The organism is Phenylobacterium immobile (ATCC 35973), from assembly GCF_001375595.1.
Lineage (GTDB): Bacteria > Pseudomonadota > Alphaproteobacteria > Caulobacterales > Caulobacteraceae > Phenylobacterium > Phenylobacterium immobile.
Window position 1 is genome coordinate 2,135,001 of the sequence record NZ_CVJQ01000001.1, and the last position, 55,996, is coordinate 2,190,996.

Consider the following 55,996-nt stretch of genomic DNA (forward strand, 5'->3'; position numbering starts at 1 on the left):
ATCGGCGAAGATCACTTCGGCGCTCATGAAGTCTGAGACAGGCCGCTCCAGGGCCGCCGCCCCCTGTTCGGCGATCGCCCGGCAGATGTCGCGCTCCGAGACGATGCCGACCACCCGATCAAGCTCTAGAACCACCAGAGCGCCGACGCGGCGCGCGTCGAGCAGGCCGGCCACCGCGGCCACCCGTTCGTCGGGCGTGGTGGTGAAGACCAGGTCGCCCTTGGCGCGGAGAATTTGCGATACCAGCATGTACGCCTCCATCCTAACCCGGCCCTGTCTCAGGCCTTTAGCCGAGCGAACGCCTTTCCTAGGCAATGCGCAAGCTAGAGCCGCAGTTCAGGCGCGGCCGGCGAGACGAGCGACGGGCGCCAGCAGCAAGACGCCCAGAGCGAACCCTGCGACGTGAGCCTCCCAGGCGATGGCCGCGCCGCCGGCCCCCGGTACGAAGGCCGATCCCAGAACCGCAACCGCGACATTCACACCGAGCAACACCAGCCCCATGGTGACGACCGGCCGACTGGTCAGGCGGCCAACCCGACCGTGACCGCCCAGCAAACGGCATGCCGCGCCCATGAGGCCTGATATGGCGCCGGACGCGCCAACCAGCGCCGCGGTGCTGGAAGCGTGCAGCGCGTAGAAGGCAAGGTTCGCCCCCACCCCGCAGACCAGGTAAAATCCGTAGAACCAGAGCCAGCCGCTGAGCCTTGGACCGAAGAACCGCGCCAGAGGCGCCCCGAAGGCCAAGGCGAAGGCAGCATTCATCAGCGCGTGCGCCCAGCCGCCATGAACGAACAGCGCCGTCGCCAAGGTCTCCCAGCGGCCATAGGGCAATCCTGCCGGGAAGAAGGCGAAGAGCCGGAGAATCATGTCGCCTGGAAGCACGCTCTGCAGCGCATAGCCGCCGATGATCAACCCGACCAACACCAGCGCCTGGGGCGGCGCATTGAACACAGGCTCGCGCGGCGGCGGATCCTGCCCGCCCCAATCCGGGCGGCGGCCGGGGTTGCGACCAGGTTCGCGACCTGGGTCGCGCGAGGTGTCCTGCCAGGCGCTGACGGTCATGCCCCTTACCTAGCGTGGCGCCGGCCCGCGCGCGAGCCATCTTCCGGCGCCGTTTCCAGCCTTGTCCTCGCCATGGGCCGCAGCGATGCTTGAGGGTCGAACCGAACAGAAAGCGCACGCTTCTCCATGACATCCTCCACGCGCCCTTCCCTGCTGCGGGGCGTCGCCCTTCTGACGATCGCCGTCTTGGCCATGGCGCAAGGGCCTTCCAGCGCCCAGGCCCGGACCGCTCTGCCCAGCTTCAAGGTCGCCCTTCCGCGGCTCGGGAAGGCCGACAAGGCGCCGGCGGTTAAGGCTCGCCTGGCGCCAGGCCAATGGCCCCAGGCGCTGACCAATCTGAAGGCCGACCCACTGACGGTTTTCGGAGCCCTGCCCAACGGCATGCGATACGCCATTCGGCGACAGCCGATCCCCGCCGGCCAGGCGGCCATTCGCCTGAGATTTGACGTCGGCTCCCTGGATGAGACCGACTCCCAGCAGGGCCTCGCCCATTTCCTGGAGCACATGGCCTTCAACGGCTCCTCCGGCGTCGGCGAAAACGAGATGATCAAGATCCTCGAGCGCAAGGGGCTGGCGTTCGGGGCTGACACCAACGCGACGACGAATTTCTCAGCCACCACCTATCGGCTCGACCTTCCGCACACCGACAACGAGACGGTCGACACCGCCCTGATGCTGATGCGCGAGACCGCCGACGCCTTGACCCTCGATCCTGCCGCGATCGATCGTGAGCGGGGGGTGGTGCTCTCGGAGGAACGCGCCAGCGACACCCCAGGCTTCCGTATCTACAAGGCCCGCCTCGACTTCCTGTTGAAAGGTCAGCGGCCGCCGACGCGCTATCCGATCGGCCAGGTCGAGGTGCTGAAGACCGCATCGGCGGGCGAGCTGCGCGCCCTTTACGACGCCTACTATCGGCCTGAACGCGCGGTGCTGATCATCGCGGGCGACTTCGACCCTGTCGCCATCGAGGCGAAGATCAAGGCGAAGTTCGCCGACTGGAGGGGCCGCGGCGCGGCGGGCGTCGAGCCGGATCTGGGCGCTGTGGCCAAGCGCGACCTTGAGGCCCGCCTGGTGGTCGAGGCCGGCGCGCCCCTGTCGCTGCAGATCGCCTGGCTCCGGCCGATGGATCTGCGGGCCGACAGCGTCGAGACTCGCCGGGAAGACCTGATCGCCCATCTGGGGCTCGCCGTGCTGAACCGGCGCCTGTCGGCCCTGGCGCGATCGGGCGAGCCGCCGTTCCTTGGCGCGGGCGCTTTCACGTCAGACCAGCAAGGCGCGGCCGAGATGACCATGCTCACCGTCAACGCCGAGCCAGACCGCTGGCGGGTCGCGCTCGCCGCCGTCGACCAGGAGCAGCGTCGAATCGTCCGCTACGGCGTGCGCCAGGACGAACTGGATCGCGAAATCGAAGAGTTTCAGGCCGTGCTGAAAGCCGCCGTCTCTGGCGCGGCGACCCGGCGACCGAGCGACCTGGCCGGTGAAATCCTCGGTTCGCTCGAGGATGATGAGGTGGTCACTGATCCTGCGACGGACCTGGCGCTCTATGACCAGGTGGTGAAGGGCCTGAAGGCCGAGACCGTGTCGGAGGCCGTGAAGGCGGCGTTCGAAGGGTCAGGGCCTCTGCTGTTCATGGCCTCGCCACAGGCCGTGCCCGGCGGGGAAGCGGCCGTCCTGGCCGAGTACCAAACCGTGCGCAAGTCCGACGTCGATGCGCCGAAAGCGGCGCAGCAGACCGCCTGGCCGTACGAAACTTTTGGCGACCCAGGGACTGTCGCCGAGACCCGCGAGGTCGCCGATCTCGACACGGTGTTCGTGCGATTCGCGAACGGTGTACGGCTGACCATCAAGCCCACCAAGTTCCGTGACGATGAGGTGTTGGTCCGCGTCAACATCGGCGATGGCATCGTCGGCCTGCCCAAGGATCGGTCCAGCCTGAATTGGACCGCCGGCGCCTTCACCGAGGGCGGGCTGAAGCAGATCGACAACGAATCCATGGAGCGGGTCTTGGCCTCGAAGGTCTATGGCGTGCGCTTCGGCATGGCCGACGACGCCCTGGTCCTGTCCGGCGGCACTCGGCGGGACGACCTGGAGACCCAACTGCAGGTGCTGGCGGCCTTTGTCGTCGAACCGGGCTGGCGAGCCGAGGCCTTCCAGCGGATCAAGGGCGGCGCGCGGACCATGCACGACCAGTTCGAAGCGACCGATTCCGGCGTCCTGTCGCGCGACCTCGCCGGCCTGCTGCATTCCGGCGATGGCCGATGGGCGTTCCCCAGCCGCGACGAGATGGCCAAGGTCAGTCTTGCTGACTTGCGCAAGGAGGTGGATCCGCAAATCGCCGCCGGCCCGATCGAGGTGGTGATCGTCGGCGACATTGGGGTCGAGACGGCCACTGACCTGGTGGCGCGCACCTTCGGCGCCCTGCCTCCCCGCAGGCCTGCGACGGCGCCGTCGCCCACGCAGTTGGACGTTCGCTTCCCGGCCCCGCCGGCCCAGCCCGTAACATTGGAACACAAGGGCCGCGGCGATCAGGCGATCGGCCTCGTCGCCTGGCCGACCACCGGCTTCTACGCCAACCCGCAACTGGCGCGGGACACCGCGGTGATGGGCGAGGTTCTGCGTCTGCGTCTGCTGGACGACCTGCGCGAAGCGCAAGGCGCCACCTATTCGCCGTCGGTGAACTACCAGCATTCCACTGTATGGCCGGCCTGGGGCTACATGTCCGCCAGTGTCGAGGTGCCGCCGGCCAAGCTTGAGGAATTCTTCGCCGACGTCAGTCGCATCTCCGCCGACCTCCGCGACAAACCCATCACCGCCGACGAACTCGCGCGCGCCAAGACTCCAAGACTGGATTCCATCGAGAAAGCTCGCGTCACCAATCAGTACTGGTTGGCGGAACTCTCTCGGGCCCAGACAGACCCGCGACGTCTGGACCTGATCCGCCAGTTCACCTCCGGCACCGAGCGCGTCACCGCGGCTGATGTGCAGAAGGCGGCCCAGACCTACCTCAAGGATGAGCGCGCCTATCGGCTGACGGTGCGGCCGAAGTCGTCACGCTCTACTCTAGAGCGTGACCGCACGGGGTTTTGATAGAACGGTCAGATCTCGGCGAACTCAGCCCGGAACCGGCGGCCGTTGGCGACATAGCGGTGAGCGGTGGTCCGCAGGCGGGCGATCGCCTCTGGCGCCAGGGTGCGTATCACCCGGCCAGGCGAGCCGACCACGAGACTGCCTTCGGGGATCACCTTGTCTTCCGTGACCAACGCGCCGGCGCCGACGAGGCAGCCTTCACCGATCACCGCGCCATTGAGGATCGTCGCCCCCATGCCGATCAGGCTGCCGGCGCCGATCGTGCAGCCATGCAGCATCGCCCTGTGACCGATGGTTACGTCCTCGGCGATCGTCAGCGGCTTGCCAGGGTCCGTATGCAGGACGGCGTTGTCCTGCACATTGCTCCCCGCGCCCAGGACGATCGGGTCATTGTCCCCGCGAAGCACCGCGCCGAACCAGACGGTTGCGCCGGCGCCCAGGATCACCCGGCCGCAGACGATGGCGTTTGGCGCGATCCAGTAATCGTCATCCGCCGGTAACGCGGGCGTCGCATCGCCCAGTCTATAGACAGCCAAGACGCACCTCGTTTCAGACCCGTGACGACCCACTTAAGTCTTTTCAAACCCGGGTAGGATCAAGGTCATCAAACGATTCGGGGCGCCAGGCGGCGATCTTGAGTCGAAGGGGCGATGTGCCCGCGCGCTGGACGGGAGTTCGATGGCGCAACGCGAGAGCCTTTGGGCGCCACCGCCCGGATCGGCAGCGGCAAGCGAGCCGCCAGGCCGCGCACGGCGCGGTTTTGTCCCACAACAGTTTTCACCCAAAGGGCGAGCCAATGCGGCTTCGCCCTTTTTTCTTGCCGTCATGTTGGAGGCTTAGATGACCAGACGAGCTCTGAAGCGACAGCTGCGCGAAGGCGCGTTCGGTGAGCGCCAGTTCGAGCCCGACGACAAGATCCGCCGCTTCCCGCTGGAACGCCCCTGGACGCCCACGGGCCGTGACGGCGGACCAAGCGGCGCCGACCGCGATCAGGGTTACCTGAAGACCATCAAAGCCAAGTCAGAGGGCCAAACCCAGCTGATCGAGGCGATAGACCAGAAAAACCTGGTCATGGCCCTGGGTCCGGCAGGCACCGGCAAGACCTATCTGGCCATCGCCAAGGCGGTTGAGGCGCTGGAGGCCGGCAAGGTCGGCCGCATTGTTCTCTCGCGCCCAGCGGTCGAGGCCGGCGAATCGATCGGCTTCCTGCCCGGCGGGGCCGAGGACAAGCTCGCGCCCTATCTGCGGCCGCTCTACGACGCGCTGTCGGACCGGCTGTCGATGAAGCGCGTCGCGGCGCTCATGGCCGAGGGCGCCATCGAGATCGCCCCCGTGGGCTTCATGCGCGGACGCACCCTGAACAACGCCTTCGTGGTCATCGACGAGGCGCAGAATTGCACCTATGGCCAGCTGAAGATGCTGCTCACGCGCCTGGGCTGGCATTCGACCATGGTTGTGACGGGCGACCCGAACCAGTCGGACCTGCTGCCGGAGTTGTCGGGCCTGGCGACGGTCGCCGACAAGTTCGAGGCCCTGAGCAACATCGCCGTCGTCCGCCTGAGCGACCGAGACATCGTCCGCCACCCCCTTGTGGCTGAAATGCTAGGTGTTCTTTAGCGCCTCGCATCCGTGACCTACACGGCGCTTCCTTCTCTCCTTGCCGGAGAAGGAAGCGTTATGCGCAAGGGCCCGCCTCGCCGGTGTCGAGGTCGATTCGGAAGCATTGGCGTTCGCCGCTTTCGCAATCCTCGACGATGACGGAGACGACCTCCCCGTCGCCGTGATGGTCCTCGGCGAATTGAAGGGCCGCGGCCTCAAAATTCTTTTCATCGACCAAGCGGCTCCGCGTTTGCGGCGCGTCAGTCTCATGCACGGCGAAGCGGGCCATCGACGGTCTCCCTTGGGTTGGTCAGCGCGCGAATCACCGGTTTGGTTTCGTCTTGAGACCGACACGATAGGGCGGCTTGATCGCGCTCCCATCCTTCACGAGGAGACGAACTATGATCCGCAAGGCGACAGCTGTCTGGCGCGGCGCCGGCCGCGATGGCGACGGCGACCTGACCACCGGCTCAGGGGTCCTATCGAAGACGCCCTATTCCTTCCGCACCCGGTTCGAGACCGAGCCGGGAACGAACCCCGAGGAGCTTATCGCCGCGGCTCACGCCGGCTGCTTCACCATGGCGCTGGCCTTCCAGCTTCAGGCCGCGGGCCTCGCCGCCGACGAACTCACCACCGAAGCCGCGGTCACCCTCGAGGCCGAGGGTCAGGGCTTCAAGATCTCGAAGTCGGCGCTGACGCTCACCGCGAAAATCCCCGGCATCGACCAGGCGAAATTCGACGAGCTAAGCAAGGCTGCGGAAACCGGCTGCCCGGTCTCCAAGGTGTTGAATGCGGAAGTCACGCTGAGCGCCACCCTGATCTAGGCCGGATAGACGTGCGGGCGGAGGGGACGAACCCGCAGGGACATCCCTTCCGCCACGCCCACAGGCATGGTCGGTCCGTGGCCGATCAACGAGACGACTTGGCCACTCAGCAGGCAGTCGACGCGGACATCGGGTCCGCGCCGTGTCACCGACACGACCGAGACGGCGAGGCCTGCGCCGTCCGTTGGCGCAAACTCGATCTCATCGGGCCTGAAGAAGACCTGCACCTTGCCCTCTGGGGCGCCCGCCGGCGCCGGGACGTCATAGTCGGCCAGGGTGAGCCGGCCCTCGGCGACAACGCCGTCCAGCCCCACCCCTGCCCCCAGGAAGTCGAAGATAAAAGGGGTCGCCGGGTTTTCGTAAACCTCGTTGGGCCTACCGAGTTGCACCAACTGTCCATCCTTGAGGATCGCCACGCGGTCGGCGAGGTCGAGCGCCTCTTCCTGATCGTGGGTGACGAAGACCGTGGTGACGCCGGCGCGGTCGTGGATCTCGCGCAGCCAGCGACGTAGGTCGCGGCGCACCTGGGCGTCGAGGGCGCCGAAGGGCTCATCCAGCAACAGCATGCGCGGCTCGATCGCCAGCGCTCGGGCCAACGCGACCCGCTGGCGTTGGCCGCCGGAGAGCTGGGAGGGGAAGCGCTCGCCGAGATTGTCCAGCTGGACCAATGACAAAAGGTCCGAGACCCGCGCGCGCACCGCCTCCTTGGACGGCCGCTCCGCCCGTTTGCGGACGTTCAGGCCAAAGGCGATGTTCTGCGCCACCGTCATGTGTCGGAACAAAGCGTAATGCTGAAACACCATGCCGACCTGGCGCTGGCGAACCGGCAGGGCGAGGAAGTCCGCGCCCCCGAAACGCACCTCGCCGGCGTCAGGGGTCTCAAGGCCCGCCAAGACGCGCAGCAGAGTCGTCTTCCCGGAGCCCGACGGTCCAAGCAGCGCCAGGAACTCCTTGTTGCGCGCCTGCAGCGAGACATTGCTCAGCGCCGGGTAGCGCCCGAAGCTTTTGGATATCCCGCGAATCTCCAGGGCCACGTCCTGGGCGGCGTCAATGTCGGCGGTTTGCACTGAGTTCACCGGAGTGTCGCCATTCGAGAGCGGTCTTCAAGACGAGGGTGACGAGGCCGAGGCCCGTCAGGAGGGAGGCGGCCGCGAAGGCGCCGACGAAATCATAGTCATTGTAGAGCACCTCGACGTGCAGCGGCAGCGTCGTGGTTTGGCCGCGGATGTGGCCGGAGACCACCGAGACCGCGCCGAATTCGCCCATGGCCCGCGCATTGCACAGCAGCACGCCATAGAGCAGCGCCCAACGGATATTGGGCAGGGTGATCTTCCAGAAGGTCGTGAAGCCGCTGGCGCCCAGGGTGAGCGCCGCAGCCTCCTCATCCGCCCCCTGGTCCTGCATCAGCGGGATCAGTTCGCGCGCCACGAAGGGCAAGGTCACCAGGATGGTCGCCAGGACCAGGCCCGTGGTGGCGAAGATGATCTTGACGTCGTGCTCGATCAGCCAGGCGCCGAACCAGCCATGCGCGCCGAACAGCAGCACCCAGACCAGGCCTGAGATCACGGGCGAGATCGAGAACGGCAAGTCGATGATTGTGAGCAGCAGCGTCTTGCCGCGAAACTCGAACTTGGTGACCACCCACGCCGAGGCCACGCCGAAGACCGCATTCAGTGGCACGGAAATCGCCGCCACCAGCAGGGTGAGCTTCACGGCGTGCTGGGCGTCGGGTTCGGAGAGCGCGCGGGCGAAGGCGGCGAAACCTTCCTTGAAGGCCTGCTGGAAGACCATGAATAACGGTGCGCCCACGAGCGCGCCCATGATGAGCACCGAGGCCAGCACCATCAGCGGCGCGATGCCCGGCAAGCGGATCGAGCTGGCCCGGCTCATCGGCGGCCTCGCCGCGCGATCAGCATCTGGGCGATGTTGAAGGCGACCAGGGCGCCGAAGGAGATCACCAGCATGGCGACGCCGACGGCCGCAGCGCCGGCGTAGTCATATTCCTCAAGCTTGATGACGATGAGCAGCGGCGCGATCTCGGTCTTGAACGGCATGTTGCCGGCGATGAACACCACCGAGCCGTACTCGCCGACGGCGCGGGCGAAGGCCAGGCTGACGCCGCTCAGCAGCGCCGGTGCGACGGTGGGGAAGATCACCAAGGCGGCGCGCTGCAGGTCGGTTGCGCCCAAGGTTTGAGCGGCCTCTTCAACCTCGCGGTCAATCTCCTGCAGCACCGGTTGAATGGCGCGCACCACGAAGGGCAGGCCGATGAAGACAAGCGCGATGAAGATGCCGAGCGGCGAATAGGCGGTCTTGACGCCGATCTTGGCGAAGACCGCGCCCACCGGCCCGTTCGGCGCATAGATGGCGGTGAGCGCAATGCCCGCCACCGCCGTCGGCAGGGCGAAGGGCAGGTCGACCAGGGCGTCGAGGAGCCGCCGGCCGGGAAATTCATAACGCGTCAGCGTCCACGCGATCAGCAGGCCCAGCGGCGCATTGGTCAGGGCCGCGAGGAGCGAAAGGCCGAAGCTCAGACGAAGCGCCGTCGCCACCCGCTGCTCGGAGAGTGTCCGGACAAGACCCTCGAGCCCAAGCTCCCACGGCCGCAAGACCAAGGCTGCCAGGGGGATGATGACGATCAAGCATAGATAGAAAAGCGTGATCCCCAGGCTGAGTCTGAAGCCCGGCAGGATGGACGGCTCGCGAAAGCGTGGAAGCCGCCTCTGGGGCGGCTCCGGCAACAGCAGTTCGCGGGAGAGACTTTCGAAGCGGCTGTCGGTCATGCCGGCTTGTAGATCTGGTCGAACACGCCGCCTTCGGCGAAGTGCTTGGCCTGGGCCGCCTTCCAGCCGCCGAAGTCACCGTCGATCGTGACCAGGGGAATCTCAGGGAATTGACTCGCGTACTTCGCCTTGGCCGCGGGGTCGCGCGGGCGCAGGTGGTGCTTGCCGACGATATCCTGGGCGGCGGGCGTGTAGAGGTATTCCAGATAGGCTTGGGCCACAGCGCGCGCGCCATGGCGATCGACGTTCTGATCGATCAGCGCAACAGGTGGCTCGGCCAGGATCGACATGGACGGATAGACGACGTCGAAGTTGGGGCCGAACTCGGCGATCGTCAGATGGGCCTCGTTCTCCCACGACAGCAGCACATCACCGATCTCGCGTTGGGCGAAGGTGGTGGTCGAGCCACGGGCGCCGGTGTCGAGCACCGGGACGTTGCCATAGAGCTTGCCCACGAGGTCGCGGGCCGCAGGCTCTCCGCCGTTTTTCAGACCATAGGCCCAGGCCGCCAGATAGGACCAGCGCGCACCGCCCGAGGTCTTCGGGTTGGCCGTGATGACCGCCACGCCCGGCCGGGCCAGGTCGTTCCAGTCTCTGATCGCCTTGGGATTACCCTTGCGGACCAGGAAAACGATCGTCGAAGTGTAGGGCGTGGAGTTGTCCGGCAGGCGCGACTGCCAGTTTTCCGGCAGGAGCTTGCCGCGGGTCGCCAGTTCGTCGATGTCGGCGCTGATGGCCAGGGTGACGACGTCGGCTTGCAGCCCGTCCATAACCGAGCGCGCCTGTTTGCCCGAACCGCCATGGCTCTGGTCGATGGTCACCGTCGTGCCGGCCTTAGCCTTATAGTCGGTGATGAAGGCCGCGTTCAGCTCCTTATAAAGCTCCCGGGTCGCATCATAGCTGACGTTGAGAAGCTTCACTGCGCCGTCAGCGCCCGCTTCGCCGCCGGAACAGGCGGCCAGGGCGCTCACGCCGCCCAGGGCGACCGCGCCGCCCAGCAGGGCGCGCCGGCTCATCAAGGATCGGATCATGAAGGGCTCCTCGCTCGAGCCCGTAACTATCCACACAATCCCCATCAGTTAAGGGGACAATTTCTAAGCGCCGGCCGAATTTTCGGCGACGAGCTCAAGCGTGGCTCATGAAGCCGGCCAGAAAAACTCATCGATGCCCAAAACTATCTCTACTTCCCCGGTAGGATTAAGCGACCTATGGGGGAATGAGAACGCCGCCATGGCGCCGCGAACAATACGGGGATTTAGTTTGACTATTCATACGCCGGCCTCGCGCCGACTCAGCCGCGCCGCCCTCCTGGGCGCGCTGCTCTCCACGGTCGCCGGCGCGGCCATGTCCGCCCAGTCCGCGGTCGCTGCTGACGCCGAGCCGGTTGCGGTCGGCGCGCCGTCCGGCGTCGAGGAACTGATCGTCACTGCGCGCCGTCGCTCGGAAACGGCCCAGGCCGTGCCGCTGGCGATCACGGTGGTCGGCGGTGAGAAGGTCGATGCGACCGGCGCGTTCAACGTCGGCCGCCTGCAGCAACTGACCCCCACCCTGCAGTTCTATTCCTCGAACCCTCGGAACACCGCGGTGAACATCCGCGGCCTCGGCGTGCCGTTCGGCCTGACCAGCGACGGGTTCGAGCAAGGCGTGGGTTTCTACATCGACGACGTTTACCATGCCCGGGTGGCCACAGCGACGTTCGACTTCCTGGACGTCGCCCAGATCGAGGTTCTGCGCGGGCCGCAAGGCACGCTCTACGGCAAGAACACCACCGCCGGCGCGGTCAACATCACCACCAACCAGCCGACTTTCAATTTCGAGGGCAAGGCCGAGGTGACAGTCGGCAACCTGAACTTCAAACAGGCCAAAGCCGCTGTCTCAGGCCCGATCACCGACACGATCGCCGCCCGGATCGCGGTCTCTTCGACCACGCGCCGCGGCACGATCTACAACGTCACCAGCGATCAGTATGTGAACGGCCAGGACAACCTCGGCCTGCGCGGTCTGATCCTCTACAAACCCAGCGACAACCTTGCGGTCACCTTCGCCGGCGACTTCAGCAAGCAGGACGCCGAGTGCTGCGCGCAGATCTTCGTCCGCACCGGGGCGACGCAACGCCCGCTGAACCGCCAGTACGTCGCCCTTGCTGCGGCCCAGAATTACACCGTCGCCAGCACCAACCCATTCGACCGGATCACCGACGTCGACGCCAGCCTGAACGCCGGCAATAAGATCGGCGGCGCGTCGGCCCGCGTGGTCTGGAATGTAGGCGAAGGTACGGTGACATCGGTCACCGCTTGGCGCTTCTGGGACTGGAAGCCGGAAAACGACCGCGACTTCCTGGGCCTGTCGATCGTGTCGAAGTCCCAGAACCCTTCGCAACAGGACCAGTACAGCCAGGAGCTGCGCTACAACTACTCCGGCGAGCGGGCGGACCTCGTGGTCGGGGCCTTCGCCTTCAAGCAGCGCATCGACACCCAGGGCACCGAAGAGCAAGGCCCTGCGTCGAGCCGCTGGAACATCACGCCTTCGAACGTGCTGTCGAACGATCCCAGCGTCCTGAACGGACTGGTGGCGAAGAACACCCAGTACCTGAAGAACACCAGCTTCGCCCTCTATGGCCAGCTGTCGTGGAAAGTTAGCGACCGCTTCACCATCCAGCCGGGCGTGCGGCTGAACTACGACAAGAAGGACGGCTTCTATCAACGTCTGGTGTTCGACGGCGACGGCGTACCCGTCCTGCTGGGCCAGACCGGAGCCCGCCGGGCCGCGCAACTGGCCGTCTTCACACCGCAGCTCAGCGCACCGAGCTTCAGCGACTGGAACTTCAGCTACGACCTGAACGCCAGCTACAAGTTCACTCCTGATGTCCTGGGCTATGCGACCTACGCCAAGAGCTTCAAGACCGGCGGCATTAACCAGAACGGCCTGCCGACCGACGCGGCGGGCAATCCGATCCTGGCCGCGGGGCAGATCAAGCCGGAAGACGTCAATCACTTTGAGGCCGGCCTGAAGACCCAGTTCTGGGAACGCCGCGCGACGCTGAACGTCTCGGCCTATCGGACCGACATCAAGGACTATCAGGCGACCGTCACGAACGGCCAGCTGGGCGTGCTGCGCGGCTATCTCGCCAACGCCGGCAAGGTGCGCAGCCAAGGGGTCGAGTTCGACTTCTCCGTCCGCCCGTCTGAGCGGTTCAACGCCTACGCCAACGGGGCCTACACCGACGCCAAGTACGTCCGCTTCACCGACGCGCCCTGCCCGCCGGAACTGTCGGGCGGCACGACGGTCGGCGCGGGCCAGACGCCCGGCGCGCCAGGCGCGCCGGGCGGCCTCAGCCCCGCCAACTGCGACATCTCCGGGGCGCGCCTGCCGGGCGTTTCAAAGTGGAGCTTTTCATTCGGCGGCGAGGTCAATGCGCCGGCGCAATTCCTGGCCAACGAAGGCGAGGTCTACTTCGGCTACGACGGCAGCTACCGCTCGCGGTTCTCGTCCAACGCCTCGCCATCGATCTACACCTGGGTGGATGGCTATTCCCTGTCGAACTTCCGCGCGGGCTTCCGCACGCCGGACGGCCTGAACGTCTTCGCCTGGGTGCGTAACGCCTTCGACGAGGAATATTTCGAACTGCTGGCCGTCGGTCCGAGCAACACCGGCCTTATCGCTGGCCAGCCCGGCGACCCGAGGACCTTCGGCGTCACCGTCAAGGCGGCGTTCTAATGAACGAGGGCGGTTGACGCGCGCGCGTCAGCCGCCCTTCATTCTGCGATGAATGAGGCGGACGAAGCCGACTGGCGCGCCATGGCGGTTCGCACGCTGAAGGGCGCGAGCCTCGAGGGCCTGCAGCATGCGACCGTCGAGGGCCTGGCGATCTATCCGCTCTACGCCGCTGCGCCGGCGCTGCTCTACGCCCGGCGCGCCTTCGATGAGGACCGGGCCTGGGATGTCCGCGTCGCCGTCGATCACCCGGATCCGATCCGCGCCAACGCCTTGACCCTTGAGGCGTTGGAAGGCGGCGCCACCTCGACCAGCCTTCGAATCTCTGATCCCGCCGACCTTGAGGCGCGCCTGCGTGGCGTGATCTTGGACCTCGCGCCCGTCGCGCTTGACGCTGGCGCGCACGGGCCGGCCGCCGCAGAAGCGTTGGGCGTCCTGGCCAAAGCCTCGCCGCGAGCCCCTCTGGACTTCGGCCTCGACCCCGTCGGCGCCACTTCTCCGATTGAAGCGAGCGCCGTCGTCGCGGCGCGGCTGGCCGAGACCTATCCTCTCGCCAACCTGTTCCGCTCCAGCGGCCGGCGCGTACACGAGGCCGGCGGCGGTGAAGCTCTCGAGATCGCTGTCGCTGCGGCGAGCGGCCTGGCCTACGCCCGAGCCCTCGCTCGCGCGGGATTAGGCATAGAGCGCGCGTTTGCGGGCCTGACTGTCGAAGTCACGACCGACACCGACTATTTTGTATCGATCGCCAAACTGCGCGCCGCCCGCGCTGTGTTTTCGCGGGTCGCTGTGGCTTGCGGGGCCCCAGCGACCGTGCGGCTGGCGGCGGTCTCGTCGCACCGGATGCTCGCGGACAAGGACGCCTGGAGCAACATGATACGTCTGACCATCGCGGGCTTCGCCGCGGCGGCAGGCGGCGCTGACGTGGTCACCTTGGGCTGCTTCAGCGACCCCCTGGGCAGGCCTGCGGCGCTTGCCCGCCGCCAGAGCCGCAACATTCAGTTCATCCTGATGGAGGAAGCCCAGATGGGTCGCGTCCGCGATCCCGGCGCAGGCTCTGGCTATGTCGAGGCGCTGACGGATCAGCTGGCCCGGGCGGCCTGGACGCATTTCCAGGCCATCGAATCGCGCGGCGGCGCAGCAGCGGCCAGCGCCTATGTCGCCGCCCAAGTCGATGCAGCGAACATGGCGAGGCCGACGCCCCGAGTCGTCGGCATGACCGACTTCGTATCAGCCGACGACACGCCGATCGCCGTGGAGGCCGATGGATGAGCGTGTTCCGCGACTTCACCCATCTCGCCTTCGACGATGTGAACCCCGGAGATCCCTGGGTCGCGGTCGCGTCCGACGGGATGACGCCTGAAGGTATCGCCGTACGGCCGGCCTATGCGCCCGCCGAAGCCACAGAGACCCTGGGAATCCCTGGGCAGGCGCCGTTCCTGCGCGGCCCCTACCCCACCATGTACGCCACCAACCCATGGACGGTGCGGCAGTACGCCGGGTTCTCGACCGCCGAGGATTCCAACGCATTCTACAGGCGCAACCTGGCCGCCGGTCAGAAAGGCCTTTCGATCGCCTTCGACCTGGCGACCCACCGCGGTTACGATTCGGATCACCCCCGTGTGCAGGGCGACGTCGGCATGGCCGGGGTCGCCATCGATTCGATCCTCGACATGCAGGTTCTGTTCGACGCCATCCCGCTGGACCAGATGAGCGTCTCGATGACCATGAACGGCGCGGTTCTGCCGATCCTGGCGCTCTATGTCGTCGCGGCCGAGGAACAGGGCGTCCGGCCGGAACAACTGACCGGCACGATTCAGAACGACATCCTCAAGGAGTTCCTCGTCAGGAACACCTACATCTATCCGCCCGGACCCTCGATGCGGATAATTTCCGACATCTTTTCATATACTTCGGCGCATATGCCGCGCTTCAACTCGATCTCGGTCAGCGGCTATCACATTCAGGAAGCCGGCGCGACGCTGGACCTGGAGCTCGCCTACACCCTGGCGGACGGTCTCGAATATCTGCGCGCCGGAGTCGCCGCGGGGCTCGATATCGACGCGTTCGCGCCGCGCCTTTCGTTCTTCTGGAACGCCGGCATGAACGTGATGCTGGAGGTCGCCAAGCAGCGGGCGGCCCGGAAGCTCTGGGCCCAACTGGTCGCGCGCGAATTCGCACCCCGGGATTCGCGCTCGTTGATGCTGCGCGCTCACACCCAGACCAGCGGCTGGAGCCTGGCCGCCACCGACGTTTTCAACAATGTCGCGCGCACCACGCTGGAAGCCATGGCCGCGACGGGCGGGCAGACGCAGAGCCTGCACACCAACGCCCTCGATGAAGCGCTCGCCCTGCCCACCGATTTCTCCGCCCGAATCGCCCGGAACACCCAGCTGGTTCTGCAGCTGGAGGCCGGCCAGACCCGCGTGATCGATCCGTGGGGCGGCAGCGCCTATGTCGAGGCGATGACCGAGGCCCTCGCCCAGCGCGCGATGGTCCACATCGGCGAAGTGGAAGACCTGGGCGGGATGGCTCGCGCCATCGAAGGCGGCCTGCCCAAGCGACGAATCGAAGAGGCGGCGGCCCGCACCCAGGCCCGGATCGATTCCGGACGCCAGGTGGTTGTCGGCGTGAACCGCTACCGACCCGACGCGGCCGAGCCGTTGGCCGTTCTGAAGGTCGACAACGCCGCCGTCCGACAGCGCCAGGCCGATCGCCTGGCCCGGTTGAAGGCCGAGCGTGACCCGCGCGCCGTGCGGCAGGCGCTGGAATCCCTGACCGCCGGCGCGGCGGGGTCGGCGAATCTACTGGCGCTGGCCATCGCAGCCGCGCGGGCGCGCGCGACGGTGGGCGAGATTTCGCTGGCCCTTGAGGCCGTCTTTGGCCGCCACGCGGCCAAGGCGGAGGCGGTCGGCGGCGTCTATCTGCATGAGGCCGGCGACCAGCCCTCAGTGATTCGCGCCCGTGAGATGGCGCGCGCCTTCACCCAGGCCGATGGCCGAAAGCCAGCGATTCTCGTCGCCAAGATGGGACAGGACGGTCACGACCGCGGCCAGAAGGTGATCGCATCCGCGTTCCGCGATCTCGGTTTCGAAGCGTCGATTGGTGATCTCTTCCAGACACCGGAGGAAGTCGCGGCCCGCGCCGTGGCTGAGGGCGTCCATGTCGTGGGCGCAAGCTCGTTGGCGGCCGGACATCTGACTCTGGCTCCACAACTGATGGCGGCTCTGACGGCGCTCGGCCGCACGGACATCGTCGTCGTGGTGGGCGGGGTGATTCCCCCGGATGATGAGGCGACCCTGCGAGAGATTGGCGTCGCCTGCATCTTCACGCCGGGAACCGCGGCGCCGGAGGCGGCGATCGAGGTGCTCGACACACTCAATGTGCGCCTGGGTTATAGCCAATAGCGGTCATTCGACACGGCCCGGAACCCGAGGTTCCACGGAGACTTATGCTGCCATCGCAACACGCCGCCAACGATGCGGCAGGAGGAGCAAGTTCCATGGCCACCGCCACCAGCCAGAAATCCGCGACCAAGGCCAAGAGCGGCCGCAAGCGCCGCACCGGTCAACGCGACCCGCTGGCGATTACCCTGCTGAAAGCCGACCATCGTCAGGTCGAGACCTGGTTCGACGAATATGAGCAGCTTGAGGAAGACGCTGACAAGCTGGCTCTGTTCAACCAAATCGCCACCGCCCTGAAGGTCCATACGGCCATCGAGGAAGAAATCTTCTATCCGGAAGAAAGCGGCGACGTAGAAGAGGACATGCTGGACGAAGCCTATGTCGAGCATGACGGCGCCAAGAAGCTTATCGCCGAGATCGAGGCGATGAAGCCGAGCGACCAATACTATGACGCCAAGGTCAAGGTGCTGGGCGAGTACATCAAGCATCACGTGAAGGAAGAAGAACAGCCCGGCGGCATCTTCAGCCAAGCCAAGAAGGGCGACGAGGATCTCGACGCCATGGGCGAGCGCATGAAGGCGCGGAAGGAAGAGCTGATGGCCGAAATGGCCTCGCCGAAAAAGAACTAGCCCACTGCACGGCGCAACAAAAAGGGCGGGCGCCCCAGCCGGGACGCCCGCCCTTAGCGTGTCTGTCAGCAGTTCAGATGAAATTGCCCTGGCTGATCGAGTCGAGGTTCGCACCGGTCAGTTGAACCGCGTCATCGGCGTCGTTGTAGAACACCACCACATTGGCTCCGACCTGCACGGCCACGTATTCTAGCGCCGAGTTGCCACCAAACTGGGTGACGGCCGCGGTCTTTGCGGCGTCGTAGGTGGTGATGGAGGCCTGGGTGATCTCCGCATAATTGGAGGCGGTTCCCGCCGGGCCAATGTCCAGACGATCGACCGAAGCCCAGTCGCGAATCTCATCGGCGAGGCCACCCGAAGACAACGAACCGCCAGCCGCAAAGATAAAGGTGTCGCCGCCGGCGCCGCCGAACAGCACATCCTTGCCGTCCCCACCGGAAAGCGTGTCGTCGCCTGCGCCACCGCTCAGGCTATCTGCGCCGTCGTTGCCGATCAGGACGTCGTTGCCGTCGCCGCCGTCGAGGGTGTCGTTGGCGTCGCCGCCGGTCAGGCTGTCGGAGCCGGCGCCGCCACTGAGCGAATCAGCCCCTAGACCGCCGCCGATCGTGTCGTCGCCGTCGGCGCCCAGCAGCGTGTCGTTACCGCCGCCGCCGGTGATGTTGTCGTTGTCGGCGTCGCCTGAAATCAGGTCGTCGCCGAGCCCGCCATCGATGATGTCGCCGCCCTGGCCGCCGGAAATCGCGTCGCCGACATTGCCGCCGGTGATGACGTCATTGCCCTCGTTGCCGTTGGCGGCTGCGCCGGTCGTATCGCCCAGCGTGATCGTGTCGGCGCCTGCGCCGCCTGAGATCGTATCGGCGCCGCCGCCGCCCTGGATGGTGTCGGCGCCATCGGCGCCGAAGATCTGCTCCGCGCCCGCACCGCCGCGCAGACTATCGTCGCCCAGGTCGCCGCTAAGATAGCCGCCGCCATCCCCGGCCAAAATCACGTCGCCGTCCTGGCCGCCCAGCAGCGTGTCGGCGCCCGGACCCCCGGTGATGGTATCGGCGCCGATGTTGCCGTTCACGAAGTTGGCCATGGTGTCGTCGCCGCCGAGCGCGATGGTGTCGGCGCCCTGGCCGCCGAAGATCGTGTCGCCGCCAGGCCCGCCGATCAGGCGATCGTCGCCGCGGTTGCCCTGGATCAGGTCTCCGCCGGCGCCGCCGTTCAGGGTGTCGGCGCCCTCGCCGCCGAACAACGCGTCTGTGCCGTCGCCGCCGGTCGCGTTGTTCGCGCCGTCTGTGCCGATATACAGCCGCGAGGCGTCAGCAAAGGTGAAGGTGCTGCTAGAGCCCGCAACCTGATCGGAGAACACGACGGTACGCGCCCCGAAGGTCACTGCGACCGTGGCCGACGCCGTGGCGGTCGCGGGCGTGTAGATCACAGTGGCCAGTCGCGCGGAATAACCGCCGCCGACGGTGATGCTGTCGGCCGAAGTCGCCGCAAGGGCTTGGGCCGCAGTGATGCTGAAGAAATCGTAGGTCGCCATGAGGGGGAGGAACCTTCCTGTGATGCGGCCGGGCCTTGGGGGCCGAGGCCAGCTCTACCATGAGGGAATTGGAGGTCGCGTCGCTCCTATAGCGCGCATGGCTCCCGAAGGTTCAGTCCCAACTGGCCGGTCTCGAGCATCGCGCCCAAATAGAAAGGGCGGGTCACCCTTTCGGATGACCCGCCCCTTCAGAGATAGGCTTGGAAGCCGATCAGCTTAGACGAAGTTGTCCGCGCCGATGTTGGCGGCCGAGATGCCGTTGATCTGAACGACGGTCGAGAAGGCCCAGTCGAAGCCCGCGCCCGGATCCAGGTCCACCGCGTGGCTGAAGACCAGCACGTTGGCGCCCAGTTGGACGGCGACGTATTGGACCGCGAAGGGGTCCTGGGTCTTGGCCAGGATCGCGGCGTCCAGCGCATCACCGTAGTCGGTGATCGAGGCGTCGACGATCTCACGGTAGCTGAAGGCGTCGCCCATCACGCCCAGACCGAAGTCCAGGATGTCGACCGAGGTCCAGTCGATGATGGTGTCGGCGTTGCCGACCAGGGTGTCGACGTCCGAGCTGTCAGTCGGCGGAACCGAGTCGGCCGCGTCGAACATGAAGGTGTCCGAACCCGTGCCACCCGAGAGGATGTCTTGGCCCGTACCGCCGTCGAGGGTGTCGTCGCTCGCGCCGCCTTGGAGGACGTCACGGCCAGCGCCGCCATCGAGGAAGTCAGCGCCCGAGTCGCCCGACAGGGTGTCGTTGCCGCCATTGCCGATCAGGGTGTCGTTGTCTTGACCGCCGAGGAAGAAGTCATGACCCGTGCTGCCGGAGATGAAGTCATCGCCTTCGTTGCCGTTCATCTGGCCGCTGAGTTGGCCGGCGGTGCCGTCGACGTGGATGAGGTCATCACCTTCGCCGCCCGAGACCGTCACGGCGTCATCACCGGTGTCGATGTGGTCGTCGTCAGCGCCGGCGTCGACCGTGTCGTTGCCGTTGCCGGTGAAGATGTAGTCTTCACCCGCGCCGCCGAAGATCGAGGACGAGCCAGCGCCGCCGTTGATTTCGTCGTCGCCCAGGTCGCCGCTGATGTAGCCGCTGCCCGCGCCGGCGTTGATGGTGTCGTCGCCTTGACCGCCCAGCAGGGTGTCAGCAGCCGCCGAACCGTTGATGGTGTCTTCGCCGAGGTTGCCGTTGACGAAGTTGGCGCTGTCGCCAGCCGAAGCCACGATCAGGTCGTCGCCTTGACCGCCGTAGATGGTGTCCGAACCAACGCCGCCCGTCAGGGTGTCTTGGCCTTGGTTGCCTTGCAGCAGGTCATTGCCAGCGCCGCCCGACAGGGCGTCGTTGCCGGCGAGGCCGAACAGGGCGTCATTGCCAGCGTTCGTCGCGCCGACGTCGCCGCCGCCCGAGGCTTGGAAGCCGACATAGAGCTGCGAGCCGTCGCCGAACACGAACACGTTGTTCGCGCCCGAGATGCCGGCGCCGAAGATCTTGGTCACGCCGCCGATGGTGATTTGGATCGTCGCCGGGGTCGTGGCGTCCGGCGTAACAACCGGCGGCACGTACAGGACGGTCGCTTGGTTGGCCGAGACCGCGCCCGAGACGAGGATGTCGTCAGCGGTGGTCGCGCCAGCGGCTTGGGCCGCTGTGATCGTCGCGAAATTATAAGTCGCCATTTAGTCTCTCCAGTTCGATTGCGCCGAAGCTTACTGCCCCAGCGGCGCCAAAAGAGCCGCACCCGGTTCGCACGCCGGGGTTTCTCCGATCGCCACCGCTAGAGGCAACCAGGGTCTCAGTAAATGGGAATGCGTTACGGGAAATGTGAACAATTGTGTCTTGTTGTAAATTTACGACATTTTAATTGCGCGTATCTCGCACCGTCCATAAGCGGGAGAGCTGACCGCCGCGCGTCTGCGCAGCTGTCGGGGCCCACCCGGTTCGGCTTCTCCAGTTCCCGGGGAAATTCCGTGGCCTAGTCTCAAAGCTCTGGAGCGTGCGCCGCGCTCCAGAGCGATGACTGCTCAGCTCGGCGCCTATCCCTTAAGCAGATCTAGCTGGTAGCCGTAGCTGTAGACGGTGGACAGGCGAGCGCCGTTTGCAGGGGTCAAGCCAAGCTTGTTGCGGATGCGCGACACATGTGTGTCCAGCGTCCGTGTCGGAACGTCAGGATTGCGCCCCCACACCGCTTCCAGCGCATAGGCTCGAGACAGCGGTCGACCAACGTTGGCGAACAACAGTTCGGCGAGGGCGAATTCCATGCGCGTCAGTGCGATGTCGCGGCCGTCCAGACGGATCGCGCGCTGCGCCGGATCGATCTCGAAATCGCCGACGCGCCAGACTTTTCGCAGGTCGCCTGCCGGTGCGGCCCGGCGTAGCGCGGCGCGAACCCGCGCCACCAGCACCGCCGGCGAAGGCGTGGCGTCGAGGCAGTCGTCCGCCCCGGCCTCAAGGATCGCAGCGATATCGTCCTGCGAGGCGGACGGCGCGATCACCAGCAGCGGCGCTGCGGCCGCTGGCCCCAGTCGAACCTGGCGTACGAGGTCGGAGGCCGCCCCATCGTCACCCCGTCCGTGGATAAGGATCACGTCAAAGGTTTCGCGGCCAAACACCCTGCCCGCTTCCTCAGCGCCGCGCAGAACCCAGCAGGCGAGATCGGCCGCTTCCAGCACGCCAGCGAGATCGGCCTGCGCGTCTCCATCCGCACTGATCAACGCCACCCGCGCCACGATCGCCCGCTGCTCCCGTCAGTCCTGCATCTTCCTGGTGCGGGCGGCCGGGCTTGAACCGGCAAGGCCTTGCGGCCGACGGATTTTAAGTCCGTTGCGTCTACCAATTTCGCCACGCCCGCGGCGCTGAGAATCCTAGCGGCGCCTGAAGGCGCAAGGAAGCCTCAGCTTGCCGGATCGACCTCTTCGACCTGGGTGATTCCCTTTTCGGCCAGGGCGGCGATCAGCTCAGCCGTGGCGATCGCCAACTCATCCGGGTCGCGGCTGCGCAGGACCAGGTTGGAGCCCACCCCTTGCGGCCCGTTGAAGGGATAGCTGCCCAGCGACATCGACCGGTGCGCCTTGGCCACGGCCTCCAACGGCGCGGCGATCACGCCCTCGCCTGTGCCGGTCACCCGCACCGTCCGCGAGATCGTAATCTTGCCGCCCTTCAGCCGTGGCCCGACGTCCTCGAGCATGCCGCGCATGATGTTGGGCACGCCAGCCAGGGTGAAGACATTGCCGATGGTGAAGCCAGGCGGACCAGCGACGATATTCCTGATCAGCTCGCCGCCTACCGGCACGCGCGCCATGCGCCGCCGCGCCGGCGTCAGCTCATAGCCCGAGCGCGCGATCATGCCGGCGATGATCTCCGGATGCTCCTCCAGCGGCACGCCGAACGCGGCCGCCACGCAGTCGGCGGTGATGTCGTCGTGGGTCGGGCCGATACCGCCGGTGGTGACGACATAATCATAGCGGGCGCGCAACGCGTTCAGGGCGGCGACCACATCCTCGAGCACATCGGGCACGACGCGGGCCTCGACCACATCGACGCCGTGAACGCCGAAGTAGCGCGAGATGTCTCGCAGGTTGGTGTCCTGGGTGCGCCCCGACAGGATCTCGTCGCCGATGATCAGAACAGCGGCGGTGACGGGCTTTTCGACGTTCTCTTCCATGGTCCTGGCATAGACCCGACCGCTTTCCAGGCAAAGCCGGCGCGGCTAGCTAGAGCATCATGCAGTTTGCCTCGCCCCTTGCCCGCGGAACCCTCGTCAGCCGTTACAAGCGCTTCTTCGCCGACGTGGCGCTGGACGACGGGACGATGGTCACCGCCCACTGTCCGAACCCGGGCGCCATGCTGGGGCTGAACGCGCCGGGCCTGCGCGCCTGGGTGTCGCGATCCGACTCGCCGACCCGCAAGCTCGCCCACACGCTGGAACTGGTCGAGGCGGATGGCGGGCTGGTGGGGATCAACACCATGCATCCCAACCGACTGGTCGCCGAGGCGCTCGCCGCGGACGCCATCCCGGAACTGGTCGGCTACGAGACCATCCGCCGTGAGGTGAAGTACGGCGAGGCCAGCCGCGTCGACTTTCTCCTGCAGAACAAAGATCGGCCGGACTGCTGGCTGGAGATCAAGAACTGCCACCTGCGACGCACGGGCGATCTGGCGGAATTTCCCGACTGCGTGGCGGCCCGATCCTCCAAGCACCTGCGCGAACTGGCCGCCATGGCTGCGGCGGGCGACCGTGCGGTGGCGCTCTTTGTCGTCCAGCGCACCGATTGCGAAGGCTTCGCGGCCTGCGCCGAGCTCGACCCCGTGTTCGCCCGCACGCTGGACGAGGTTTCGGACAGGGGCGTTGAGGTGCTGGTCTACGCCTGCGACATCACCACCAATTCGGTGACGATCAGCCGTCCATTGCCGTGGCGGCGGTAGCCGGCGCCCTGCGCCAGACCGCACTGCCCAAGCCGCGCTCGATGCGTCGGCACGCCATTCGGCTCGCCCACGCTGGCCGGCGCGCGGCGACGGTTGAACTTGAGGCTCAGGATTGCGACATTAGCCTCCCATGACAGATATCCTCGACATCGAGAGCCGCACCGGCGCCATCAAGATCCACGGCCCCGACGGCTTCGAAGGCATGCGCCGCGCGGGCAAGCTTGCGGCCGAATGCCTCGACATGCTGACGCCGCATGTCCAACCTGGCGTCTTGACCGACGAACTGGACCGCCTGGCGCGTGAGTTCATCCTGGACAACGGCGGCCTGCCTGCGTGCCTCGGCTACCGCGGCTACACCAAGACAGTTTGCATCAGCCCGAACCACGTCGTCTGCCATGGCATCCCGGGCGAGCGCACCCTGCGCGAGGGCGACATCGCCAATATCGATGTCACTGTCATCGTTGACGGCTGGCACGGCGATACGTCTCGGATGTACGGCGTCGGCGAGGTCGCGCCGCGGGCCCGCCGCCTCGTCGAAGTCACCTATGAGGGCATCGCCCGCGGTCTTGCAGCCGTGAAACCCGGGGCCACGACCGGCGACATCGGCCACGCGATCCAGTCCTATGTGGAGGCCCAGCGCTGCTCGGTCGTGCGCGACTTCTGCGGGCACGGCCTGGGTAAGGTGTTTCACGACGCGCCGAACATCCTGCACTACGGCCGCCCCGGCGAGGGCGCGCCCTTGCGGGCCGGCATGTTCTTCACGATCGAGCCGATGGTGAATCTGGGCAAGCCGCAGGTGAAGGTGCTGTCCGATGGCTGGACGGCGGTGACGCGGGACAAGTCGCTGTCGGCGCAATGCGAACACTCGATCGGCGTGACGGAAGACGGGTTTGAAGTCTTCACCCTGTCGCCTGCGAGCCTGTTCCAGCCGCCGATCAAGAGCACCTGACGCCTTGAGCCGCCTGCGGCTCGAACGCCTTGTCGAAAGGCCGGACTTTCATGTGCTCGAAGCGTTGGCGGGCGACAGCGAGTTGCTCAAGCTTGGCCTGGACGACGAACTGGATCTGTCCCGCCTGATGCTGGCCGCCTATCGCGGCGGCGTCGACGACGAGGGCGAAACCGAAGCCGACGCGTTGGCGCTTGTGCGCGACACCTTTGACGGCCGGGTCGGCCCTTTTCTACCTCACTGCTCCTTCGCGCGTTGGCGCGGCCGCGAGATGGTCGCCGCCGTGGTCGTCACGGTCTTCCAAGCCATGCCGATGATCGCCTTCTGCGTGACCGCGCCCGCCCACCAGCGGCAGGGTCACGGCGAGGCCTTGATCGCCGCAGCGATCACCGCCCTGGACGAGGCCGGCTGGGCCAAGGTCCAGTTGTTCGTCAATCCGCTTAACGAGCGCGCCCTCCGGCTGTACCGCCGGCTGGGCTTCTGCGAGCCGGCTTAGGCGGCGCTTGCATTCTGGGAACATTTGCGGAACATGAAGGTCATGTCCGCCGTCCGCGACTCCGCCACCTCAGCTGACCTCTGGCCCGCCGCGCCTGAGCGCGCGCCGTCTCCGCATTACGCCGGTCATCGCGACCGGCTGCGCGAACGGGCGGACGCCGGCGGCTTGGCGGCCTTGCCTGACTACGAACTGCTCGAGATGATGCTGTTCCGCTCGGCGCCACGCGGCGACGTAAAGCCCTTGGCCAAGGGCTTGATCGCGCGGTTCGGTTCCTTCGGCGCGGTTCTCGCGGCCGGTCCGCAAGCGTTGAAGACCGTGCCCGGCGTCGGCGAGGCGATCGCCAGAGATCTTGGCCTGGCGCATGAGGCCGCGCTGCGTTTGGCTCGGGAGGCGGTGGTTCGCCGACCCGTGATCTCGTCGTGGTCGGCCCTGCTGGCCTATGTGAAGGTCGCCCTGGCGCATGAACCGCGCGAGCAATTCCGCGTCCTATTCCTCGACAAGAAGAACCAGTTGATCGCCGACGAGGTGATGAATCGCGGCACAGTCGATCATGCCCCGGTCTATCCTCGCGAAGTGGCCCGCCGCGCGTTGGAGGTCTCCGCCAGTGCGATCATTCTCGTGCACAATCATCCCACTCATCACTTTGGATCACGCTCAGTCACGCACAATACCGCTGATTCACAAGGGTTTTTGGGGTTGTCGTAGAGTCGGATATCATGGCATAGTGGGGTCGGTTTAGGGGGATCGAAGCCCTTTTTGACCCCAGTCGCCGACCCCACAAACCCGTCGAGCGACCCCACTTGGAAGCCGATGGAGAACCCCAGTGCCAAGCCTTACCGATGGAGAAATACGCCGCGCCCTGAAGGAAGTGGAACAGACGGGAAAGCAGGTCAGCCTCGTCGATGGGGAGGGCCACGGAACGGGACGCCTCGTTCTTGTGATGAAGCCCATGCCGACCCGGGTCACCGCCGACTGGATGGCTCAGCAGTGGCGCGATCAGAAGCGCATTAAGAAAAAGCTCGGATCATATCCTTCGATGCCACTGAGCAAGGCACGAGAGATGTTCAACCGCGATTTCGCGGACATGATCCAGAAGGGCCGCAGTATCAAGATCGCCGGCGACACGCGGCCTGGAACCGTCGCCGATCTCTTCGAGGCCTATGTCGCTTACCTCAAGGATGGGGAAAAATCGTCCTGGAAGGAGGCGGAAAAGGGCCTCAACAAGATCGCGGATACGCTGGGGCGTAACCGGCCTGCCCGTGACATCGAACCGGATGAGATCACGGCCATCCTCCGCCCCATCTATGAACGCGGCAAGCGCTCGATGGCCGATCATGTTCGAAGCTATATTCGATCCGCTTTTAGCTGGGGCCTCAAATCGGAGCACGACTACCGCTCAAACTCAGCACGTCGCTTCCGCTTGGTCTACAATCCGGCCGCAGGCATACCGACCGAACCCAAAAAGGTCGGAACGCGCTGGCTCGACGAGGATGAATTCCTCCGGCTCTACCGCTGGCTCGAATGCCCCGATACTCCCGTGCATCCGCCATACACCCGCGCGGTCAGGCTTCTGATGCTGACCGGGCAGCGCGTACAGGAGATCGCACGCCTACACGTCGACCAGTGGGACGCGAAGGAACGGATCATCGACTGGTCTAAGACCAAGAACGGAAAACCCCACGCCATCCCCGTGCCGACAATCGCCGCAGAGCTCATCGCGTCCATCAATGTGAACGAGCATGGCTGGTTCTTCCCCTCGGCAACTGACCCTTCCAAGCCGGTGAGCCACGGCACGCTCTATTCATTCATGTGGCGCCAGCGAGACCGCGAGGTCATTCCTTACGTGACCAATCGCGATCTCCGGCGGACCTGGAAAACGCTGGCCGGCAAGGCTGGCTTGTCGAAGGAAATCCGGGATCGTTTGCAAAATCACACGCTGCAGGATGTCAGCTCCAAGAGCTACGATCGGTGGAACTATATGCCAGAGAAACGTGCCGCCATGGCAAAATGGCACAAGTTCGCTCGGGCCTTGCTGACTAAAAAGAAGAGCAGCGCCGCGCTGAAAAAGGCGGCCTGAGCGTGCGAGCTTTCTTGATTGCTGGCGCCGCGATGGCCATCGGCACGGCGGCGCCGGCCCTCGCCGACCCATGCGAAGGCAGGCTCCCGTCGCGACCGGGTGTCACCTTCGTCGGGACCGTGCGCTATGTCGGCGATGGAGACGGTCTGTGCGTCGGCCACACTCCTGATCCAAATGAGTGGATCGAGGTTCGCCTAGCCGATTTCAATGCCCCGGAGTTGAACGCGCGTGATGGCTCTGCGGCCAAGGCGGTGCTCGAACGCCTGGCGCTGCGACGCGCCGTCACCTGCACGACGGAGCGCGGACGCAGCGGCCGTGTGGTTTCCTACGACCGGGTCATTGCCCGTTGTCGAATTGGCGAAAACAGCATCGGCGACCTGCTCCGTCAGGAAGGAAGCGTCGAGGGCGGCAACTGATGCGCCTTCGATTTTCATTGACCAGACATAGCTTGGAGGCTATATGATGTGGGAAATAGAATTCCACACGGCCTTCGAGCTGGAGTACGTCGCCTTCGAGCCTGTTGTACAGGACGCATTGCTGGCCGTGGCCAAGCTGCTGAGGGACTTTGGCCCACAGCTTGCGCGCCCGCACTGCGATACGCTCAAGGGCTCGCGATACTCCAACATGAAGGAGTTGCGGTTCGAGGCGCTGGATGGCGAATGGCGAGCAGCCTTCGCCTTCGACCCTCAGCGGCGAGCGATAGTTTTGGTGGCTGGCGACAAGTCGGGAGGGAGCCAGAAGCGCTTCTATGACCGCCTCATCGCAAAAGCGGATCTCCGGTTTTCCGACCATCTGGAAAGCCTGAAATCCGCAAAGAAGGGAAAGTGAAATGGGCCGGACCCTGAACGAGATCATCGCCGACCTGCCGCCCGAGCGACAGGCAGCCGTCGAAGCACGCTATCAGGAACTTAAGCAAGAGGTCGAAGGCCTGCGCGAATTGCGCCAGATCGCGGGCAAGGCGCAGGCGGACATCGCCACGGCTTTGCACATCAAACAGCCGTCGGTGTCCAAGATCGAGAAGCAGGCGGACATGTATCTTTCGACCCTGCGCAGCTATGTCGAGGCGATCGGCGGAAAGCTGGAACTCGTTGTGAATCTGCCGCAGCGCCCGGCGCTCAAGCTCCAAAATCTCGGCGACATCTCCGCAGTCGCCGCCGATGTCTTCCCAGCCCCCACCGTCGCCCGGCGGCGCAAGTCCGCAGCCACGCGCTGAAATAGGGAACCTCACCGGACGGTTGCGCCGCTAAGCACCCCTCACGATTTGAATCTTCCGGTCATGCCTGCACCTCATCAGGTTGGCCAGGCAGCGCGACGATATTTTCCGGCCCGAACCAATTTGTTAGCTTGGCCATCGCATTTGCGTTGAGAAGCTGTGTAAAGAGCAACGCCAAGCGAACCTTCGGTCGCGAGCAAGCGACGTAGAAAAGATTTCGATTATTCTCGAAGAATTCCAGCTTGTCGGCAGGTGGATCGGCATCGATCCACTCCAGCATCTGCGCAAAATTATACTTGTTCCAACCCCTGCCGACGACCACGAGCACATTCTCGAACTCGGCGCCCTTCACCCCATGTTTCGTGGCGAACGGCGTATGGCCATCGATGAACCGATCGAGCGCCATGAGCTCCACGTATGCAACCTGCCGCAATTTCCGCAACTGAGTGACACGCCGCGACTCTCCCTCGACAGGGTCAGGCCCCGCGTCCGCCAGTTTCTTCTCACGCTCCTCGACCGCATCTGGCAGCCGCATGTGCGGCTGCGCAGCGATGAAATCGATCACCTCGCCGATCGATCCGGAGAGCCGTAGCGCGATCAACGCCGCCATCGCATCAGCCCACGCGACCTTGTCCAGGTGCTTGCGAATGCGCGGCATGCCTGTGCCGAAGCACTCGAACATATCGCCGTAACGCTGCGCTTCGAACGCCGCGCAGGCCGGTTCGAGTTGGTCGGTCAGGAACTTGATATGAGGATCATCTTTCTTCAGCCATGGGTCGTTGAACTGACCGTAGATCGGCGGAATGCTCGCGTAACCCTGTTCGCGAGCCAGCACGCTATGGCTGAGCATCAGTATCTTGGTCTTCCCGACCGCGAAATCCCAGCCTTCGCCGCCGAGCCGTACCTTGATGTGATTGAAATATGCTCTGGCCGCATCGGCACTGGTGTCGCCGGTCCAATGACCGCCGCCCTGTCCAGTACGCCTCACGCCCGGCCAGGCATTGGTGTGGAAGACGCGCGCTTCGCCAGGCGCGTCAGGGTCGCTCACCATCTGCGGCAGATCGGGGCGCATACGGTTTAGCATCTGCACGATCGGGTCCGCCGATCGGAAGTTGGCGTTCTTGTCGATCACCGCAAGCGCGGCGTGCTCAACCGAGCCGCACCCATCGCCATAGATCTTCTGCCAATGGTCGCCGAAAAGCCCGATCAATGGGCCTTCGCCATGATCGAGAAACCAGGCCTTAAGCGCATCGACAAACGCTGCGTCAGTGTCCTGGTATTCGTCGATCAGCAGCACCGGATAGCGTGCGGTCAACACCGCGCGAAACTTGGGCAGCGCCATCGCATGAATCATCAACGCCAGCACATCCTCATGCCGGATCGTGACCTGCTGCTCCCCGACACTGGGATAGCCAAGCTCATAATGCACCCGCCGAGCACCAATGCCGCCAACGGGCTCCAGCCTCTCCGCCCAACCGGGCAATTCGGGCACGAGCGCACGCAGCGTCGTCTGGAAATCCTGCAGGATCGACCAGCAAAAGCCATGGACGGTCTCAGGCCGCACCGCCGGATGAGCTTCGATACGCGAGATTATCTCGTCCTTGGCGACGTTAGTGTATGTGATGCAGCCAACCTGCTGGCGCTGGCGAAGTAGCTCTGTGCCGCGCCGGTCGATGAGACGACGAAGCGCCTTGTCGAGCGAATAGGTTTTGCCCGCTCCGGCGCCTGCTTCCAGACGAAAGCTTTTCCCTTCGTCGAGGCATGCGAACATCCGTTCAAGCGCGACGCGGCCGGCGGCGTCGGCGGGACTTTCGGCGCCATCAGCCATGTTCGCCCACCTCAGCGACGTTCACGGCGACGCCAGCTACCCCGGCGAGAATCTCGACAGCAACCGCGGGGGGCGGCTCCAAGGGGGCTGGGTTACCCTGGGCCAACCACCGCAAACCCTCCGAAATGTAGCGGGGCACATTCCAGTCCGTGTGTTCGATCGCGTGCTCCAATGCGAACGTCGACTTTTTCTGCTCGGCCGCGTGCTCGTAGGCGAGTGCGGCGGCATCCCCATCGCCAAGTGGGAAGCGCTCAGGATTTGCAAGAATGAACGCATCTTCAAAGCTACGCGCACACGGCCCGCCGTCCGCCTCCGGGATCTGATAGGCAAGCCGGCGACTGCCAGCCATCTTGTCGGGCGACGTCTTCGCCAACAATGCAGCCGGCGACACTGCATTTCCGAACCAGGCCTTGATGCAGCCGTTGCTGGTGAACTGACCGTCCGCGACAGGAACCGCCACGTGCTTCCCTTTGTCATTCGGCTTCACGGCGTCGATGTCGGTGATGATCAGCGCGCGCAACTCAAGGAAGGCGAGAAGATCGAAAAACCGGTGCGCGTAAGCGCCACCAACCTCCATCACCGTCAGATATTGGCTACCGAGCTGTGGCTCGCCAGCGGCCGCAGCATCAGTCTTCCGGATCATCGCGGGGAGCAAGAGCCGCTCCGACGTGCCTTCGATGAGCACGGCCTTGTCAGCGAAGAATAGGTCACATCGAGTCAGGGTTAGATATTGGTGCAAGAATTCACGGTCGGGGGCCGGCGCATCGCCCATTCCCTGCCGCAGGTCCTTGATGACCGACCGACGTAAGCCCTCGCCGTCCGTCACAGACAGGAAATACCGCATGGACTCAAAGCGCGCTTCATTCGCCATGTGCGGAGAATGCGTGGTTACGACGAACTGCACCGGCCAAGGACGGTTCTCGTTGAGCTGCGCGACGAACGCGCTCGTGATCTGGTCGAGCTGACGAATGAAGACCTCTTGCATCTGCGGATGCAGATGGGCCTCAGGCTCCTCGATAAAGACCAAATGCACGCCGGCAGCCGCCGGACTTGCCTGATATTCGCGAAAGAAACGGAGCAGCTGAAGCAGCATGTAGACGAGGTTGCGTACGCCGAGCCCGTTGTAGGTCTCGGGCAAAGTGACGCCGTTCACGCCAACATAGCGGACCTTGGTATGGTCGTTCAGGAGCTTGTCGACATCGAAGCTCGTTTCGGTGACGAGCCCGGGATCGGCCAAGCCTGGATAGCCGAACAGATCGAAGGTGGGCAGCAAGGAGGTAAGCTTCGCATTGAAGCCGACATGCAGGTCTCCCTGGATCTGTTCCACCGCCGCCTTCAGCTGCTCGGCCGTCGTTCGCTTTTCCGGGTCGAGCGGATCGGTCAACGCCGACTGAAACAGCACTTCAACGACTTTGCCGAGCACATCGCGTTCGCGATGGGTGTCATCATCCAGTCCGCGCTGCGCGTTGATGAAGCCCCCGTGGACCAGGGCGGTGAGCGTCTTCGGTTCCAAGGCCTTGCGATTGGTCGGGTCATTGGGATCGACCGCCTCGAGCGACGACGCATAAGCCGCCGGCAATCGGCTACCGAGTGCGCGAAACAGGGCGATGCGGTCGGCAGCCACGTCCTCGCCTGGCGCGACGATGCCGGCGAACAGCGTCTCGGCTGCCGTCGCTCGTGGACCAAAGGTGAGAACCAGCCGCGCTTCTGAACAGTCTGGATTGAGATCGATGATGCAGTCGCTGAGCGGCCCAAGATCCGGCGCATCGACCTCGTAGGCAATGTCGAGCGTGATCGTGATCGACGGGAGGTGGCCGCGGACATCGGATGACTCGGCACCGGCCCGGAAAGCATCGAACGCGGTCCAAAAGCACTCATGACAGCCGAGGGAGAAATCCTCCAGCTTGAACGCCAGCGTCCGTTCGGAGAGGAGCCGCCGAAACAGCTCGGCGATCGAGGTCTTGCCACTGTTATTGCGGCCGACGATGACCGTGGTCCGCTCCTCTAGTCCTATCGCGACCTTTCTCAGGAGCCGGAAATTTTCGATCTCCACATGCTTGATTCGCATTCGCTTCCGCCCCTCACCCGCCAATGCCCATTCACTGGACTATTTTGGTCCTAATAACTTTATTCTATTTCGGCGTTTCTCGAAATTGTTCATTCGATTCTTGATACTCGTTCCGCAAGCCCGCTTAGGACGCGCTAGCGTCCACACTTTGCCGAGAGGGGAAAGCCTTGTATGGGGAATTCCTTGTCAAGGCCCGCCGGACAGACGTTCGATCTATGTGGTGTCGGCTTCAGCGAGCTCAAAGCGGCCGATCGACAGCTGCCACGGCGCCTGGGCCGCTCTTAGGCGGCTCGCGCTTAGCCACGCTGAGTAAGGCCGCGCCGCACAGAGCGGAGATTAGGGATCCGACCAGCACGCCGACCTTCACCTCATCTTGCAGGGCCGGGTCCGGGAAGGCGAGCAGGCCGATGAAGAGGCTCATGGTGAAACCGATGCCGCAAAGCAGCGCTACGCCATAGAGTTGCGGCCAGGAGGCGGCGACGGGAAGGTTGGCCAATCTGAGCTTGATCGCCAGGGCTGCGGCGCCGAAGACGCCCACCTGTTTGCCGATGAAGAGGCCTAGCGCCACGCCCAGGGTGACGGGCTCGAGCAGAACGCTGGCGCTCATGCCGGCGAACGAGACGCCGGCGTTGGCGAAACCGAACACCGGCACGATCAGGAAGGCGACCCACGGGCTCAAGCCATGCTCCAGGCGGTGCAGCGGCGAGGTCATGTCGTCGGGCGCAGCCTTGGAGCGGCGCAGGGGGATGGTCAGCGCTAGGACGACGCCAGCGACGGTGGCGTGGACTCCGGAGAGCAACACCAGCCACCACAGAGCCGCGCCGAGCACCAGATAGGGTGCGAGCCGAGCTATCTTCAATCGGTTGAGGCCGATCAGCAGCAGGGTAGCGACGCCAGCCCCACCCAGCGCCGCGAGGTTGAGCTCCGCCGTGTAGAAGACGGCGATCACCAGCACCGCCCCCAAGTCATCGACGATGGCCAAGGTGGCGAGGAATACCTTCAGGCTGGTGGGAACCCGCGAGCCCAGCAGGGACAGTACGCCCAGCGCGAAGGCGATGTCGGTGGCCGTAGGTATGGCCCACCCACGCAGGGTTTCGGCATTCGCTGCATTGACGGCGGCATAGATCAGCCCAGGAACGACCACACCGCCCGCCGCGGCGATCCCGGGGAGCGCGCGGTTGGCCCAGGTGGAGAGTTGGCCGTCCAGGAACTCGCGTTTGATCTCCAGGCCGACGAACAGAAAGAACAGGGCCATCAGCCCGTCGTTGATCCAGTGCAACACGTCGAGCCCGCCCAAGGGGGCGTGGAGAATCTGGAAGTAGCTTCCCGCCAGCGGCGAGTTGGCTACGAAGAGGGCCAGCGCCGCTGCGCCCATGAGGAGAATTCCGCCGGCGGCCTCGCTATCGAGGAATTCGCGGAGGACAGACGTGCGACGAATGGGCGGGCGCATGGCGTGGCTCTCCGCGCTGGCGGCCCGACCAACGTGAAACCTGACCGGCCGTTGTGGCCGAGCACCCTCGGTCGGCTATGACATCAGAAGGCCTCGCTCATCAACCGTGGTCGGTAAGCTTCGCCGGACATACGTTCGATCTTGATCCGAGGGGAGCTCGCTGTCGGGCGCGATAGTCGCACCGCAACCTTGTATTCGGTTGGCCCTTGGGGCCTGGACCATGAAGCAGCCATTCGCTTCAAGTGCGAGTCTCCGAGGCGGCGGGCACATTCTTCCCTCGGCGTATTGGCCACGGCGTTCCTCGTGTCACCGCCACCTCGGATCTGATCGACGACGTGCGCGCCTGCGATCGCCGTCAAACTCTGTCGTTCCTGCGGGTCAGCGCCGCTCTCATGCCGCGCGCAGGACCAGGCCGTCGGGTACGGCGCCGGTTGTCACCAGCCGCCAAAACGCGATCAGCAGCTTGCGGGCCAGGGCGACGATCATCTTCTTTCGCCCAGTTGGCGCCGCTTCGGTTCGGAAGCGGTACCAAGCGGCCAGGCCACTGCCCTTCTGGAACATCAGGAGACGCCAGGCCAACTGGATTAGGCCGCGGCGCACACGGGCGTTGCCGGACTTGGCCAAGCCCTTCTCTCGTCGCCGGGACCCGCTCTCATCGGGCGAGCCGGTCAGGCCGGCGTAGCGGGCTACGGCCCGGCGATCCCGCAGCGGCCGCGAAAGGACCTCCTGGACCAGCATGTCGGCGGTTTCCAGGCCGACGCCGACAACCCGAGCGAGCAGCACGACCATCGCATTGGACCGTGAGTGCGGCGCCGTCTGCAGGCGAGCTAGCCGGTCGCGTTCGATGGCCTCGATCTGCTCACGCACCACGCTCAGGCGGGCCAGATCGCGTCGGATTTCGTCCAGGGTGTTGGGCGGCAGGGCTGTACCCTCCGGCGTGACTAGTGTCTCGAGCTGCTTGGCCGCCCGGCGCAGCGCCGGGTTGAAGCCGCGCACACCGAGCCGAAGCAGGCCCGACTTTACGCTGTTGATGATCCGGGTCCGCTCACCGACCAGGCTCTCGCGCTCGCGGCTCGGCCGCTTGGCGTCCTCCTCTTCGGGGCTGGGGATGGCGACCATGCTGCAGTGGCCGCGCTCGCCGCGCAGCCAGCCGAAAAACACACGCATCAGCATGGCCGAGTCTAGCCGGTCGGTCTTGGAGCGGCGATGCTCACGCGACACTGCCACGCTGGTCGGATGGATGACGTGGGTCTCGCAGCCACGGGCCTGCAACCACCTCGCCAACCAGAAGCCATCGCGGCCGGCCTCGTAAGCGACGATCATCCGGCTGATCGGCCGGCCGGCGGTCTCCGCCTCGACCCGCCAGCGCGTCAGTAGCTGCTCCAGCGCCGCCGGATCGGGGTCCAGCTTCTTCAGAGGTCGCCGCGCGACCCCAGGCAGCGTGCCGGCGACCAGCCAGCTTGCGTTACTCAATTCGATCACCGCGACCACTGCTGACTCTTGGTCAAAGGCCACAAGGGAACGGCTCAGATCATCTACCGGCTTCATCGGGGCGTCTCCGTGAGGTGGAAGAAGCGACGATGCTCTCAAATCTTCAGCACCGGCCCCATAGCTTCTTCCCCTGCGCCCGAGTCTTGCGTCTCGGTCGACCCCTTCTGCGGGAGGCCCCGCAACGCCCCTAATAGAGGAAGAGGACGGACCGGCTTTGCCGTGACGGGTTGAGGGCTGGAGAAGAGGTCTCCGGCGCCCGTCATGGAGATTGGTCCCATGACCCAGGTTTCAGTTCTCGAGGCCCGCCGCGATACCAGCGGCGGCTACAAAGTGGATGTCGGCCGCGGCGAGCGCATCGGCCGCGTCTCGTCGGAATGGTTCTCGCGCCCGGCCGATGAGCGATATCTGTCGCTGTCCGAGCTAGCGCGGTCCGTCCGTGATCGCGCCGATCGCAGCCGGACCCGCATGGTGGAAAGCGCGCTCATCCATGTCGAGGCGAACCGTAGCGACCCGGAACGGCTGGCGTTGATCCTGCCAGGCACGGATACGCCCATCGCCCCGACCCATTGGAGCTTCGGCCAACTCGCGAGCCTGGTCGGCGCGCCGGCAGCCTATCTGCGCCAGCTTCCCGCGCCGCTCGCCGCGATCAACCTGCAATATGGCCTGACGTCCAGTCGGGCGGAGCAGATCAAGACGCTGGAAACCGATAACGGCCGTGTCGAACTGCGCGCCGTCACCGGCCCGGACTACGGCCGCATCTACGATCACGAACTGGTCGAGGCCGTGCAACGCATCGCCGGCAACGGCACGGGTGATACACGTTGGAAAGTGCCCGGAGTGCTCGACTGGTCGACGGGCATCTACAATCCGCGCGTCGACATCACCAAGGACACCACGACGCTCTATGCCTCCGATCGCGACGTCTTCCTCTTCCTGGTCGACGATCTGATCCGATCGAGGCCGGCCGACTCCCGGACGGCTCGCCGGATCTCTACTTCCGGGGCTTCTATTGCTGGAACTCCGAGGTCGGCGCCAAGACGCTTGGCATGGCGAGCTTCTATCTGCGCGCGGTTTGCCAGAATCGAAATCTCTGGGGCGTGGAGGATTTCGAGGAGATCACCATCCGCCATTCCAAGTATGCCGCCAACCGCTTCGCTCATGAGGCGGCGCCGGCGCTGCTGAACTTCGCCAATTCCTCACCGCTGCCTTTCGTCAACGGCATCAAGGCGGCGCGCGAGCGGATCGTGGCGCGCAGCGACGAGGATCGCAGCGACTTCCTGCGCCGTCGCGGCTTCTCCAAAGCCGAAGCCGGCAAGATCATCGACACGGTGTTGGCCGAGGAAGGCCGTCCGCCGGAGAGCATCTTCGATTTCGTTCAGGGCATCACCGCCGTCGCGCGCGACAAGCCGCATCAGGACACCCGCCTCGACATGGAGGCCAAGGCGAAGAAGCTGCTCGAGCGAGCCGCCTGACAGTCGCAAAGCCGGAGATGCGGTTTTCCGTGTCTCCGGCTTTGCGCTTCCGCGTGTCCCCAATTCCGTTCCGCGGCGCTGCCCCCTTTAGAGGAAGAGGGCGGCGCTTCGCTTCGTGACGGGTTGGAGGTCGAGAGAGAGGCTCTCGGCCGCCCGTCGCGGAGTGCATTCCAATGGCTACTGCTGCGAAGAAAATCACCCTGTCGTCATCGCGCGACATCCCCTTCAACCAGCTCGTTATCTCCCAGTCGAACGTCCGGCGGATCAAGGCCGGCGTGTCGATCGAAGAGCTGGCCGAGGACATCGCCCGGCGAACACTGCTGCAGAGCATCACGGTTCGGCCGGTGCGCGATGCGGACGGCAACGAGACCGGCATGTTCGAGATCCCTGCCGGTGGACGCCGCTATCGGGCACTCGAACTGCTGGTGAAGCAGAAGCGCCTCGCCAAAAATGCGCCAGTGCCCTGTGTCATCCGGGAGGGCGGCATGGCCGAGGAGGACTCGCTCGCTGAAAACATCCAACGGGCGCCGCTGCATCCGCTGGACCAGTTCCGCGCCTTCCTGACCTTCCGCGAGAAGGGCATGTCCGAAGAAGAGATCGCCGCCAACCAGTTCGTGTCGGTCGCGGTCGTGAAGCAGCGCCTGCGTCTGGCGTCGGTCTCGCCCAAGCTCCTCGATGTCTATGCCGCCGACGGTATTACCCTCGATCAGCTGATGGCGTTCACGGTCAACGGCGATCATGAGCGGCAGGAGCAGGTCTTCGAGCGCCTCGCACAGGGCTACGGCAAGGAGCCGCATCTCATCCGCCGGATGCTCACCGAGGGCGCGGTCCGCGCCGCCGACAAACGTGCGCAGTTCGTCGGGCTGGAAGCTTACACCGAAGCCGGCGGCGTCATCATGCACGACCTGTTCCAGGGTGACGACGGCGGCTGGCTGCAGGATGTCGGCCTTCTCGACATGTTGGTGGCCGAGAAGCTGCGTGAGCAGTCCGGGGCGATCTCCGCCGAAGGCTGGAAGTGGATCGATGTCGCGCCAGACTTCCCCTACGGCCACACCTACGGCCTGCGCCACCTCCGTGGCGAGCAGCTCCCTCTCACCGAGGAGGAACAGGCCACCCGCGACGCCCTTCAGGCCGAGTTGGACGGACTGGAGGAAACCTATGCCGATGCCGAGGAACTGCCCGAAGAGGTGGACGAACGGCTCGGGGAGATCGAGACCGCGATCAGCGCGCTCGACGATCGCCCGATGGTCTTCGATCCCGAGGAGATCGCGCGGGCCGGTGCTTTCGTCAGCATCGACGGATCGGGCAACCTGCGGATCGAGCGCGGCTATGTCCGCCCAGAAGACGAACGGCCGATTGAGCCGGAAGTCGATCCCGAGATCGAGGACGGCGTCAACATCATCGCGGCGCACATGGAGCATGAGGACGATCACCTCACTGTGGACATCGAGACGGCGGCGGACCCCGAGGGAGACGACGGCCTGAAGCCGATCCCGGACCGCTTGATGACCGAACTAACCGCCCATCGCACGCTGGCTCTGCGCCACGCGCTCGGCGAGCGACCCGATGTCGCCTTCCTCGCCGCGCTCCATGCGCTCACGCTTCGGGCCTTCTATCACTATGGCTCGGACACCTGCCTGGAGTTCGACCTGAAGAGCGTCAGTTTCGGCGCGCAGGCGCCGGGTCTGAATGACAGCAGCCTGGCCGCGGCAGTCGACGGCCGCCATCAGGCGTGGGTGGCGGCGCTTCCCAAGGAGCCCGGCGAGCTGTGGGAGGCGCTGCAGGCGTTCGACGGCGACAGCCGCCACGCTCTGTTTGCCCATTGCGTGTCGCTGTCGGTCAACGCGATCCACGAGGCTTACAACCGTCGGCCTCGTGCGCTCGCCCACGCCGACCAGCTCGCCCAGGCGGTCGATCTCGACATGGTGGCGGCCGGTTGGGAGCCCACGATCGACACCTATCTCGGCCGTGTCACCAAGGCCCGCATCCTCGCGGCGGTGCGCGAGGCGAAGGGTACGCGCGCCGGTGATCGCATCGAGCACCTGAAGAAGGGCGACATGGCCGAGAAGGCGCAGGAACTGCTCGCCGGGTCCGGCTGGTTGCCGGAGCCGTTGCGCACGCCCGGCCACCCGGTCACCGCGGTCGATGACGCATCGGCCGTCGAGACTGACCAGTCCGACGATCGTGGGGTCGAGGACACGGCGGAAGACGGCGGCGAAACGGCCATGGCGGAATCCGAGCCGCAGATCGAAGATGAGCCGGCCGAGATCGACATGCATGTGATCGCGGCAGAATAGCCGAAGGAGCAACACGTCCCCCGAGGGCCCGCCGGCAACGGCGGGCCCATTTTTCGTCTCGGAGTCCCGCGATGCAACCTGCCACAGATCTTGCGCGACGGCTGGCTGCTCAGGCCGAGGCCGTTTGTCGCCATTATCTCTTCACCGGTCATCGGGAAGGCCGCTATTGGCTGGTCGGCGATGTGCGCAATACGCCGGGCCGCTCGATGTTCGTGCGGCTGAAGGGCGGCGAAACTGGCAAGGGCGCGGCCGGCAAATGGACCGACGCCGCCACCGGAGAGCATGGCGACCTGCTGGACGTCATCCGCGAGAGCTGCGGCCTGATCGACTTCAAGGACGTCGCCGATGAGGCGCGCACCTTCCTGTCAATGCCGCATCCCGAACCGGACCGTCCTCTTGGTGGCGAGCGTAAGTCGCCGGCGCCATCAGGATCACCGGAAGCAGCACGACGGCTGTTCGCCATGGCGCAGCCGATTTCGGGCACACTCGTAAAGACGTATCTCCGCACACGCGGCATTACGGATTTGCACGGCACCGGAAGCCTTCGCTTCCATCCTCGCTGCTATTACCGGCCTGACGAGCACTCCCCAACCGAGACTTGGCCGGCGATAATCGCATCGGTCACCGATTTGGGCGGACGTCAGACCGGGGCGCATCGCACATGGCTCGCCCCTGACGGCTCGGACAAAGCCCCGATCGACACGCCGAGACGGGCGATGGGCGACCTTCTGGGACATGCCGTTCGCTTCGGCGTGGCGGGCGAGGTGATGGCGGCGGGCGAAGGCATCGAGACGATGCTGTCGCTAAGGATGGCGCTGCCCAACATGCCGATGGCGGCGGCGCTCTCGGCGGCACATCTCTCGGCCATCCTGTTCCCCGACACGCTGCGCCGGCTCTACATCGCCCGCGACAACGATCCGGCTGGCGACGGTGCGATGGCGACGTTGATCGAACGGGCGAACGCGGCCGGTATCGAGGCGGTCGTGGTGTCTCCAAACCTGGGCGACTTCAACGAGGATCTTCGCCTAGCTGGCCTGGACAGCCTCCGGGCAGCGACCCGGGTGCAGATCGCGCCACAGGACGTCGCACACTTCATGGCGCTGGCGGCATAGGCCGACAGAAGAATGCAGGCTGCGGGTGCGCCGTCGTCGGCATCGCTCGGATGATCTTGAGGTCGGAGAGAACCGCGCCCCGGCCTTCGAGAGGGCGATCGGCCAGCAAACGGCCCGGACCCGCAATGTCTGCGGCGGACTATTTTCCGGCGCGGCCAAGGGCCGCTTTCCATCGCGAAGCAAAATAGCGCGCCTTCGTCATCCTCCGCTGTGCTCCGGCCCTCCGCTTCGCTGCGGGTGCAGGTCCGAACCGCCCGCCGGCTTTCGTCGCCATGAAGGCCGCGAGGGTCGCGGTCGAACCGACGGAGCATCCCGATGAGCGAGCACGACGACTTTGAGCCGCACCACGCCTCTTCACCCACCGACCATGTCCTGAGCGAACTCCAGCTTTACGGCTACCGTCCCTTCACGGATGAGCCCGATCCACGACCGCTTCCGGAGGGCGCCCATGTCGCCGGCGCCATCGCCGATATCTTCGACGCACTGATCGTCACTCTGGAGGACACCCGCCTCGAGCCCGACCTCGACGATCTCCTCTGGTCGACGGTCAACGTCTTCCACCGAGCCACCGACCGGATCGAGCGCGAGTTGGACGTCAATGAGCAGGCGCAGCGTCGCGGTCAGCGCGAACAGGATGGCAGCGAAGTAAAGGCCGTCGAGCTGGAACGCCTGACGGCGGAGGGCCAAACCATGATCGAACGCCGCAACGCCTTCGAGCTGATGCGCGACCAGGCCGCCGAACACTATGAGCGCCACACCGGGTCGAACTGGCGTCCCCGCAGCGGGTCGATGGTCAACCACCGCAATCTCACCTCGGCGATGATCGACAGCCGGGACTTCCTTGCCGCCAAGAAGCGCGCCGACAATCAGGTGCTGCTACCCGCCGGCCCGAAAATCGCCTTCACGGGCGGGCTCGACTTCAACGATCACCACCTGATCTGGGCCAAGCTCGATCAGGTTCACGCCAAACATCCCGACATGGTGCTGCTGCACGGCAAGTCGCCGAAGGGCGCCGAAAAGATCGCGGCCAAATGGGCCGACACCCGCAAGGTGCCCCAGGTCGGCTTCGCGCCCGACTGGACGAAGCACGCCAAGGCCGCACCGTTCAAGCGCAACGATCAGATGCTCGACGTCCTGCCGATCGGAGTCATCGTCTTCCCCGGCACCGGCATTCAGGACAACCTCGCCGACAAGGCGAAGAAGCTCGGCATCCCCCTGTTCGATTTCCGCCCGAAGGGAGGCGGCGCGTGAGCGCCGTCTCAATCATGGCGACCATATCTCGCGGCTGAAGACGAGGTCGCCAGAGAATGGCACCACGCCGTCGAGTTCTCGCCGGTCGTCGATGGCAATGGTTACATGCGGGCGAAAAACGCGATGTTCCCAGCCAGCACCCGCGATCCTGAACTCGCGGTGGCGTGTGGCGATAGTCACGGACCTGAACATCAAGGCGATGACCCCTCCCATGCGCGCGATAAGCCGACGCGGTGACGCCGGAGCGACCAGCACCGATGCGTCCGGGATCAGGGTGATGACATCAATCGCATTGTACGTTTTCGCGATGGTGACATGCCAGTTTGAGGGGTCGATGTCGTTGAAGCCCGCTGAACGAGCCCAATCCGCCACGACTTCAGAGTTCGCTAGGGGTCGTACTACCGTCAGCATGAGAAATACTCTAGGTATAGACACACTATTATCGGGCAATTCCGACGATCTTTCCACCGGCATCAGACCTCGCAGATATCTGATGAACGACAGATGCCGCGTGGCGAATGCGCTATTCCTTGATCCAAGCAAAGGATTGACGCCATCAACCCGAGTCGTGACCGACAGCTCGGTAACGATGCTTTGACGGGCAGCGTTGAATGGGCGTTTCTTTTGTGGCCCAGGTCATGGCGGAAAACCATCTCCCGCTTCCATAGCGCTAATCCTTGGTCCAGCCGAGGGCTTGACGCCATCAACCCGTGAAGGGTCGGCTATGCGAGCATGCCGCCGCTGCGGCTTCGCCTTCGCGGTGATTGCGGCCATCGGCCGGACACATCGGGCGCCTGTCGCGCGGGAGATGGCCTCCCGCCTCCAAGACAGGAGCCGGTCAGATGTCCCTCAAGCAAGCTCACGCATTCGCCTTCAGCCTCGCCACCACCCTCATGGTTTCAATCGTCATCTTCCAGGCTGGCGACGGCACCATGGGCGTCATGCCCGCCGGCGAATATGACGGCGAAGCCGCCGCCATCATTCACGAGGTCGATCCCTTCGCCCGCTGATCGCGGGCAAGGCGTCGCCGCCGCAAGCGGAAATCCCTCGGGATTTCCGCTCCCGTCCCGCCGCCTCTTCGGCTATACTGGCAACGCGTCGTGGTGGTGGTGGAGGCGCAACCGTCAGACCTTTTCTCACGGAGAACACCACCATGATTTTCATTGGTATCCTCGCCAGCATCGCCGCGATCGGCGGCCTATGCTGGCTGTTGTTCACCCTGGCTGTGTTTGCATTGCCGTTCTTCGCAGGCGTCAGCGCCGGGACATGGGCCTATCAGACCGGCGCCGGCTGGCTCGGCGCGATCATCGTTGGCCTCGTCGGCGCCGCACTAACGCTGGGGCTTGGGCAGTTCCTGCTCGCCATCATCCGTCCGCTCTGGATACGCCTCGCGATCGCACTCGCCTTCGTCGCGCCTGCGGCGCTCGCTGGCTACCACGCGACGCACGGCATCGTGAAACACACCATGCCCTCCGACACCTGGCAGACCATCTTCTCCGTCATCGGCGCGGTCGCAGTCGGCATCACCGCCTTCGTGCGGATCACGGGAATGGCAGCGGCCACGGGCCCGTCCGGCCGGAGCCTTGCGCGGACCTGACCTGTGTCATCGTCGTTGCGAAGGCTAGACCTGCGATGGGCGGCGACCGCCCTCGCCGCCTGAGGCCGCTGGATTGAAGTGTTGGGCGCGGATCGACGCTAGCTCCCGGGAAGCGACCTTCGTTGGAGCGCTACCGTGGCAGGACCATGTCTCTGCGGCACATCGAGGATCCGGTGCGGCGATCTCACAAATGGCGGTGGAGGGTCAGGATGCGGCAGTGGTGCCCTGCCGGGAGGAGACGAAGCCCGCGAGCGTTGATGCGACACCAGTCTGCCAGTGCGGGACGGCCGCCATCTTCTCCGTTCTGACCGTGCCTCAACCGCTCCAAACGGCCTCTTCAATGGCCTGATCTGGCCGAAGGTCGGCTGCGCCTCGATCGCCTATGACGCAACAGCGGCGTCAAACTTTCTTCCCCTGCCGGCTGCGCCGCCATTCCTCGCGGGACAAGAAAGTCCTCCTTAGCTGTCAGGCCCCTTCGGGGTGCGCCGTCGATCGCCTCCGGCCTACCGATCGCCATCGAGGCCGCAATGGTGCGGGCTCGGGAACGGAAAACGGAGACTAACAATGGCGACCATCGGCACCTTCAAGAAGACCGGCTCGAACGAGTTCACCGGCGAAATCGTCACCCTCAGCGTCCAGGCCAAGGGCGTGCGCATCGTCCCCGACCAGCGTGCCACTGGCGAGAACGCCCCCAGCCACCGGGTTTTGGTCGGCCGCGCGGAGATCGGCGCCGCCTGGTCCAAGCGCTCCAACGAAGGCCGCGACTATCTTGGCCTCAAGCTGGACGATCCGAGCTTCAACGCCCCCATCTACGCCAACCTCTTCGACGACGAGGACGAGAGCTTCTCGCTGATCTGGTCCCGCCCCAACGGGCGGCGCGGCGACTGAGGCCCGCGCAAGGCCCCGGCCGGACAGGCCGGGGCCTTCGGCACCGAGGCGACCGAATCAGTTACGGCCTTTATCGATCGCACAGAGCCCGAACAGCTACTTCTGGCTAGAAAATCCCACTAAGAGCGACTATTATAGTCGTAGTTTTGGCGTGCGCGTAGGTCCGTGTGGGAGGTGATCATGCATGATCACCTCCCGACAATTTCGGGCCGCACGCGCGTTGCTGGGTTGGACACAGGAGACGCTCGCTGACAAGGCCCGGGTCTCATTGACCGCGCTCAAGCGCCTCGAATCCCTCAGTGGTCTCGAGGTCTTTGAGAGTACGCGCGATGAGGTGAGAAGGGCGTTCGAACGCGCAGGCATCGTCTTCCTGAACTCCGATCAGGGCAAGGGAGTGCTGCTCGTTGATGCAAAGCAGGAAAGCTGACGTTCGACACGTCGCGGCGTTGCCACATCTTCCCGCGCCAGGGCCTTGCGTCGTCGTTCCGGTCCAATCACGGTTAACAATCTCCTCCATTTTGGATACATCTCGCGATCGGGGGATGTTGTGACCAAAGACGATTTTCTTGATCAGCCACCGGCCGGGGCGGCGTTGACCGCCTATGATCAGGAGCATCTGAAGCTCTACGTCCGGCTGCTCGACGCCGATGCCGCCGGCGCCGACTGGCGTGAAGTCGTCGAAGTTCTCTTCGGCCTCGATGCCAAGATCGAACCGGAGCGCGTCCTACGCATCTACACCAACCATCTCGACCGCGCGAAATGGATGACCACCAGCGGCTTCTGTGAGCTGCTCCAGGGCCGCCTGCACTGAGGTGATGCGCAAACCGCATCACGTTGCGGCCACTTCGTTCTTCCCCCGCTCCATTCAACCGGGGATCGTATCCCCTGCGTAACTCGCGTTGTAAAACATTGCGTAGAGGCGGTGGAGGATGTCCGAGGATGAAAGTTGGCGGTCTGAAACCGCCTACGACTATATCGAAAAGTTGACTCCCGGCGATCTTGCCTGGGAATTCTTGCGTCGTAATCCCGATTACAGAAAGTCATATCAGGAGTTGCTGGACGTCGGACGACTGACCGAAGACGTCGCTCGGGAGTTTGCCGAACAATGGGGGTTGCGATTTCGTCGCCGACCCTCGCAACTCCGCGCTCATCCAGCCGATCTTCTGGATACCGCAAACCGATCCGGCGACACTTCCGCTCATCGCTGGTCCGAAGCCGGCGGGAGATCTCAGCGTCCGGGTTGACGATCTGCAAGCCCACGCGGTCGTCGAGCATGAAGCTGGCCTGATGCGACTCGCTCTGCAGGGCGAGCCCTACGATGTGGCCCTGGCCGACGTCGATGATGCCCGTCCCCTCGGCGCGTTCATACTGCTCGACGAACTGACGCCCGATCGGCTCACCGCCGTCGAACGTCTTTGGCAGGCGATGTTCGGCAGGCGCACGGCGCCCGATCCACGCATGACACCCCAGAGACGTCAGCGCGCGCGCCAGATGCTGCGCGCCGTCGATGCCCGCGAGAGCGGCGCCATCTACCGCGTCGTCGCCGAGCAACTCTTCCCTCAGCACAAAATCGACGCGGCGTCCTGGGTCGGCGACCCCATCCGGGAAATTACCATCCGCCTCGCCCGCGATGGCATGAAGCTCGTTCGCGGCGGCTATCGCACCTTGCTGCGCCGCCCACGCCGAGATCGCTGACACCGCTCGGGTGTCGATTTTAGCCGCTTACTTCGACATCGTCGAAGCCGCCGTCTCCGCGCCACCGTGCTCGCAACCCGCCGCTCATTCGCAGCGGCCTCCCGCGAGACCACGGAGGTTCGATCATGGCCGAAAAAGCCGCCAATATACCGCCACGCTACCTGCGCACGCAGGAGGCGGCGCGCTTCCTCGGCCTGTCCGAACGCACCCTCGAAAAGCACCGCACCTACGGAACCGGGCCGACTTATCGCAAGCTTGGCGGCCGCGTCGTCTATTCGGTCGATGACCTCCAGGCCTGGGCGGATCGCGGTCTCGTCACCTCGACCTCCGATCCGCGCGGCGGCACCGTGCTGCCGGCCAAACGCCAGATCGCCTCGCCCGCCGCCGGCGGCCGCTTCCCGCGCTGAGACGACCGGCCGTGTCGTCCCACCCCCACCATCGCGAGGAGCGCGCGCAGCTCGATCTATTCCGGGCGCTGCCCGGCGATCTCGCGCCGCGCGATGCGCAGGACCTCATGGCCTACCCGTTCTTCTCGCTCGCCAAGTCGAAGCGCCTGGCGCCGATCGACTTCAAGGCGGGGTCGGTGAAGATCCGCGTCGAAGCCGTGCCCGAACATGGCATGGCCACGATCTGGGACGCCGACGTCCTCATCTGGGCAGCCTCGCAGATCGTCGAAGCGCGCGATGTCGGCTTGCGTCCGTCGCGCCTGATGGCGACCACCCCCTATGAGATTCTGAACTTCATCGGCCGCGGCGTGTCGCTCCGCGACTACGACCGCCTCAAGGCCGCGCTCGACCGGCTGCAGTCGACCACTGTCGCGACCTCGATCCGCCAGCCGACCGAGCGGCGGATGCACCGCTTCTCCTGGATCAACGAATGGAGGGAGCGCGCCGATCACCGCGGCCGGCCGCTCGGCCTCGAGCTGATCGTCCCCGACTGGTTCTACGGGGCCGTGCTCGACGACGCGCTCGTGCTGACGATCGACCGCAAATACTTCGATCTCACCGGCGGGCTGGAGCGTTGGCTCTACCGGCTGGTACGCAAGCACGGCGGCAAACAGGAGTTCGGCTGGAGCTTCGACTTCCCCCACCTCCATGCCAAGTCCGGCAGCCTCTCGCCGCTTAAGCACTTCGCCTACGACCTGCGCGACATCGTCCGCCGCCAACCGCTGCCGGGCTATCGCCTGACCATCGAGCACTGCGTCGGCGGTCCCGAAATCCTGTCCTTCGTACCCACCGATCCCGACGCGCTCGGCATCCCGCGCCGCCGTCGCCGCTCGACAACTCGCCCTGGGGATAAGCTGTGAATCATCTCGTGCTATCAGGGACCGGCCCTATCGTGCCATCGGGGACCGGATGCTCGTGCTATCGGGGACCGAAATGGCCGATTCCTCGCGCTGAATCAGCAGCTTGCGAGCCCTGTAACTTATCTAACCTAGATTCCTACGGAATCTTTCTAACGGACCCGGCTTTTTCGCGCCGTGTGGACCAGTCCCCGATCGCGGGGAGACCGTCATGATCGTCGCGCTCCTCAATCAGAAGGGCGGCGTCGGCAAGACGACGCTGGCGCTACATCTCGCCGGCGAATGGGCCCGCGGCGGCAAGCGCGTCACCCTGATCGACGCCGATCCCCAGGGCTCGGCTCTGGACTGGTCGCAGCAACGGAGCCGGGAGGGATTGCAGCGGCTGTTCGGTGTCGTCGGCCTGGCGCGCGATACGCTCCACCGTGAAGCGCCGGAGCTGGCGCGTGACGCCGACCATGTCGTCATCGACGGCCCGCCACGCGTCGCCAGTCTGATGCGCTCGGCGCTGCTCGCCGCCGACCTCGTGCTGATCCCGGTGCAGCCGTCACCGCTCGACGGTTGGGCATCCGCCGAGATGCTCGCGCTGCTCAGCGAAGCGCGCATCTACCGCCCAGAGCTTGCCGCCCGCTTCGTGCTGAACCGCTGCGCGGCTCGCACCGTGCTCGCGCGCGAAACCGCCGAGACGCTTGCGGATCACGATCCGCCGTTGCTCTCGACGACAATCGGTCAGCGCATCGTCTTCGCCGATGTCGTGCAGACCGGCCGGATCGCCGCCGAACAGGACAAAGATTGTCCGGGTGCGCGCGAGATCACCGCGCTCGCGGCCGAAATCTTGAGGATCGGGGCATGAGGGAGCGGTCCCCGAAACGCAGCTTCGCGGCCCGCCCGGCCGATCCGGAAAGCTGGGTCAAGGCGCCAGACCGTCCGTCGCCGCACGCGAAGGTCGCCGCCGACTTCACTGCCAGGCTCACGATCGACGTCACCGCCGACATGCGCGGCCGGATCAAGATCGCCGCCTTCCAGCGCGGCCAGACCGTCGCCGACATGCTGCGCGCGCTGTTCGAGCGCGAATTCCCACCAGCCCAAGGAGACTCCCAATGACCGGCCTTGCCGCCGCATCCGCGCGCGTCGGCCGCGCACTTCTTACGCCGCCGGATGTTCTCACCCAGGTCGAACTCGTCTGGATCGAGAAGCAAGTCGAGCACTGGATCCGTTTCGGCCGCGACGTCAGCGAACAGGTGCTCGACCGCCGCCGCCGCATCCTCTTCTTTCCTCCCGGCGCGGTCTTCGCGTTGGTGCGCTGGGCTGCGAACGAGCACGGCACCGTGCTCTCCCGGCTCGACGTCCTGCGCGCCGTCGGCCCCGACGAACCCTGCCAGACGATCCCGACCGTGACGCCCGGCGGCGACATTCTGCTGCGCGTCGACGGCTGGCCGAAGGTCGAACGCATGCTCCAGCACATCGACGCGATCGAGGCGGCCAGCATCGATCCGGTCGACGTCGCGCCCGACCACTGGCGGCACGTCCACAACCGCCTTGCCGTCGGCGAGGCGCCGCGCGCCTACACGATGCAGCGCCATCGCGCCTTCCTCCTGGCGCGGAGGATCGGCGCATGACCCGGCTCGGCTACGCCATCACCACGATGGCCGCCGTGTCGTTGCTCGGCATCCTGTCGCTCGTGTCCTTCGCGCCGAAGCTGATCTGGAATGCGTCGGCCAGCACGCCGATCGGCCTCTACGCCATCGCGCCAGACCCGTCCCCGGACGTCACCGATCTAGTCGCGGTGCGAGCGCCCGAGCCGCTCGCGAGCTTTCTCGCCGAGGGCGGTTATCTGCCGCGCGGCGTACCGCTGATCAAGCACGTCGTGGCGCTTCCTGGCCAACGCGTTTGCAGGACCGGCCTCGCCATCACTATCGACGCCGTGCCGATGGGCGACGCGCTCGATCGCGATCGTCGCGGCAATCCGCTGCCCGTCTGGCAGGGCTGCCGCGTCGTCGCCGAGGGCGAGCTGTTCCTGATGAACTGGCAGGTCCGCGACAGCCTCGACGGCCGCTACTTCGGACCGCTGCCTGCCTCCGCCGTGATCGGCCGGGCCATCCCTCTCTACACCGACGAGGACGGCGATGGCCGCTTCGTCTGGCGTGCGCCGACGCGGTGACGGCGAGCCCATGCCCAACCTCACCGCAATCCCAAGGAGGAAATCATGTCCCTGATCGGTCAATTCACCCGCGACGATAGTGGCTTCATTGGCCACTTGGAGACGCTCCTGCTGCACCAGGACATCATCATCATTCCGGCCGAGCCGTCCGATGCCGAGAATGCGCCGGATTTCCGCGTGCACGTCTTCGACAGTATGAACAACGAAACCCGAGCCGAACTCGGCGCGGGTTGGAAGCGCACCGGCGAGAAGGCCGGAGAGTACGTCGCGCTGCAGCTCGACGATCCATGCTTTCCGCAACCGATCCGCGCTAACCTGTTTCAGTCGGCCGACGACAAATCGGCGTGGGGCCTGCACTGGAACCGCCCGCCCAAGCGCGGCGAGCGGGACTGAGCGATGTCGGCCCGCCGCCATCGCGCTGTCGTCGGAAGGTTTCCTACCGTCCGGAACACAGCCTTCCTCCTCCTTTCCGGCCTGTTTACCGGCCTGTCGTCGACCGTCCCGGCCGCCGCACAAGACGCGTCGGTGGAGCGCGCATCGCCCAGCGATCCCTATGCCGGTCATATCGCCGACGCAGCGCGCCGGTTCGGCGTTCCGGAAGCGTGGATTCGGGCCGTCATGCGCGTCGAAAGCCGCGGTGATGTGCGCGCGATCTCGCCCAAGGGCGCGATGGGGCTGATGCAGATCATGCCCGCGACCTGGGCCGAGCTGCGCGCCCGATATGGTCTCGGCAGCAATCCCTACGATCCACGCGACAACATCATGGCGGGCGCGGCGTATCTGCGCCAGATGCACGACCGCTACGGCTCGCCGGGCTTTCTGGCGGCCTACAACGCCGGTCCCGGCCGCTACGAGGACTATCGCGCGATTGGGCGTCCGTTGCCGGCCGAAACGCGCGCCTATGTCGCCGCTCTCGCGCCAATCATCGGCGGCGGCGATATCGCTGCCCCCGTCACGGTGGCGACCGCCGATCCGCTCGCCTGGACGCGTGCGCCGCTCTTCATCATGCAGGTCGATAGCAGCGCTGGTGCAGTTCAACGGCAGCGGGACGGCGATCCGGCCGTACCCTCTGCGCAGGAGTCCGCGCGCGATCCGGTCCTGCCGGCACCGCGATCAGATGGCCTGTTCGTTGCGCGAACCGATACTGCGGGGCCGCGATGAGGGACTTCGCCCTTCCTGCGGCATTGTCGGGCTCTGGCGTGGAATTGGCGTCAGAGGCGGGAAGAGCAGGCAGCACAACCGAACGATGGCGAGATAAAAGCGCGCGATGTGCGGCTTGGTGCGGTCGTGTTTTTTCAGAGACTTATAGCGCATTGGCGCGAGGTGCGCCTGATCGGCGCAGCCTGCGTATCCGCCATTACGCCAAGGATTTCCGCGCGTTTGCACGATGTGCGGGGTTCCGGCGATGAGCGGCGAGGACGATTTCCGCATCCGACCGGGCCGCATCCGATCCACCCGCGCACAACAGGCGCGGCCCTTCATCGCCCAGGCGCTGGCGGCCGCCCAGCGCGCCGGCGGCAGCGTCTCGCGCTCCGGTAAGATCAGCTCGGGCAACCGCTCGCGGTTCGGTCGAGGCCAGCGCGCAACGGTGCAGGCCAATCGTCTGCTCACCAGCCGATCGCGCAACACAGTGATCAAGACACGCGTCGTCCGGCACACCGCTCGGGCCGCGCCGCTCTCCGCCCACCTCAGCTATCTGCGGCGCGAGGGCGTCACCCGGGATGGAGAGAAGGCCCGGCTGTTCGGGCCGGAGACCGAGGACGCCGATCCCAAGGCCTTCGCGGAGCGGACCCAGGACGACCGGCATCACTTCCGGTTCATCGTCTCGCCCGAGGACGCGACGGAGATGTCCGACCTTAAAACCTATGCCCGCGACCTGATGGGGCAGATGGAGAAGGACCTGGCTACCCGCCTCGACTGGGTCTGCGTCGATCACTGGAACACGGATAATCCCCACGTCCACATCATCCTGCGCGGGCGCACCGATGACGGCCAGGACCTCGTGATCTCTCGCGACTACATCAAGGAAGGCATGCGCGCCCGCGCACAGGATCTCGTCACCCAAGAGCTGGGGCCGCGCACCGATCACGAGATACGCCGCAATCTGGAACGCCAGATCGAGGCCGAGCGCTGGACCAATCTCGATCGCCAACTCGCCCGGGACAGCTATCGCACCGGCGTCGTCGATCTGGCTCCGCACTCCGATCGCCAGCCCGACGAATTCCACGCGATGAAAGTCGGTCGGCTGCGAAAGCTGGAGACGCTCGGCCTCGCCGATCAGGTCGGCCCTGGCCAATGGGTCGTATCCGAGAATGCCGAGGCGACCCTGCGCGAGCTGGGCGAGCGTGGCGACATCATCAAGCGCATTCACCGGGGTCTGACCGAGCGCGGCATCGAGCGCGGTGCGGCCAGCTATGTGCTGGCCGGCGAGAGCATTGACGATCCTGTCGTCGGCCGGCTGGTCGATCGCGGTCTCGACGACGAGCTGAAGGGCACGACCTACGCCGTTGTCGATGGCACGGACGGACGCACCCATCACATCAAACTGCCCGACCTCGACGCTGCCGGCGACAGCGCGCCGGGCTCGATCGTGGAGCTGCGCAAGTTCGACGACGCGCGCGGCCAACGACGCGTCGCGATCGCCGTGCGCTCCGACCTCGACATCGAGCGGCAGGTCACCGCGACCGGCGCGACCTGGCTCGACCGGCAGGCAATCGCCCGCGATCCTGTCGCGCTCGGCGGCGGGGGCTTCGGCGCGGAGGTGCGCGAGGCGATGGAGAGGCGAGCCGAACATCTTATTGGTGAGGGTCTCGCCGAGCGGCAACCGCGCGGCGTCAGCTTCTCGCCCGGGCTGATCGACACACTGCGACAGCGCGAAGTGGAGGCCCTTGGGGAGAAGCTCGCGGCCGAGACCGGCCGCCAATTCACCAAGGCCGCCACAGGCGAATACGTGGCGGGCACCTATCGCCAGCGCTTCGCGCTCGCATCGGGCCGCTTCGCCATGATCGACGACGGCCTCGGCTTCCAGCTCGTGCCCTGGTCGCCGTCCCTCGAACGTCAGGTCGGTCAGCACGTCTCCGGCGTGTCGCGCGGCGCCGGCGGCGTCGACTGGAGCTTCGGCCGCAACCGCGGCCTCGGCATGTAGCCCAACCATGAAAGGAGTACCCGCCATGTCGGCGACCAAAATCCTCTGGGGCCAGATTCTCACCGTCTTCCTGATCGTGCTCATGACGACTTGGGCGGCGACGCAGTGGACGGCCTATCGGCTCGGCTTCCAACAGCAGCTCGGAGTTCCGTGGTTCGACCTGGCTGGCTGCCCGATTTACTATCCGCCCGCCATCTTCTGGTGGTGGTACTTCTATGATGCCTATGCGCCGCCGATCTTCATCGAAGGCGCCTATATCGCGGCGTCAGGCGGCTTCATCTCCATCGCCGTCGCGATCGGCATGTCCCTCTGGCGGGCGCGTGAGGCCAAGAATGCCGAGACGTTCGGTTCCGCCCGATGGGCCGATGCTCGCGAAGTGAGCGCCGCCGGCCTCTTGGGCGCGGATGGCGTCGTCCTCGGAAAATTTGAGCGCGACTATCTCCGCCATGACGGCCCCGAGCATGTGCTGTGCTTTGCACCCACGCGTTCCGGCAAGGGCGTCGGCCTGGTCGTGCCGTCGCTGCTCACCTGGCCCGGCTCAGCTATCGTCCATGACATCAAGGGGGAGAACTGGACACTCACCGCCGGCTATCGCGCACGGCATGGTCGCGTGCTGCTGTTCGATCCGACCAATACGAAATCGGCCGCCTACAATCCGCTGCTCGAGGTGCGTCGCGGCGAGTGGGAGGTCCGCGACGTGCAGAACATCGCCGACATCTTGGTCGATCCGGAAGGCTCGCTTGAAAAGCGAAATCACTGGGAGAAAACGAGCCATGCGCTGCTCGTCGGCGCGATCCTGCACGTGCTCTATGCCGAGGCCGACAAGACCCTGGCAGGCGTCGCTGCCTTCCTCTCCGATCCGAAGCGGCCGATCGAGTCGACGCTGGCCGCCATGATGAAGACAGCCCACCTTGGCGAGGCCGGCCCGCATCCGGTGATCGCCAGTGCTGCGCGCGAGCTGCTCAACAAATCGGACAACGAGCGGTCGGGCGTTCTGTCCACCGCGATGTCGTTCCTCGGTCTCTATCGTGACCCCGTCGTCGCCGAGGTCACCCGCCGCTGCGACTGGCGCATCGTCGATATCGTTGGCGGCAAGCATCCGACGACGCTCTACCTCGTGGTGCCGCCGTCCGATATCAACCGGACCAAGCCGCTGATCCGCCTGATCCTCAATCAGGTCGGTCGGCGGCTCACCGAGGATCTGCAGGCGAAGGGCAACCGTCATCGGTTGCTGCTGATGCTCGATGAGTTTCCAGCGCTCGGCCGCCTCGACTTCTTCGAGAGTGCCTTGGCATTCATGGCGGGCTACGGTCTCAAAGCCTTCCTCATCGCCCAGTCGCTGAACCAGATCGAGAAGGCTTACGGCCCGAACAACTCGATCCTCGATAACTGCCATGTGCGCGTCAGCTTCGCGACGAATGACGAGCGGACCGCCAAGCGTGTTTCAGACGCCCTCGGCACCGCGACAGAGCTGCGCGCGATGAAGAACTATGCCGGTCATCGCCTGTCGCCCTGGCTCGGTCACATGATGGTGTCGCGTTCGGAAACGGCCCGGCAACTGATGACGCCCGGCGAGATCATGCAACTTCCGCCATCGGACGAAATCGTCATGGTCGCCGGCACCCCGCCGATCCGCGCGAAAAAGGCGCGATACTATGAGGATCTCCGATTTCAGGAACGCATCGTAGCGCCACCGAACCTGGTGAAGCCGACAACGGCCCGACCGGACGACTGGAGTACGCTGCCCCTTCCAGCGACGCCGACCGTGTCGATCGCGACTGGCGGCGGGAGCGGGTCGGAGGATGAGGATACGACCGACTCCGAGCGCCGGCACCAGCCAGAACTGAGCCGCGCAAAGCCCGTCGAGCCTAAGCAACCCATCGAAAACGAATTTGAGATCGATCCCCGCGATGACGCCGATGAGGACGCCGCACGCCTCTCGCGCATGAACCAGACCATGCGCCAGGTCGCACGCCAGGCGTCGCTCGATCCCGGCGATGGCATCGAGCTTTAGGAGGCAGCATGGCAAAATCTCCCAAGAAGCAGCGGCTGTCGGTCTATCTCGAACCCGACGTCATGAGGACGCTCGCCGCACATGCCGCCCGGCGCGATCAATCCCTCTCGCTGATCGCAGAAGCCGGCATCGCCTCTTTCCTGTCGCCTGACGCTGCCGAACGGCAGGAGGCTGCGACGACGAAGCGGCTCGACCAGATCGACCGACGAATGGCGCGGATGGAGCGCGACCTTGGGATCGCCGTCGAAACGCTGGCCGTGTTCATCCGCTTCTGGTTGACGACGAACCCGCCGCTCCCCGAGCCTGCCCAGGCCGCGGCGCGCGCCAAAGCCGGCGAGCGCTACGAGGCGTTCGTCACCGCGCTCGGACGGCGACTCGCTCACGGGCCGAAACTTCGACAAGAGATTTCGGAGGACATCGCGCCCGCGCACGACGCGGATTAATCACGACAGCGTACACCGCAAGTATTCCGGCATTCCGCCGTTTACCTGTATTTGTACGCCACAGTACGACGACCACATTATGGTTGTTGTCAGGCCGTGATTTCTGCCTCCTCTACTCATCCCCGATCCAGGGCCGCATGTCGCGGACCTGCAAGAGAACGGGGACGACGTGGCGGCCACTCACCAGAAATCGGAGGCGATCCTTCGCGGCGCGCGCATGCTGCGCACGGCCCTCGGGCCGGCGATCGCTCGATTTCTGGAAGACCCCGCGATCGTCGAGGTGATGCTCAACCCCGATGGGCGGCTCTGGATCGACCAGCTTTCCGAAGGGCTTTCCGACACAGGCGAGCTGCTGTCGCCTTCGGACGGCGAGCGGATCATCCGTCTAGTCGCCCATCATGTCGGCGCTGAGGTTCATCCCGGCGCCCCGCGTGTCTCGGCCGAGCTGCCCGAGACGGGGGAGCGGTTCGAGGGGCTGTTGCCTCCCGTGGTGTCCGCGCCGGCCTTTGCAATCCGTAAGCCCGCCGTCGCGGTCTTCACGCTCGACGATTATGTCGCCGCCGGGATCATGGTTGCGGGTCAGGCCGAGACCTTGCGCCAGGCCGTAGCCGACCGGCGCAACATCCTCGTAGCCGGCGGCACCTCGACCGGGAAGACCACTCTCACCAACGCGCTGCTGGCCGAGATCTCGAAGACCTCGGACCGCGTCGTCCTGATCGAAGATACGCGCGAGCTGCAATGCGCCGCGCCCAATCTGGTCGCGATGCGGACCAAAGACGGCGTCGCCTCGCTCTCCGATCTTGTCCGCTCCTCGCTCCGCCTGCGCCCCGATCGCATCCCGATCGGCGAGGTGCGTGGGGCCGAGGCGCTCGATCTGTTGAAGGCCTGGGGCACCGGACACCCCGGCGGCGTCGGAACAATCCACGCCGGCACCGCCATCGGCGCGCTGCGTCGCATGGAGCAGCTCATCCAGGAAGCCGTCGTCACCGTCCCGCGCGCGCTGATCGCCGAGACGATCGACCTGGTCGCCGTGCTGTCCGGTCGCGGCGCGTCGCGCCGCCTCACCGAACTCGCCCGCATCGAGGGCCTCGGCCCCGACGGCGACTACCGCGTCACCCCCGCAAGCCAGCCCCTCACAGGAGACCCGTCATGATCCAGCATGCTTTGCGCATCCGCCGCCACATCGCCACGGCGGTGTCCGTCACCATCGTAACGCTGGCGCTCGCGCCGGCCGCCCACGCCTCCGGCTCGTCGATGCCGTGGGAGGCGCCGCTGCAATCGATCCTCGAATCGATCGAGGGACCGGTCGCCAAGATCATCGCTGTGATGATCATCATCATCACCGGCCTGACGCTGGCCTTCGGCGACACGTCGGGCGGCGCGCGTAAGCTGATCCAGATCGTCTTCGGCCTGTCGATCGCCTTCGCCGCGTCCAGCTTCTTCCTGTCCTTCTTCTCGTTTGGCGGCGGGGCGCTCGTCTGATGGCCGATGGCGTCGACCATGGCGGCGAGCTGCCGGGCTTCTCGGTTCCGGTGCATCGGGCGCTTACCGAGCACATCCTGCTCGGCGGCGCGCCGCGCTCGCTCGCCATCCTCAACGGCACATTGGCGGCCGCGCTGGGCCTGGGCCTTCGGCTCTGGCTGGTCGGTCTCGGCCTCTGGGCTGTCGGGCATTTCGCGGCCGTCTGGGCCGCCAAGCGTGATCCGCAGTTCGTCGACGTCGTGCGCAAGCATCTGCGCATCCCCGGCCACCTGTCGGTCTGAGGAGCGGCGCCGATGATGAACCTCGCCGAATATCGCAACCGCAACACCCGGCTCGCCGACTTCCTGCCCTGGGTCGCTTTGGTCGGCGAAGGGATCGTGCTGAACAAGGACGGCAGCCTGCAGCGCACCGCGCGCTTCCGCGGCCCCGACCTCGACAGCGCCGTGCCGGCCGAGCTGGTCGCCGTCGCCGGCCGGCTCAACAACGCCTTTCGTCGCCTCGGCTCCGGCTGGGCGATCTTCGTCGAAGCGCAGCG

General features: G+C 65.5%; 59 protein-coding genes and 1 tRNA gene (2 of these 60 only partly in view). 42 read left to right on the forward strand and 18 right to left on the reverse strand.

From position 1 onward, the window contains the following. Together BN1313_RS10455 and BN1313_RS10460 are read right to left on the reverse strand one after the other, a co-directional pair. On the reverse strand, positions 1-249 hold the 5' portion of the coding sequence (locus tag BN1313_RS10455) for a CBS domain-containing protein (RefSeq protein WP_091740060.1). 180 nt of this gene lie to the left of the window's left edge; the window shows 249 of its 429 coding nt (coding positions 1-249); its start codon is at positions 247-249; its stop codon lies off the left edge, out of view. A gap of 87 nt (positions 250-336) precedes the next feature. Continuing rightward, the gene (locus BN1313_RS10460; RefSeq protein ID WP_091740063.1) at positions 337-1,062 is read right to left on the reverse strand and encodes a rhomboid family intramembrane serine protease; all 726 of its coding nucleotides are present in this window, start codon (positions 1,060-1,062) and stop codon (positions 337-339) included. 126 nt (positions 1,063-1,188) lie between these two features. Here BN1313_RS10460 and BN1313_RS10465 point away from each other — a divergent pair, with 126 nt between their 5' ends. Next, positions 1,189-4,149, forward strand: coding sequence for a M16 family metallopeptidase (locus BN1313_RS10465; RefSeq protein ID WP_091740066.1), 2,961 nt, complete (start codon positions 1,189-1,191; stop codon positions 4,147-4,149). 8 nt (positions 4,150-4,157) lie between these two features. Here the strand turns inward: BN1313_RS10465 and BN1313_RS10470 are convergent, their stop codons facing one another. Continuing rightward, positions 4,158-4,685 (reverse strand): gamma carbonic anhydrase family protein, encoded by a 528-nt coding sequence (locus BN1313_RS10470; RefSeq protein WP_091740069.1) that lies wholly within the window; start codon positions 4,683-4,685, stop codon positions 4,158-4,160. Positions 4,686-4,989: 304 nt separating this feature from the next. On the opposite strand from BN1313_RS10470, the gene BN1313_RS10475 reads away from it, so the two are divergent. Next, on the forward strand, positions 4,990-5,766 hold the full coding sequence (locus tag BN1313_RS10475; protein WP_091740072.1) for a PhoH family protein: 777 nt from the start codon (positions 4,990-4,992) through the stop codon (positions 5,764-5,766). A 58-nt stretch (positions 5,767-5,824) separates the two neighbouring features. Here the strand turns inward: BN1313_RS10475 and BN1313_RS10480 are convergent, their stop codons facing one another. Beyond that, on the reverse strand, positions 5,825-6,037 hold the full coding sequence (locus tag BN1313_RS10480) for a DUF5961 family protein (protein WP_091740076.1): 213 nt from the start codon (positions 6,035-6,037) through the stop codon (positions 5,825-5,827). Positions 6,038-6,149: 112 nt separating this feature from the next. Between BN1313_RS10480 and BN1313_RS10485 the strand changes: the two genes are divergently transcribed. Beyond that, positions 6,150-6,572 (forward strand): OsmC family protein, encoded by a 423-nt coding sequence (locus tag BN1313_RS10485; RefSeq protein ID WP_091740078.1) that lies wholly within the window; start codon positions 6,150-6,152, stop codon positions 6,570-6,572. Here BN1313_RS10485 and BN1313_RS10490 read toward each other — a convergent pair. Genes BN1313_RS10490 through BN1313_RS10505 form a run of 4 tightly spaced genes read right to left on the reverse strand, consistent with a single transcriptional unit; the run spans position 6,569 to position 10,386 of the window. Further along, complete coding sequence (locus BN1313_RS10490; protein ID WP_425415010.1) at positions 6,569-7,648, reverse strand: sulfate/molybdate ABC transporter ATP-binding protein; 1,080 nt, start codon at positions 7,646-7,648, stop codon at positions 6,569-6,571. The genes BN1313_RS10485 and BN1313_RS10490 overlap by 4 nt on opposite strands. Further along, entirely contained in the window at positions 7,620-8,462 is an 843-nt protein-coding gene (cysW, locus tag BN1313_RS10495; protein WP_091740080.1) for a sulfate ABC transporter permease subunit CysW, read from the reverse strand. Before cysW ends, BN1313_RS10490 begins: the two co-directional genes overlap by 29 nt. Further along, complete coding sequence (gene cysT / locus BN1313_RS10500) at positions 8,459-9,355, reverse strand: sulfate ABC transporter permease subunit CysT (RefSeq protein WP_091740082.1); 897 nt, start codon at positions 9,353-9,355, stop codon at positions 8,459-8,461. The genes cysW and cysT overlap by 4 nt, the downstream gene beginning before the upstream one ends. Continuing rightward, the gene (locus BN1313_RS10505; RefSeq protein WP_091740084.1) at positions 9,352-10,386 is read right to left on the reverse strand and encodes a sulfate ABC transporter substrate-binding protein; all 1,035 of its coding nucleotides are present in this window, start codon (positions 10,384-10,386) and stop codon (positions 9,352-9,354) included. The genes cysT and BN1313_RS10505 overlap by 4 nt, the downstream gene beginning before the upstream one ends. A gap of 229 nt (positions 10,387-10,615) precedes the next feature. Between BN1313_RS10505 and BN1313_RS10510 the strand changes: the two genes are divergently transcribed. The 4 genes from BN1313_RS10510 (at position 10,616) to BN1313_RS10525 (ending at position 17,099) form a co-directional block, all read left to right on the forward strand. After that, the gene (locus BN1313_RS10510; protein ID WP_425415011.1) at positions 10,616-13,072 is read left to right on the forward strand and encodes a TonB-dependent receptor; all 2,457 of its coding nucleotides are present in this window, start codon (positions 10,616-10,618) and stop codon (positions 13,070-13,072) included. A gap of 48 nt (positions 13,073-13,120) precedes the next feature. Beyond that, complete coding sequence (locus tag BN1313_RS10515; RefSeq protein ID WP_091740089.1) at positions 13,121-14,338, forward strand: methylmalonyl-CoA mutase family protein; 1,218 nt, start codon at positions 13,121-13,123, stop codon at positions 14,336-14,338. Next, positions 14,335-16,473, forward strand: coding sequence for a methylmalonyl-CoA mutase (gene scpA, locus BN1313_RS10520; RefSeq protein WP_091740092.1), 2,139 nt, complete (start codon positions 14,335-14,337; stop codon positions 16,471-16,473). The genes BN1313_RS10515 and scpA overlap by 4 nt, the downstream gene beginning before the upstream one ends. Before the next feature lie 95 nt (positions 16,474-16,568). Then, complete coding sequence (locus BN1313_RS10525) at positions 16,569-17,099, forward strand: hemerythrin domain-containing protein (protein ID WP_091740095.1); 531 nt, start codon at positions 16,569-16,571, stop codon at positions 17,097-17,099. Positions 17,100-17,172: 73 nt separating this feature from the next. On the opposite strand, the gene BN1313_RS10530 is transcribed toward BN1313_RS10525, so the two are convergent. The 5 genes from BN1313_RS10530 to BN1313_RS10550 all read right to left on the reverse strand — a co-directional run bounded on the left by BN1313_RS10530 (position 17,173) and on the right by BN1313_RS10550 (position 22,274). Further along, positions 17,173-18,627, reverse strand: a complete 1,455-nt coding sequence (locus BN1313_RS10530; protein ID WP_091740099.1) for a calcium-binding protein — start codon at positions 18,625-18,627, stop codon at positions 17,173-17,175. A gap of 216 nt (positions 18,628-18,843) precedes the next feature. Further along, positions 18,844-20,289: a calcium-binding protein gene (locus BN1313_RS10535; protein ID WP_091740102.1), complete on the reverse strand. Its 1,446-nt coding sequence runs from the start codon at positions 20,287-20,289 to the stop codon at positions 18,844-18,846. Positions 20,290-20,646: 357 nt separating this feature from the next. After that, on the reverse strand, positions 20,647-21,330 hold the full coding sequence (locus BN1313_RS10540; RefSeq protein WP_141653120.1) for a response regulator transcription factor: 684 nt from the start codon (positions 21,328-21,330) through the stop codon (positions 20,647-20,649). 44 nt (positions 21,331-21,374) lie between these two features. Beyond that, a tRNA-Leu gene (locus BN1313_RS10545) sits at positions 21,375-21,461 on the reverse strand. A gap of 42 nt (positions 21,462-21,503) precedes the next feature. Further along, entirely contained in the window at positions 21,504-22,274 is a 771-nt protein-coding gene (locus tag BN1313_RS10550) for a competence/damage-inducible protein A (RefSeq protein ID WP_091740108.1), read from the reverse strand. A gap of 59 nt (positions 22,275-22,333) precedes the next feature. Here BN1313_RS10550 and sfsA point away from each other — a divergent pair, with 59 nt between their 5' ends. The 8 genes from sfsA (at position 22,334) to BN1313_RS10590 (ending at position 27,767) form a co-directional block, all read left to right on the forward strand. Then, on the forward strand, positions 22,334-23,035 hold the full coding sequence (gene sfsA, locus BN1313_RS10555; protein WP_091740111.1) for a DNA/RNA nuclease SfsA: 702 nt from the start codon (positions 22,334-22,336) through the stop codon (positions 23,033-23,035). Positions 23,036-23,165: 130 nt separating this feature from the next. Then, a complete protein-coding gene (gene map, locus BN1313_RS10560) occupies positions 23,166-23,984 on the forward strand; it encodes a type I methionyl aminopeptidase (protein WP_091740114.1) in 819 nt (272 codons plus the stop codon). A 4-nt stretch (positions 23,985-23,988) separates the two neighbouring features. Then, positions 23,989-24,477, forward strand: a complete 489-nt coding sequence (locus BN1313_RS10565; protein ID WP_091740117.1) for a GNAT family N-acetyltransferase — start codon at positions 23,989-23,991, stop codon at positions 24,475-24,477. A gap of 42 nt (positions 24,478-24,519) precedes the next feature. Next, entirely contained in the window at positions 24,520-25,182 is a 663-nt protein-coding gene (locus BN1313_RS10570; protein WP_425415012.1) for a JAB domain-containing protein, read from the forward strand. 118 nt (positions 25,183-25,300) lie between these two features. Next, positions 25,301-26,554: a tyrosine-type recombinase/integrase gene (locus BN1313_RS10575; RefSeq protein ID WP_091740122.1), complete on the forward strand. Its 1,254-nt coding sequence runs from the start codon at positions 25,301-25,303 to the stop codon at positions 26,552-26,554. Between the two features lie 32 nt (positions 26,555-26,586). Continuing rightward, positions 26,587-26,970, forward strand: a complete 384-nt coding sequence (locus BN1313_RS10580; protein ID WP_091742611.1) for a thermonuclease family protein — start codon at positions 26,587-26,589, stop codon at positions 26,968-26,970. A 46-nt stretch (positions 26,971-27,016) separates the two neighbouring features. Beyond that, positions 27,017-27,382, forward strand: coding sequence for a type II toxin-antitoxin system RelE/ParE family toxin (locus BN1313_RS10585; RefSeq protein ID WP_245620160.1), 366 nt, complete (start codon positions 27,017-27,019; stop codon positions 27,380-27,382). A gap of 1 nt (position 27,383) precedes the next feature. Beyond that, on the forward strand, positions 27,384-27,767 hold the full coding sequence (locus BN1313_RS10590; protein ID WP_091740127.1) for an XRE family transcriptional regulator: 384 nt from the start codon (positions 27,384-27,386) through the stop codon (positions 27,765-27,767). Positions 27,768-27,828: 61 nt separating this feature from the next. Here BN1313_RS10590 and BN1313_RS10595 read toward each other — a convergent pair whose 3' ends face one another. The 4 genes from BN1313_RS10595 to BN1313_RS10610 form a co-directional block, all read right to left on the reverse strand. Further along, a complete protein-coding gene (locus tag BN1313_RS10595) occupies positions 27,829-29,595 on the reverse strand; it encodes a UvrD-helicase domain-containing protein (RefSeq protein WP_091740130.1) in 1,767 nt (588 codons plus the stop codon). Beyond that, entirely contained in the window at positions 29,588-31,663 is a 2,076-nt protein-coding gene (locus tag BN1313_RS10600) for an ATP-dependent nuclease (RefSeq protein ID WP_091740133.1), read from the reverse strand. The genes BN1313_RS10595 and BN1313_RS10600 overlap by 8 nt, the downstream gene beginning before the upstream one ends. Before the next feature lie 238 nt (positions 31,664-31,901). Then, complete coding sequence (gene nhaA / locus BN1313_RS10605; protein ID WP_091740136.1) at positions 31,902-33,113, reverse strand: Na+/H+ antiporter NhaA; 1,212 nt, start codon at positions 33,111-33,113, stop codon at positions 31,902-31,904. A gap of 390 nt (positions 33,114-33,503) precedes the next feature. After that, complete coding sequence (locus tag BN1313_RS10610) at positions 33,504-34,661, reverse strand: IS110 family RNA-guided transposase (RefSeq protein ID WP_091740138.1); 1,158 nt, start codon at positions 34,659-34,661, stop codon at positions 33,504-33,506. A 219-nt stretch (positions 34,662-34,880) separates the two neighbouring features. Between BN1313_RS10610 and BN1313_RS10615 the strand changes: the two genes are divergently transcribed. The 5 genes from BN1313_RS10615 to BN1313_RS10630 all read left to right on the forward strand — a co-directional run bounded on the left by BN1313_RS10615 (position 34,881) and on the right by BN1313_RS10630 (position 40,736). After that, entirely contained in the window at positions 34,881-35,786 is a 906-nt protein-coding gene (locus BN1313_RS10615) for a hypothetical protein (protein WP_245620161.1), read from the forward strand. Next, positions 35,702-36,076, forward strand: a complete 375-nt coding sequence (locus tag BN1313_RS17110) for a hypothetical protein (protein WP_245620162.1) — start codon at positions 35,702-35,704, stop codon at positions 36,074-36,076. Before BN1313_RS10615 ends, BN1313_RS17110 begins: the two co-directional genes overlap by 85 nt. A 173-nt stretch (positions 36,077-36,249) precedes the next feature. Next, positions 36,250-38,373, forward strand: a complete 2,124-nt coding sequence (locus BN1313_RS10620; RefSeq protein WP_091740141.1) for a ParB/RepB/Spo0J family partition protein — start codon at positions 36,250-36,252, stop codon at positions 38,371-38,373. Positions 38,374-38,579: 206 nt separating this feature from the next. Continuing rightward, on the forward strand, positions 38,580-39,485 hold the full coding sequence (locus tag BN1313_RS10625) for a DUF7146 domain-containing protein (RefSeq protein ID WP_245620164.1): 906 nt from the start codon (positions 38,580-38,582) through the stop codon (positions 39,483-39,485). Positions 39,486-39,800: 315 nt separating this feature from the next. Then, the gene (locus BN1313_RS10630; RefSeq protein ID WP_091740147.1) at positions 39,801-40,736 is read left to right on the forward strand and encodes a DUF2493 domain-containing protein; all 936 of its coding nucleotides are present in this window, start codon (positions 39,801-39,803) and stop codon (positions 40,734-40,736) included. A gap of 12 nt (positions 40,737-40,748) precedes the next feature. Here the strand turns inward: BN1313_RS10630 and BN1313_RS10635 are convergent, their stop codons facing one another. Next, positions 40,749-41,147 carry a hypothetical protein gene (locus tag BN1313_RS10635; RefSeq protein WP_141653121.1) on the reverse strand — a complete coding sequence of 133 codons (399 nt, stop codon included), beginning with the start codon at positions 41,145-41,147 and terminating at the stop codon, positions 40,749-40,751. A gap of 431 nt (positions 41,148-41,578) precedes the next feature. Here BN1313_RS10635 and BN1313_RS16585 point away from each other — a divergent pair, with 431 nt between their 5' ends. The 22 genes from BN1313_RS16585 to trbE form a co-directional block, all read left to right on the forward strand. Beyond that, positions 41,579-41,746, forward strand: a complete 168-nt coding sequence (locus BN1313_RS16585) for a hypothetical protein (protein WP_176695969.1) — start codon at positions 41,579-41,581, stop codon at positions 41,744-41,746. Positions 41,747-41,889: 143 nt separating this feature from the next. Then, positions 41,890-42,333, forward strand: a complete 444-nt coding sequence (locus tag BN1313_RS10640; RefSeq protein ID WP_091740153.1) for a hypothetical protein — start codon at positions 41,890-41,892, stop codon at positions 42,331-42,333. A 564-nt stretch (positions 42,334-42,897) separates the two neighbouring features. Beyond that, positions 42,898-43,221 carry a DUF736 domain-containing protein gene (locus BN1313_RS10645; RefSeq protein ID WP_091740156.1) on the forward strand — a complete coding sequence of 108 codons (324 nt, stop codon included), beginning with the start codon at positions 42,898-42,900 and terminating at the stop codon, positions 43,219-43,221. Between the two features lie 184 nt (positions 43,222-43,405). Continuing rightward, positions 43,406-43,648 (forward strand): helix-turn-helix domain-containing protein, encoded by a 243-nt coding sequence (locus BN1313_RS10650; protein WP_091740159.1) that lies wholly within the window; start codon positions 43,406-43,408, stop codon positions 43,646-43,648. A 120-nt stretch (positions 43,649-43,768) separates the two neighbouring features. Continuing rightward, positions 43,769-44,032 carry a DNA -binding domain-containing protein gene (locus BN1313_RS10655; protein ID WP_091740162.1) on the forward strand — a complete coding sequence of 88 codons (264 nt, stop codon included), beginning with the start codon at positions 43,769-43,771 and terminating at the stop codon, positions 44,030-44,032. A 118-nt stretch (positions 44,033-44,150) separates the two neighbouring features. After that, entirely contained in the window at positions 44,151-44,465 is a 315-nt protein-coding gene (locus BN1313_RS10660) for a transcriptional regulator domain-containing protein (RefSeq protein WP_176695970.1), read from the forward strand. Positions 44,466-44,508: 43 nt separating this feature from the next. Then, a complete protein-coding gene (locus tag BN1313_RS10665; protein WP_176695971.1) occupies positions 44,509-44,916 on the forward strand; it encodes a DUF2285 domain-containing protein in 408 nt (135 codons plus the stop codon). Between the two features lie 125 nt (positions 44,917-45,041). Beyond that, a complete protein-coding gene (locus tag BN1313_RS10670) occupies positions 45,042-45,323 on the forward strand; it encodes a helix-turn-helix transcriptional regulator (RefSeq protein WP_091740169.1) in 282 nt (93 codons plus the stop codon). Between the two features lie 11 nt (positions 45,324-45,334). Beyond that, complete coding sequence (locus BN1313_RS10675) at positions 45,335-46,222, forward strand: replication initiator protein A (RefSeq protein ID WP_091740172.1); 888 nt, start codon at positions 45,335-45,337, stop codon at positions 46,220-46,222. 208 nt (positions 46,223-46,430) lie between these two features. After that, positions 46,431-47,069, forward strand: a complete 639-nt coding sequence (gene parA, locus BN1313_RS10680; RefSeq protein ID WP_091740175.1) for a ParA family partition ATPase — start codon at positions 46,431-46,433, stop codon at positions 47,067-47,069. Continuing rightward, positions 47,066-47,320, forward strand: coding sequence for a hypothetical protein (locus BN1313_RS10685; protein WP_091740178.1), 255 nt, complete (start codon positions 47,066-47,068; stop codon positions 47,318-47,320). The genes parA and BN1313_RS10685 overlap by 4 nt, the downstream gene beginning before the upstream one ends. Beyond that, entirely contained in the window at positions 47,317-47,835 is a 519-nt protein-coding gene (locus BN1313_RS10690; protein ID WP_091740181.1) for a DUF2840 domain-containing protein, read from the forward strand. The genes BN1313_RS10685 and BN1313_RS10690 overlap by 4 nt, the downstream gene beginning before the upstream one ends. Beyond that, positions 47,832-48,377 (forward strand): S26 family signal peptidase, encoded by a 546-nt coding sequence (locus BN1313_RS10695; RefSeq protein WP_091740184.1) that lies wholly within the window; start codon positions 47,832-47,834, stop codon positions 48,375-48,377. The genes BN1313_RS10690 and BN1313_RS10695 overlap by 4 nt, the downstream gene beginning before the upstream one ends. Positions 48,378-48,422: 45 nt before the next feature. Next, positions 48,423-48,770, forward strand: coding sequence for a DUF736 domain-containing protein (locus BN1313_RS10700; protein WP_091740186.1), 348 nt, complete (start codon positions 48,423-48,425; stop codon positions 48,768-48,770). Between the two features lie 3 nt (positions 48,771-48,773). Further along, entirely contained in the window at positions 48,774-49,538 is a 765-nt protein-coding gene (locus BN1313_RS10705; RefSeq protein WP_091740189.1) for a lytic transglycosylase domain-containing protein, read from the forward strand. 244 nt (positions 49,539-49,782) lie between these two features. Beyond that, positions 49,783-51,522 (forward strand): relaxase/mobilization nuclease domain-containing protein, encoded by a 1,740-nt coding sequence (locus BN1313_RS10710; protein ID WP_091740192.1) that lies wholly within the window; start codon positions 49,783-49,785, stop codon positions 51,520-51,522. Between the two features lie 25 nt (positions 51,523-51,547). Continuing rightward, a complete protein-coding gene (locus BN1313_RS10715; protein WP_091740194.1) occupies positions 51,548-53,536 on the forward strand; it encodes a conjugal transfer protein TraG in 1,989 nt (662 codons plus the stop codon). Between the two features lie 62 nt (positions 53,537-53,598). After that, a complete protein-coding gene (locus BN1313_RS10720; RefSeq protein WP_425415013.1) occupies positions 53,599-53,979 on the forward strand; it encodes a CopG family transcriptional regulator in 381 nt (126 codons plus the stop codon). A 217-nt stretch (positions 53,980-54,196) separates the two neighbouring features. Next, entirely contained in the window at positions 54,197-55,132 is a 936-nt protein-coding gene (trbB, locus tag BN1313_RS10725; RefSeq protein ID WP_342666787.1) for a P-type conjugative transfer ATPase TrbB, read from the forward strand. After that, complete coding sequence (locus BN1313_RS10730; RefSeq protein WP_091740203.1) at positions 55,129-55,461, forward strand: TrbC/VirB2 family type IV secretion system protein; 333 nt, start codon at positions 55,129-55,131, stop codon at positions 55,459-55,461. Before trbB ends, BN1313_RS10730 begins: the two co-directional genes overlap by 4 nt. Then, positions 55,461-55,742 carry a VirB3 family type IV secretion system protein gene (locus BN1313_RS10735; protein ID WP_091740206.1) on the forward strand — a complete coding sequence of 94 codons (282 nt, stop codon included), beginning with the start codon at positions 55,461-55,463 and terminating at the stop codon, positions 55,740-55,742. The genes BN1313_RS10730 and BN1313_RS10735 overlap by 1 nt, the downstream gene beginning before the upstream one ends. A gap of 12 nt (positions 55,743-55,754) precedes the next feature. After that, positions 55,755-55,996, forward strand: partial view of a conjugal transfer protein TrbE gene (gene trbE, locus BN1313_RS10740; RefSeq protein ID WP_091740209.1) — the beginning only. It continues 2,215 nt past the right edge of the window; 242 of the gene's 2,457 nt are visible here — the first part of the coding sequence; the start codon lies at positions 55,755-55,757; its stop codon lies beyond the right edge, outside the window.

Bases quoted from the DNA above. Each gene is read 5' to 3' on its own strand.
- BN1313_RS10460 (WP_091740063.1), bottom strand. From the start codon at position 1,062: ATGACCGTCAGCGCCTGGCAGGACACCTCGCGCGACCCAGGTCGCGAA.
- BN1313_RS10465 (WP_091740066.1), top strand. From the start codon at position 1,189: ATGACATCCTCCACGCGCCCTTCCCTGCTGCGGGGCGTCGCCCTTCTG.
- BN1313_RS10475 (WP_091740072.1), top strand. From the start codon at position 4,990: ATGACCAGACGAGCTCTGAAGCGACAGCTGCGCGAAGGCGCGTTCGGT.
- BN1313_RS10480 (WP_091740076.1), bottom strand. From the start codon at position 6,037: ATGGCCCGCTTCGCCGTGCATGAGACTGACGCGCCGCAAACGCGGAGC.
- BN1313_RS10485 (WP_091740078.1), top strand. From the start codon at position 6,150: ATGATCCGCAAGGCGACAGCTGTCTGGCGCGGCGCCGGCCGCGATGGC.
- cysW (WP_091740080.1), bottom strand. From the start codon at position 8,462: ATGAGCCGGGCCAGCTCGATCCGCTTGCCGGGCATCGCGCCGCTGATG.
- cysT (WP_091740082.1), bottom strand. From the start codon at position 9,355: ATGACCGACAGCCGCTTCGAAAGTCTCTCCCGCGAACTGCTGTTGCCG.
- BN1313_RS10505 (WP_091740084.1), bottom strand. From the start codon at position 10,386: ATGATCCGATCCTTGATGAGCCGGCGCGCCCTGCTGGGCGGCGCGGTC.
- BN1313_RS10515 (WP_091740089.1), top strand. From the start codon at position 13,121: ATGAATGAGGCGGACGAAGCCGACTGGCGCGCCATGGCGGTTCGCACG.
- scpA (WP_091740092.1), top strand. From the start codon at position 14,335: ATGAGCGTGTTCCGCGACTTCACCCATCTCGCCTTCGACGATGTGAAC.
- BN1313_RS10525 (WP_091740095.1), top strand. From the start codon at position 16,569: ATGGCCACCGCCACCAGCCAGAAATCCGCGACCAAGGCCAAGAGCGGC.
- BN1313_RS10530 (WP_091740099.1), bottom strand. From the start codon at position 18,627: ATGGCGACCTACGATTTCTTCAGCATCACTGCGGCCCAAGCCCTTGCG.
- BN1313_RS10535 (WP_091740102.1), bottom strand. From the start codon at position 20,289: ATGGCGACTTATAATTTCGCGACGATCACAGCGGCCCAAGCCGCTGGC.
- BN1313_RS10550 (WP_091740108.1), bottom strand. From the start codon at position 22,274: ATGGAAGAGAACGTCGAAAAGCCCGTCACCGCCGCTGTTCTGATCATC.
- sfsA (WP_091740111.1), top strand. From the start codon at position 22,334: ATGCAGTTTGCCTCGCCCCTTGCCCGCGGAACCCTCGTCAGCCGTTAC.
- map (WP_091740114.1), top strand. From the start codon at position 23,166: ATGACAGATATCCTCGACATCGAGAGCCGCACCGGCGCCATCAAGATC.
- BN1313_RS10570 (WP_425415012.1), top strand. From the start codon at position 24,520: ATGTCCGCCGTCCGCGACTCCGCCACCTCAGCTGACCTCTGGCCCGCC.
- BN1313_RS10580 (WP_091742611.1), top strand. From the start codon at position 26,587: ATGGCCATCGGCACGGCGGCGCCGGCCCTCGCCGACCCATGCGAAGGC.
- BN1313_RS10585 (WP_245620160.1), top strand. From the start codon at position 27,017: ATGTGGGAAATAGAATTCCACACGGCCTTCGAGCTGGAGTACGTCGCC.
- BN1313_RS10590 (WP_091740127.1), top strand. From the start codon at position 27,384: ATGGGCCGGACCCTGAACGAGATCATCGCCGACCTGCCGCCCGAGCGA.
- BN1313_RS10595 (WP_091740130.1), bottom strand. From the start codon at position 29,595: ATGGCTGATGGCGCCGAAAGTCCCGCCGACGCCGCCGGCCGCGTCGCG.
- BN1313_RS10600 (WP_091740133.1), bottom strand. From the start codon at position 31,663: ATGCGAATCAAGCATGTGGAGATCGAAAATTTCCGGCTCCTGAGAAAG.
- nhaA (WP_091740136.1), bottom strand. From the start codon at position 33,113: ATGCGCCCGCCCATTCGTCGCACGTCTGTCCTCCGCGAATTCCTCGAT.
- BN1313_RS10610 (WP_091740138.1), bottom strand. From the start codon at position 34,661: ATGAAGCCGGTAGATGATCTGAGCCGTTCCCTTGTGGCCTTTGACCAA.
- BN1313_RS10615 (WP_245620161.1), top strand. From the start codon at position 34,881: ATGACCCAGGTTTCAGTTCTCGAGGCCCGCCGCGATACCAGCGGCGGC.
- BN1313_RS10620 (WP_091740141.1), top strand. From the start codon at position 36,250: ATGGCTACTGCTGCGAAGAAAATCACCCTGTCGTCATCGCGCGACATC.
- BN1313_RS10625 (WP_245620164.1), top strand. From the start codon at position 38,580: ATGTTCGTGCGGCTGAAGGGCGGCGAAACTGGCAAGGGCGCGGCCGGC.
- BN1313_RS10630 (WP_091740147.1), top strand. From the start codon at position 39,801: ATGAGCGAGCACGACGACTTTGAGCCGCACCACGCCTCTTCACCCACC.
- BN1313_RS10635 (WP_141653121.1), bottom strand. From the start codon at position 41,147: ATGCTGACGGTAGTACGACCCCTAGCGAACTCTGAAGTCGTGGCGGAT.
- BN1313_RS16585 (WP_176695969.1), top strand. From the start codon at position 41,579: ATGTCCCTCAAGCAAGCTCACGCATTCGCCTTCAGCCTCGCCACCACC.
- BN1313_RS10640 (WP_091740153.1), top strand. From the start codon at position 41,890: ATGATTTTCATTGGTATCCTCGCCAGCATCGCCGCGATCGGCGGCCTA.
- BN1313_RS10645 (WP_091740156.1), top strand. From the start codon at position 42,898: ATGGCGACCATCGGCACCTTCAAGAAGACCGGCTCGAACGAGTTCACC.
- BN1313_RS10650 (WP_091740159.1), top strand. From the start codon at position 43,406: ATGATCACCTCCCGACAATTTCGGGCCGCACGCGCGTTGCTGGGTTGG.
- BN1313_RS10660 (WP_176695970.1), top strand. From the start codon at position 44,151: ATGTCCGAGGATGAAAGTTGGCGGTCTGAAACCGCCTACGACTATATC.
- BN1313_RS10665 (WP_176695971.1), top strand. From the start codon at position 44,509: ATGCGACTCGCTCTGCAGGGCGAGCCCTACGATGTGGCCCTGGCCGAC.
- BN1313_RS10670 (WP_091740169.1), top strand. From the start codon at position 45,042: ATGGCCGAAAAAGCCGCCAATATACCGCCACGCTACCTGCGCACGCAG.
- parA (WP_091740175.1), top strand. From the start codon at position 46,431: ATGATCGTCGCGCTCCTCAATCAGAAGGGCGGCGTCGGCAAGACGACG.
- BN1313_RS10685 (WP_091740178.1), top strand. From the start codon at position 47,066: ATGAGGGAGCGGTCCCCGAAACGCAGCTTCGCGGCCCGCCCGGCCGAT.
- BN1313_RS10690 (WP_091740181.1), top strand. From the start codon at position 47,317: ATGACCGGCCTTGCCGCCGCATCCGCGCGCGTCGGCCGCGCACTTCTT.
- BN1313_RS10695 (WP_091740184.1), top strand. From the start codon at position 47,832: ATGACCCGGCTCGGCTACGCCATCACCACGATGGCCGCCGTGTCGTTG.
- BN1313_RS10700 (WP_091740186.1), top strand. From the start codon at position 48,423: ATGTCCCTGATCGGTCAATTCACCCGCGACGATAGTGGCTTCATTGGC.
- BN1313_RS10705 (WP_091740189.1), top strand. From the start codon at position 48,774: ATGTCGGCCCGCCGCCATCGCGCTGTCGTCGGAAGGTTTCCTACCGTC.
- BN1313_RS10710 (WP_091740192.1), top strand. From the start codon at position 49,783: ATGAGCGGCGAGGACGATTTCCGCATCCGACCGGGCCGCATCCGATCC.
- BN1313_RS10715 (WP_091740194.1), top strand. From the start codon at position 51,548: ATGTCGGCGACCAAAATCCTCTGGGGCCAGATTCTCACCGTCTTCCTG.
- BN1313_RS10720 (WP_425415013.1), top strand. From the start codon at position 53,599: ATGAGGACGCTCGCCGCACATGCCGCCCGGCGCGATCAATCCCTCTCG.
- trbB (WP_342666787.1), top strand. From the start codon at position 54,197: ATGCTGCGCACGGCCCTCGGGCCGGCGATCGCTCGATTTCTGGAAGAC.
- BN1313_RS10730 (WP_091740203.1), top strand. From the start codon at position 55,129: ATGATCCAGCATGCTTTGCGCATCCGCCGCCACATCGCCACGGCGGTG.
- BN1313_RS10735 (WP_091740206.1), top strand. From the start codon at position 55,461: ATGGCCGATGGCGTCGACCATGGCGGCGAGCTGCCGGGCTTCTCGGTT.